The sequence below is a fragment of the Paenibacillus sp. FSL R5-192 genome, assembly GCF_000517845.1.
GTDB lineage: Bacteria > Bacillota > Bacilli > Paenibacillales > Paenibacillaceae > Paenibacillus > Paenibacillus amylolyticus.
On record NZ_ASPR01000002.1, the window covers coordinates 115,343 to 173,013 of the forward strand.

The window sequence follows — 57,671 nt, forward strand, 5'->3', positions numbered from 1 at the left end:
CTGTTGCTTCTTTGTTGTTGCGCTGTTATTTGTAGCAGGTTTACCTGAGTTAGCTGGTGTACTTGCTGCAGCTACTAAACCTCCACTTGAACTGATGAATAACATACTAGTTATCAAAGTCGTTATGACCTTTTTATGATTCACTTCCAAACCTCCCATAAGTTGCTTGTTGCTATATAGTATAAACGTTTAGCAGGAGGAGAAAGTTACGATGTTGTTGGATTTATTACATAGCAATAGTTGCTTTTTTATTACTCTATTACCTGAACATTTCTAGTTGTTGTGAAGACTTCTGACTGTGAAGCTGGGATTCCATTGGCACGAATGAAACTAGAGTCCTTAACTTGAACCGCATATTCATCCGTGTAATCTGCTAGAAAAGTGACAATAATAATATTGCCCTCAACTACTGTGGTGTAATCGATCATGGGAATCAGTGTTGGGATGTTCAATTGGGACAGTTTCCTGATAATCAAGTCATTTGCATATAGTTCTTGATTAGTTGAATCAAGGTCTTGTGTAAATGGTATTTCGATCTGTTTGTTGATTTGGGGAATTTTTGTTCCAACTTCGAGTCTAACCTTCGGGGCCTCTGTATTCACTTGTGTGTTTCGTGTTGTAATGTACGTCCCTGACTGTGAAGCTGGGATTCCATTAGCCCGAATATACAAGGAGTCTCTAACTTGTACGGAATACTCGTCTGAGTATTCTACTAAAAAAGTTACAATTAATTTGTTGCCTTCGACAGCAGTAGTATAATCAATCATTGGAATCAGTGTTGGGATGTTCAATTTAGACAGTTGTCTGATTAACAAGTCATTTGCATATAGCTCTTGATCAGTTGTATCAAGGTCTTGTGTAAATGGAATTTCGATCTGTTTGTTAATTTGGGGAATTCTCGTTCCAACTTCGAGGCTTACTTTTGGAGCAACGACATTAACATCTTCTGCAAGTAATTCATAATTGGGTGAAATCTTACTCATAGAATATGTTCTTGCCATGCTTTCAGAGTTCTTCAGGATTATATAATCATCGTTATTGATAATTAATGAATCACTCGATGCGTTATCCGTATTAGCAGCAGCTGCAATTCCTCCACTTGAACTGATCAACAACATGCTTGCCAACAAAGTCATCATGACCTTTTTATGATCCACTTCCAAACCTCCCATAAGTTGCTTGTTGCTTTATAGTATAAACGTTTAGCAGGGAGAGAAAGTTACGATGTTGTTGGATTTTATAAGAGACTTTCTCTCTTAATTATTCTCTGTTATCTGAGTATTTTCTTGTATGTGTCTAATGGGATGCCCCTATGTCATCAAGAAACATAAATGATACAACTTTAACCTTAACTCAATGTTCATCGAGTACTCCATCAAAAAGTGATGACAATCTAATCCCAATCAATAGGTAATGTATGATTCATAATTGGAATCATTATAAGAAACTAGTTTTGATGCCAATGTTTAATCTCTAGAACTTAGGTTGCACTTTTTTTCTTCATCAATCTTGCACAAATAAGCACAAATGAAGATAACGATGTCTGCAAGTAAAGCTCACTTATTACAACGGAATATAAATAAAAAAGGACCAGAGAATAAATCCTCTGGTCCTTCCTTCAAAAATATTAGTTAGTGCTGATTGTTGTGTTTACAGCAACATTTTTGTTGTTGTGAACTACAGTAGCAGCAAATTGATCACCAGCAACATCATCATTACCAATGTTAACTTCAATCGAAGTACTAGTCACTAGGCTAGCAGTGTAAGTTTTAGCAACACCAGCTGTAGTGATAGTTACTTGATTATTAACAAGTGAAGTTACAGGTTGGCTCAGCGAAACTGTAAGTTTACCAGCTTCAGCATTTGCACCATTAGCAAATTCATAAGTAACAGCATTACCATTAGCTGGAAGTGCGTCTGCAGAAGTACCTGCCTCAGCTTTGTATGGCAAGCTAGTTTCATTAATAGCTGTAATCACATCTGCTTTTGTAGCATCTTCATTAATAGTAATCGTAGCACCGTTATTAGAAATTACTACTTTATCAGTTCCACCATTGGTTCTAGTGACAACAACATCAGCAATGTTGTTACCATTTGCACCTGCAGTGTTTGCAGCCAGTTTAATACCTGCAACATCAGCTGATGCAACAATTGCAGCTTTAGGAGCTGTAATTGCAGTTCCAGTTGCAATTGGGTTTGTTACACTTGCAGATGGAGCTGTAACAGTGTAAACGCTGGAATCAACAGCTTTAGTAGTTGTAGTTGCAGCTACAAGATACTTAGCATCTTTTACTTGAACAGAAATCGGCTTGTCAAGTGAAGATGTTTTTGTCAACAATACTTTTACTGTGTTACCAGTAACATCTGTAACTTCATAATCAGCAACTGGAGTCAATGCTGGAGTATTTGTTACAGACAAATCTTTAACAATGATATCATTTGCAATAGCATCTTGTGAAGTGTTAGCAATAAATCCTACGCTGTTTGTAAATGTAATTGTAAATTCTTGTCCTCCAGCAACTACTGCTCTAGTAGAAACTTCAGTTACACGAGGAGCTACAGCATTGTTAACTGTCATTGAAGCATTAGAAGACAAGTTAAGTTTGTTGTTTGAGTATGTCTCAACAGAGTTATTAGCAAACAGAGTTACAAGAGTTTGACCTGCTACTTCATCAGCAGTTTTCAATGTTACTTTGTTCTCATCAATGCTAACGGAAGCTGGGTACTTACCATCAATTTGGAAGTCGCTAACATTTGCAGATGCAACTACTTGGTTGAATGTCAACTCGAAAGTTTTAGCATCTTTTTGTACAGCGTTAGTCCATTTCAATTGGTTAGCAGCAGCATCTTTCAAGCTAGAAGCATCCAAGGATACTACTTGACCTGTTTTAGATTTCAATCCAGTTGCTACTACACCTTTAACGGATCCGTTCGGTCCGAATGTAACTTTAGTTCCATCGATGAACTCAGGGAACTGAAGTACTACGGATTTACCACCGTTAACTGCGTTTACGCTAACTTCAGTTGGAAGAGCGATGTTTTGAGCATTAGCACCGTTTTTCTCGAAGTTAATGTAGTAGTTACCTTTAGTGTTAACAGTTGCCAAGTCCATTTCGCGACCGAAGTTCAATGTTACTTTGCGAGCAGACTCATTGTAATCTGTAGAAGAGATGGAAGGGTTCGCAGTATCATTAGCTACGAATGTACCATTGAATTCTACCAATGTGTTTCTCAACGCTGTAGTGTCTTGAACATCAGCAACTTTCAAGTTATAAGTGCCAGTTGCAAGTGTGTTAAAGAAAGTAACATAGAAGATTTTGTTGGAAGAATCAGCTGCTACTACACTGTTTACTGGGATGACATCGTCACCTTTTTTAATAGTGAAGTATTTTTTATCAGCTGCACTTACAGCTTTGTCAAAACGAACTGTCAATGTGTTAGTACGATCTCCAAATGTAGTTTCAACTACTTGTGGACGAACCAAGTCAACAGTTGCATTGATTTTGTGTTCTTTCACAGCATTAACGTTACCGGAGTAGTCTTTAACTTCTACAAACAAAGTGGACTCATATCCTGGCAGACGGTTAGCTTGTGTGAATTGAACTTCATATACGTTAGAAGCAACTTGAGTTACTGTACCAGTTTTCTTAGTATCGCCAGACTTCCAGTAGAAGCTGTCGTTAGTTACAGAAGCTGGATCGATTTCTTCATCGAAAGTAACAGTTACTTTTTCAAGAGTAGCGGAGATTTCAGTCACTTTAGGACCTTCAGTATCAACAGCTACTGTGAAGTCAGTTGTTGCAGCCAAAGATTTCAAACCAGCGAAGTCTTCAACCAAAGAAGTTGTCAACTTGTGAGCACCTTCAGAGATCGAACCAGTGTAATCACGAAGGATTACTTCACGTTGGTTAGCACCTTGAGTTACAGAACCAACAAAAGCTTTGTCATCCAATTGGAAGTTGCTGCTTGTTGGAGCTACAACTGGCTCAGAGAAAGTTACTTTGATAACTTTAGTTCCCAGAGCTTTAACTTCTGCTACTGTAGGCAGAACATTGTCAGCAGATGTGAAGGAAACTTCACCTTGTGGCAATACTGTACCAGTAGAAGATTTCACGTTTTTAGCAACAACTTTGTAAGTTGTTCCTTGTACGAATTTGCTGGATTCATTCAGCAAGAGACGCGCTGTTTTACCGTCTTCCAACAAAGTGATCGATTTGATCCCTTTAGAGTTGGAATCGATGCTGTAGTTGTTTTTGTCAGTTGCAGTAGCTTTGTCTACTTTACCGTCAAAAGCAACGTCAACTTCTTTCAAGTTAACAGAAGAAGCGGATTGTACTTTAGTTGCAGCTTCTACAACATAAGTAACTTTTTCAGTGAAAGATTTTTCTTTGTAAGTAAATTTCACTTCAGTTTCTTTGTTAGCTTCAAGAGCTTTATCCAAAGTAACTTTTACAGTTTCGCCGTCGCTGATTTTGAATTCAACAACTTTTCCACCTTCAGTTACTGTGTAAGAAGTTACTTTCAAGCTTTGTGCTTCGTCAATTGCGTAAGCAGCGCCTACAAGCAATTCACGGGAAGCGTTAGCTGTGAAGTTAGTGTTTGCATCAACCAAACCAGCGTTGATTGCTGCTTGAACATAACCTTTAGCCCAAGCTGGAGCAGTGTTGTTTGTTTCAGCTGGGATTTCAAGATCCAATGCACGAGTCAGGATTGTAGCCATCTCGGACACAGTCACTTTACCGTTGAAGTCGAAGATTTTCTTCTCAACGTTTTTACCTTCCATGATACCAGCAGCAGTTACTGCTTCGATGTAAGGTACAGCCCAGTTTTTAGCTGTGTAGTTTTTGTCAGTGTAAGAAAGAGTTCCAGTGATCTCTTTCAGACCCAGCAATTTAGTGATAACTTTTGCAAACTCAGCGCGAGTCATGTCTTTGTCAAGACCTGCTGTACCATCCGGATAACCGTTGAAGATACCTTTTGCTTTCAATGCATCAAACTGTTGTTGCGGGGAAACTGCTGTGTCACCGAATGCTACAGATGCAAACATTGAGAATGCCATTGCTGTAGACAATGCTACGGATAAAATTTTCTTCATAACCTTTTTTTCTCCTCCTTGGGCGTTCATAACATTTGAATTTTCTTTAATAGGGTCGCTCGTATTCCTCATATATTGTTGCACCCCCTTTCCAGAGTTGTGAGCAAGTTAATATAAATGATGTCTGTGAGCATATCACAGAAACTTGTAAACTAGTTAATAAAGCAGAATCACACGTAAATAGAGTAGTTTCCTAATCCTACCTTACGTATTATACAATGGGTCTCTCGTGCCGTAAAGCAATTTTTTCTAAAAAATAGACAAGATTCTTCACGAGGTCATTCTTGGTAACAGGCCCAATGTTTTCGACTCTACACTTTAAACGCAGTAGATTTCAAAAAGTTGCGGATTGCACAAAAAAAGTTTTGATTTTTTTTATGTATAGGTCCAGTGCGGGTATTGAAGCCATTCAAAACCTTTTCAAACCGTTGATACAGCAGTGAATCTGGAATGGTGATCTCTGGTTTGTCTGTGCTACCAACGTTTATTTATACCCGCAACTTCAACCTATGAAGCGACAAAATTCACAAAAAATAAAATAAAAAAGCACCCCTATTGGGATGCTTTTCCTGCAGTTCTGGAAATATAAGTTATTTAATCTTCATCGCGAGTTCAATAATTTGAGCACGCATATTCGGATCACTGTTCAATCTCAGATACATATCGTCAATTGGTTGTCTGTTCTCACGGTACGTTTTCTCATGCTTCATCGTCGTGTGAGACCATTCAATCAACTCATTCTCAGCCAGAACCAGATTGTTATACGCATCATGGAAGCCAGTGGACTGTACAAGCCCTTCCATAACTTCCTGAGAGATCTCCTGAGTCTTGCGTGTATCTTCCAACTTTTTCTCCAGAATGACTGCCTGCTTCTCAAACTGTGTCTTTGCCTTCATGTAGCCCAACTGGGCTTTCGAATAAATCGGTTTCATAGCTAACTTCACCCTCTAGATCATTGTGTATTTACCGTTATTGTATCTTAAACTCTAGCAAATTACAAAAATAGTTATTGGTAAAAATTCTGTTTCTTCTATTATAAAAGTACTCTATGTCAATTCATTGACAGCCATGAAAAGGACCTGCCCCTTTAGAGTAAGGGACAGGTCCTTCCTAAATTGCATCGATGTATCAAATGAATTAACTCAAGGTTTTAGGGAAAACTTTGGTGCTCTTCTTGAGCAATTCTACTGCAATTTTACCCGCTTCTGCACGTGTCAGATTTCCTTTCGGGTTGAATGCAAACTGTTGCTTGCTCTGACCTGCTACTGTGACTGGAGATCCCTCCATAATTTTAGCCTTCGTAACCGCTTGTATCGCTGGTCTTGAATAAGCTTCCATGCTTCCTGAGTCAATAAAGGATTTGGCCAATGCACTAGTTAACTTACTATCATTGCTTGCTAACTTTAACTCAAGAGCTCTTGCGATCATTACAGCTGCTTGCTCACGTGTAAGAGGTTGATCTGGACCAAAGTTTCCGTCCGTAAGTCCTGATACAATACCTGCTCTGGCTGCCGTTTCAATACTTGCATAGTCCCACGTAAATGAACTTGTCCCTGCGCCTACATCTGTAAATGTAGGTTTATTATCCGAAGTAATCGGCAAGTTCAATCCTTTCACGAGAATGGTAGCAAATTCGCCACGGGATGCACGATCATCTGTTCCGAATTGTTCGAAACGAATCGGTTGCATGAAACCTTTGGCATACAGTGCATTCAGAATATTTCTAGCCCATCCATGATTCGTGATGTCGTTGTAACTTCTTCTTAATTTCATGACTTTATAATATCCGAACTGATCAAATGGCACAGTAACTGTGTGTTTCTTGGAATCCACTTCTCCACCAATTCGTTTCCACTCGCGTCCTGGTGTGTAATAGAAGACGGAAATAGTCGTTCCAGCATCATCTACTACATTTGAATCATAGGTCAGTGTCAATGTTCCACGCTGTGAAGGCTTGATTGTACGCTCCGCTGGTACCTTAACATCTCCGTATAGAGCGTCAGGTGTATACGGTCCGATACCATTCGTCGGCGCTTTATACGTTGTTGAATCTCTTGAACCATATTCGCCCAGACCACCGCTGACCCAATAAATATCAGAAATTGGACTGAAGTTCAATGTATCTCCTACAATGGCAGAAAATCTTCTGAAGTATTCTTCTTGTACATCGAAGTTGACTGGGTCACCCTCACCTCTCTCTGCACCTACGCCCATGACAGTACCATAATCATTGCGACGCTCTACAATACCATTATTGGGATCTGCGATACCAAAGAGAAGTTTATTGTCTGGATAAAATTTCTTGATTCCGCGAATATCAGTACTTTCCATAACTGTACCTTTCGGGAAACTCAATTCCAGCTTTTTATTAAAGGCTGAATACTTATTAGCTACTTTCGGAGCCATGTATTGGGAATCTATACCTGGACTTGTTGTGTAGAATACATCAATAGTGTCGGTGGTTGTTACACCATCACGGTTAATGGTTAGTTTAATTTTATTAGATTTGTCCGGCTTCAACCCTACATAATCCAGGACAAAGCGATCTGTCTCTACACCTTGCAGCTTCTGTGCAGGTTCTTTATCAATGATAACCCCTGTTGCACCTTCTGCTTCGATGTCAAAATGAACAAAGTTCTTATTTACAACTACACGATCACCTGAAGTCGGTTTAGGTGATAAAATACGGTATCCAGTTACTTCTTTAACAATTTCAAGTTTCTGACTGGTCTTCGCTCCCGTCCGATTGAAGAGGTCTAGTGTATAGATATACGTTCCTGGTGTATCCATTTTGAGATTACGCAGACGAATAACAAAGTCCTGTTGGCGACCTGCTCTGTCAACTGTAACAGTACCATTATCCAGTGCATACTGAGGATCAATCTTGGCATTGTCCCAACTTGCCGTGTTTCCATCTGGAATATCCTGATCGAATATCTTCTGAGTCCCCATGCTCAAACTCATCCGTGTCGCACCTGCTCCGCGAATGACAATATCAAAGTTCTTCAAGCTGGTGGTGATTTTATTATCAGCATACACAAACTCTGGTGACATATTGAACGCATCTTTGACCCATTGTGCATCCTGGTCTAATGGTTCAATAAATTCTGGTCGACCTTTCGTAATTGCAGGTTGGAAGTTTCGAATGTTCGAAATATTATTATCATTAATATAGATTCGAAGTTCCTTAGATACCTCTTTAAGTTGTCCGTTCTCATCCTTAGTTGTTCCTGTCAGCACAATTCGGTTCTCACCGAAAAATAACAAGCCATCGGGTTCTCCAATAGGAATGATCACGTTATTAATTGTTCCATCTGCCCCCAGGTTCAACTTGCGTGGGAAATCCGTATTTCCGCTACCCTCAGTAGAATATGCTTTTGTACCGTTGGCAAAAATTTCAGCTACAAAATATGGACTGCTAAGCGTATCAAATCCAATGTACTGACCCAGGATTGAAACTCCTGTGGCATTGTCTTTCAAATCATGAGTTTGACCATCAGTAAGATTTTCTACAGAGATAAAGCTCTTTGAAGCGAATGAAATCGTTGCATTCCGACCTGTGGTCGATCCGGAATACTTAAATTGAACAACTTGATTTCCCGTTTTGAACCCTTTAATCTCGTAAATATTTTTTGTAGTATCTGTTGCACTAAGCGGACCTACATGGTTCACGATAATTGTGCTTGTTCCTCTAGGCAGATAGTCCGCAACCAAAGTTTTTGGATCACTCGGTGCTCTGCTAGTCTCCACTAAAATATAAAAGTTCGATCCACTCACACTGGCACCATCAAGAGGTATTCCATCTGGAACAGTACCAGACCCATTGTAGTCTCTAAGATACTTCAATCCTGTAATTACAACTGCATCTTGTACATATTCAAAATTCATACTTGTTGTAACTTTTTTAGCCCCATAGTCTACCGATAGACTATGATTCTGTAATCGGTCAGGAGCTCCGTTGAATGTGATCGGGTTAATATCAAAGGAAATTAGGACATAAGCCGGTGTGTTTTGTCCCACGCTAGGGATATGTTCCACATTTACATTACTTACACCCGTGTTCCCATTTCCATCGACATCAATGACCGGAATTTCAGTAACATCAGCTCCCGGAAGCAATAACTGTGCTTTCACATTGGCACTAGCAGGAGTGCCTCCATAGGTTGGTCTAGCTGATGAAAGCATACTCTGCGGCAGCCCGTTTGCACCTTCAATTAAATCCAACTGAGTGAATGGTTTTGTTTCATCATAATATAACAAAGAATAATTAAATACTTTCTTATCGACGCCACTCTCAATCGTCATTCTTAGGGTATTCTCACCTGATTTTAGTGTCAGTACCGGAGAGAAGAATGTACCATCCTGCAATAGTGATGTAGGCAGCTCCGAGCCACCATTCAACGATATCGTTACTTTGGATGAGTTCTGCGCAACACCTTGAATTGTAACTTCGCCGGTGTTAACCACAACCTGAGATCCCTCATTCAAGTTGAGGTTATCCGCTCCACCAAGGACTTGCAACTTCTCAATGTATGGGACGGAATCGTATAAAATATAAAAACTCTCAGAGCGTTCACTTGGTCCTTGGGAACCTGTAAACGTAATTTTATTCATCCCTGGGAACAGTGTAATGGTTGATCTAAACCGATTATCCGGTCGATTAGGATCAACAGTTACTACCCCTGGTGCAACACGTGTACTATCAGGAGTCCAAGTGTCACCTTTGAGATTCATCAGCTGAACATTCACACCGAGTGTTGAACCTGTAACATTCGTGAATGTTCCTGTTAAAACCTGTTCCTTTCCTGTAACAACAAAAGCTGATGTACGAGACAACACATCCGCATTGGCACTGTTTCCGCTCAACTTCAGTCCTACTGTATCTTTCAATTGGACATTCCCAGCATTGTCAGGAGTAAAGTAACTTGTCTGTCCCGCCGCCGATGCAACTGGTGCATAGCCAGCAGGAATCAGAGTTACTACCAGCGCTATCAGCATTAGCCAAACAATTGGCTTTTTCATACGCAGCATTAAATATCATCTCTCCTCTTTTAAGTCAGTTACCTTTATATATCGGCAAAAAGATCCAATTATTTAGTAAAAATCTCAAAATAAACAAAAAACCTTATCCACAAGGGATAAGGTTGGGTCTGGAATAATATTCAAGAATAGCTATAACCATTACATTTATCTATTTATGATTTCGAACGGGTCTCCGGATTCAGCTTGACGCGCATGCGCATCAGGAAGTTAATAACCGGTCTTCTCGTTTTGCTAACAAGCCCGATGACTTCTGCTCCCACCTGGAGGAAGAACATCATGATACAGATGACCACAAATGTTACCCAGTTCGCTTCAAACATGGCAGCGGAAGATTGGATAATCGCCAGAACTCCGAAGAACGCGGCAATTCCGTATATGATCAGCACCGTCTGACGGTGACTGAATCCAAGTTCACGCAAGCAGTGATGCAGGTGACCTTTGTCCGGTGCGAAAATCGGTTTCCGCTGTACCGCACGACGGATAATCGCGAAGAAGGTATCCGAGAGCGGCACACCGATAATGATCAGCGGTGTAATAAAGGACACGATAGCAATTTGTTTGAATCCCAGCATGGACAGCATCGCCAGAGAGAAACCAAGGAATAGTGATCCGGTATCCCCCATGAAGATCTTGGCCGGGTGGAAGTTGAAGAATAGGAATCCGATAATACTACCCAGCAATACAAGACACATCAAGGCAATCATCATGTTACCCATCAGGAAGGACATCACGGCAATGGTACCAATTGCAATACCAGATACACCGGCAGCCAGACCATCCAGACCATCAATCAGGTTAATCGCATTGGTTACACCAACGATCCAGAAGATCGTCAGCGGAATAGATACCCAAGCTTCGAGTGAAGAGTAGGAATCCTGAAACGGAATGTTAACGAAATCTACCCGGATATTAAATCCAAATACAACGACAGAAGCAGCAACGATCTGACCAAGCAACTTCACTTTGGCTGACAGTTCAAACCGATCATCGAGTGCGCCGATCAGCACGATAATTGTTCCGCCAATCAGAAACGCGCTGACAAAACTCATATCCCGAGTCGTGAACCATGCCGATACAAACGGAAGCAATGCAGCAACTGTAATAATAAAGGCCAGGAATATCCCCAGACCACCAAGACGTGGCATGATCCGTGTGTGTACTTTACGTGCATTCGGCGTATCCATTGCGCCAATGCGGACTGCGAACTTTTTGACAAGTGGTGTCAGGGCAAGAGCCAGTCCCATTGACACGATAAATCCAATGATAAAGATCGCTACCATTTGAACATTCGACCCCCAATTATAATACCTGTACGAAATTATAAATCCCCTGATCTCTTTTTATATATAAAAAATTATTTGTTAGTCACTTTTGATGAAAAATGCAATTTGCACCAGAACGGAGAGGGCAGAAATAACCTGTAGAAGCGAAGCGTTCGCCTACAAGCTTTCTGAAAGAAAGCTACATCGTAAGCATATGCTATCGCGGGATTTCAACCTTGTAAAGGTGGATAAAAGAAATCCAGAGATAACAGCGATCAAAAGGTTATTCTGACATCGAAGTGGCCGTATGCAACAACTTCCGTTTTTCATGGAGTGGCACACATGTAATCCGGAATGAATTATACGCTCATCACACCCGAAAAGCCATCCTCAATTTCTAGCAAAAACACGCATTTATCTCGCAATTACCTGTTTTTAACGGACTTTCGTCACGTTTTCTTTGTCACGTATCACCTTAACAGCGAATTTCGGAAGCGCAAGCATCCGTCCAGCCCGGCTTGGTTCACGCAATAAGCGATAGAACCACTCCAGTCTTAACTTTTGGAACAGCATAGGCGCACGTTTGGTTTTGCCCGAAATCACATCAAAGCTGCCGCCAACGCCCATGGTTACAGGAACCTGTAGTGCATCTTTGTGCTTGTGAATCCACGGTTCTTGGGTGTCCGCCCCACGTGCTACAAACAACAGATCAGGTGCCGCTTCCCGAATAGAAGCGATGACCTGTTCATCCTCAGCCGGACCAAAATAACCGTCGCGATAACCCACAATTCGAATCGCCGGATATTGCTGTTGTAACCGAACTGCCGTTTCTTGAATCACCTCAGGGGTGGAACCAAGCAGATATACGCCCCATCGATAGTTTTCTCCAACACGCAGCAATTCATGTAAAAGCTCAAAACCCGGCACTCGCTCAGCTACAGGATCTCCACAATAGTTTGCAGCCCATACGACACCTGTTCCATCAGGAACAATCAATTCCGCAGCTTGCATGACTTCCATGATTGCGGGATTTTCCAATGCGGCCATAACCATAATTGGATTGGCTGTAATGACCTGATGTGGTGTCTGCTTGGATAGCACAGCTTCCTGGAGAACCTTTACCGTTTCTTTCATCGTCAGTTTGGAAAAAGGAATGCCGTAGATCGAAACGGTAGGTATTGATCCGGTCTGACTCATCTTTATCTCATCCTTTGCGGCCTAAATAGTTAATAATCTGCTGTGCAGGCACTCTGGCTTCCTGCTTCAGTTGGGTGATGCCTTCTTCATGTTCCTTCAACCACTGTGAACGTTGATCCAGCAGTCCAACAACAGTCTTAGCGAGTTTGTTCCCATCGAGTGTATCCGTATTGCCTGCTGGTTCACTGTCCAGACGAAGCAGGAATTGATCAATTTTCGGATCATACGAGATACCCACCGGAGGCACATATTGCGAAGCCGCATAGATCAGACTGTGCAGACGCATACCGATGACAAGATCACACTTGCTGACTTCCTCCAGCATAAGCTGAGGGTCGGTCAGATCTTCTGTGATGCTAATCTCGCTGCCTTTGCTGGTCACATCACCTAGCATTTCCATAAGGAATCGTGATGCCTGTTCATCCACTGGCAGATGAAATGGTAGAAAACGCAAGTGCACGGCTCTTTTGGAGCACAGCTTTTTCAATCCGGCGGCAATAGCCGTAAGTTCCTTCCGGTCTGACTCCCAGAAACGTACCGATACGCCGATCACAGGAAGCTTGGTATGTCCTCCAGTTGAAGGTTCCACTCGATTAGCTTGAGTAGCAGCATTTGCTGAGACAGCACCTGCGCCCCTCTCAACTTTTGTTTCAGGTAATGGCAAACCCATTACGGGGTCGGGTACAACATGGATCTGATTCCACTGTAACCCGAGCCCACGCAGGTAGTCTGCAGATTGTTCATCCCGAACGGATACATAGGTGCAGGTCTTGAAGACTGATTTGATCATCGGATTAAAAATTTTACGATTCACAGGGCCAATCCCCTGTGCATAGATAAACGTTGGTTTTTTCAGCCACTGGGCCAGCTTGATTACACCCAGATAATAAGGAATGGATTTCAGTCCAGTTGCATCCTGTAATAGACTTCCCCCGCCACTGATTAACCCGTCGCTCTCCTTGAGTGCTTCACGGACTTCCTTCAATTTCATACGATGCACGGAGCGCACACCGTACATGGCGGTTGTCGACTCGGGATCACCCGAGAGAACAATAGGTTCAATCGTTATGTTCGACCTTTGGCTTTCCTCTTCCAGCGCTGTCAAAATCGACTTTAGCACCGCTTCGTCTCCGCTATTGCGGAATCCGTAATACCCCGAGATGACTAACTTTTGAGAAGTGGTGACCATTTTTTCCAACATCCTTCCGCTACTTGCCACACACCCACAGCAATGATACCGAAGATTAAGCCAAGTCCCAATCCCATCACTCCACGAATGAGTGACAATACAGCCGGCGTATGGATATGCGCGAACGTATCCACCATGGACAACTGTCCAATCGCTGCAATAATGAGCACAAAGATGACTTTACGATATTTTAAAGCGGCGAACACGCCGACGATAAACAGCGGGTGTCCCAGCATAAATTCTTTGAATCTCGGACGTACACCGAACGTATCTTCCAACGTGGTACGAAGGAACATCTCTAATGGTGTTACTGAACCCGAGTTGCCTGTACGGCTCAAGTAATAGTACCCAACAACGGCAGCAACAAGCGCCAAAACAACCATTAACACATTAATTGGCATACGAAGCATTTCTTTAATTTTCTTAATAGAGAATGAACCCGAGCCACGATAAAACACAATATAGATCGCTACCAGTGCCATAGGTGCAAAGTGCAACAGACTCACGCCGCGGAACTGGTTAATGACCAGACTGTACGTAATGCTGTTAAGCAACGCGATGACAAAAGGTACCGCCAGGAATGACAGAATCGAAGTTCTTACATATAACACCAACGTTTGTTTCAAACGACGACCCGCAGATGCGTCGGGTTGACGCTGTTGCTGATAGTTCACTGTACGAACGGCCAGCACCATCGCTATGGTCGGCGCGGCGATTGCCACAAGCAAGGCAATTCCTTGCTCCAGCAGCGTTGGTTTCAAGAGGAACAATCCTGCACTACCCACCAAAGCAACCACAAATGCGATCAAGGTCAGTAGTGGGATGAAATAAGAAACCATAAGTGCAATCATCGCAATTGCACCAACAAGAGCAACCAGTTTGGCATAACGCTGAATCGAAGAATCCTTAACTGTAAATGCCTCAGCTTGTCCTAACTCGAATCCATGCTTCGCCATGCGTTCTACGGCATGACCCGGCTCACCCAGGCTGTTGATCAGATTCTCAATTGGATCTGTAATCATGGCCTTTGCTGTATTCCGGCTTGGTGATGCATTCATATAGAGCATACGAATGTTGCGATCCTTGGTTGCGAGAACAAAACGGTCAGCAATCGTGTCTACGTCCAGATTGGCATCGCCATCACTAAGCGAGTACAGACGCGTAACGTTGTAATCCGTTTTATACGCAAGGGTCTGGAATCCAGATTGCGGTTTCTTCAAGTTCTCGATGGCTGCAAGACCAATATTGTGCTTGTTCAGCAACTGTGCGAATTGGTCGAGACTTTTCATGTCTGCATTATCATTGTACCCTTTCACAGCATCACCATCAAACAAGATACGCTTTACGCCATTCTCTTCGAAGAAGGTAAGCAAGCGCTCCATCGATTCCTGGCTGTATGGCACACTGTCCGAGATCCGCGGCAAAATGTAGAAACCTTTATCACGCAGCATCTTCACGGCAACCGGATCGGGCTGCAAAGGCTGCATGTTGGCATTCTCCGGAGGAGTCTGCAATATTAAGCCGCTACGACCTTCATATTCCCATGGTACTACCGGAATCTGCCGATCAGCGAACGTTTGTTCAATAATAGGGGTATACGTCTGTGCGTTTTCCTCCGATGTAAATAACACATACGTGTAATTTGCATTAGAAGGGATCACATCTTTAGTCAGGTTCGCGAGATCCTGGCCGTTATATACCATTAGTCGGCGTGTCTTTCTCAGCTCGTCCAATGTACTTTCGAACACAGCCATCGTTGTTACGCCTGCGTCTTTTAGACGAGTCAATTGTTCATTCATGAAATCTTGCGGATGTGCCTGATACGCTGAGATATCCAGCAGTCCTCGATAGTTGAAAACAAGTTCCACCTTTTTGGCAGAAGATTCTGTCTGCACCCGATCACTGATGACAGGGATGGACGCGACCAGACCGATAATAACGACGAGCCACAACCACTTCCGAGAAGCGTTATTCCAATAAAGCCATTTTTGACGCACTACATGTACCTCCTCAAGTGTTGGAACCAAATGCACGTTCAGCTCAAGTAATTCGTTCATTTAACATTTATACAATAGGTTACAAACAGCTTGTGTCAACAAGCCCTCTTATATGCTATATAGATTGAACTAAAGCATTATTTACACTCGCCACTTCGATGGCAGAACAACCTCCGATCGCTGTTATCCCCCGATTTTTTTGATTCACTTTTAATAAAGGTGAAAATCTGGTGATAAAGGCGAACGTTTCACTTCTTCAGGTTATTTCTGCCCTCTACGTTCTCGTGTAAATGTTCAGTTCAATTTATATAGATCCATCTGTAATATTATTTCAAAGAAAAACCCCTCCGCCAACCAACCTTACGGTGCGGAGAGGCCTTCTCATGTTCTTGCTCATTGTTGCATTCGTATTATTGTGCGTCTACACGCGACATCACTGTAGTCACCAGACGCTCGATCCGGCTTTCCGCATCTTCCAAATTCTCTCCACGCACGGCGAAGTATACTTTGATCTTCGGTTCTGTTCCTGAAGGGCGCAAGCAGAACCATGAACCATCTGCCAAAATGAACTTCAGTACGTTCTCCTTCGGAAGACCGTCCAGACCAAGGGAATAGTCCAGCACATCTTGTACCGCAATTCCCGCTACTTCTTGTGGCGGATTGGAACGCCAGTCCGTCATTTTGGCTTGAATCTGAGCTACGCCGTCTTTGCCTTTCAGCGTACGGGACTCCAGCTTCTCCAAGAAATATCCGAATTGGTTGTAGAGCTCTTGCAAGACATCATACAACGTCTTGCCTTGGCTCTTATAATACGCAGCTGCTTCAGCAATCAGCATCGAGGCAAGGACAGCATCCTTGTCACGGGCATAGTTGCCTGAAAGGTAGCCATAACTCTCTTCATATCCGAACAAGAATGTATGACTGCCTGTTGCTTCGAAATGGTTCATTTTTTCACCGATATATTTGAAGCCTGTCAGTGTGTTCATCACTTCTGCACCGTAATGTTCAGCAATGACAGCACCCATCTCACTTGTTACGATTGTTTTGACAACCGCACCGTTGCTTGGCAGTGTACCTGTCTCTTGCAGGCGACTGAGCAGGTAATGTACCATAATCGCACCAGACTGGTTACCAGACAAGACGAAATATTTGCCATCGTTGTCTTTCACGACAGCACCCATACGGTCTGCATCCGGATCTGTTCCGATCAGAATGTCAGCGCCTACGGATTCTCCCAGCTTCATTGCAAGCGTAAACGCTTCGCGTTCTTCCGGGTTAGGGGATTTCACGGTAGAGAACTCAGCATCTGGCTGTTCTTGTTCAGCCACAATGTGCACTTGCTCGAATCCGATCTGCTCCAGCACGCGACGTACAGGGATGTTGCCTGTTCCGTGCAGCGGTGTGTAAACGATTTTGAAATCACGGCCTATGCCAGATTGAATCAGTTCGCGGCTCAGACTGCGGCTTGCTACGGTATCCACAAACGCTTGATCTTGGTCTTCACCCAACCAGATCAGGAGCCCTTGAGCTTCTGCTTCTTCTTGCGTCAGTTTCTTCACGTCAGCAAGGGAAGGCACTTCTTGGATGTACTGAATGACTTTTTCCGCTTCATCCGGTACCAATTGACCGCCCTCATGATTGTAGACTTTGTAGCCGTTATATTCCGGTGGGTTATGGCTCGCTGTTACAACAATTCCGCCAGTTGCCTTCTGATGACGCACCGCGAATGACAACTCAGGAGTTGAACGCAGGGATGGGAACAGCTTGGCTACAATGCCGTTCCCAGCCAGTACAAGCGCAGCATCCAGTGTGAATTCAGGTGAGAAATGACGGGAATCATGAGCAATGACAACAGAAGGTTTGCCTTCTTGGTCACCATGCTGCTCAAGCAAATAACGCGCAAATCCTTGCGTTGCCCGACCTACGGTGTAGCGGTTCATCCGGTTGCTTCCGGCACCAATGACTCCGCGCAATCCACCTGTACCAAACTCCAGGTTTCTGTAAAAACGTTCCTCCAGCTCTTTCGGCTGATCCTGCAAGTCACGAAGCTCCTGTTTCGTTGCTTCATCAATCGAAGCATCCTCCAACCATTGCTGCAACGTCTCTGCTGCTGCTGTGCTTAACTGTTCCATTCCGATAAACCCCTTCCGTCTATATAAATTCAGGTGTGCTGAGTTACTTCAGCATCTTGCATCATTCGGCCCGACTACGTTCCTGCATGATGTAAATGCTCACATATGTAATCAGCTTGGGTCAGACAGTGCAAACATGATCTCGCCTTCAGCGACCACTTTGTCGTTCACTCGGGCAGTTGCTTTACCTTTACCAATAGAACCCTTCAGACGTGTAATCTCCACTTCCAGAATCAACGTATCTCCGGGCACAACTTGTCCACGGAATCGGAAGTTGTCCAGTCCCGCCAAAAAGCCGATTTTTCCTTTGTTGCCTTCCAAATTCAGAATGGCTACTGCACCAACTTGCGCCAGCGCTTCTGTAATCAGTACACCCGGCATTACCGGATACTCTGGGAAATGACCAATGAAGAAAGGTTCGTTAATGGTTACGTTTTTCAAACCAACGGCACGTTTGCCATCCTCAATCTCTAGAATCTTGTCCACCAGCAGAAACGGGGGGCGGTGCGGGATGATTTCTTGAATCTGTTTGATATCGAGCACAGTGTAATCTCCTCTCGGGATGTTTATATGAGCGTTCTTCATCATGGATTGACTCTTAGCGTTACGGTGGTCGTTACGGTTACGGATCGTCCCTCTGATCGCTGTTGTCTCCGAATTTTTTTGATCAACCTCAGAGAGGTCAAAATTCGGTGACAAAGGCGAGCGCTTCGCTTCTTCTGAACGATTCCGTTCCCTCCACTTACTTCGGTGCTGCAAGGTCAACCCCCACATGATCAAGTCGAAGCTCATATAAAAGGTTTTTAATTTAAATTTTGTATGGAAAGCATATTTTCGGTTAACACTAGTTATATCCTTCATGACTGCAGTAGTGAAGGTTAAGATAAGGGGTCTCTCTTCGCGATGACGAATGTCTTTCGCAGGGGAGGCCTCTTTTGTGACGTCAAACGTCATCCATCATTATACTGTTTTCAACGTCAAAAAGAAAACTCCTGCCTGCGCAGGAGTTTTCGCTTAACTCGTTACATTATGGAGCGAATACCAGATTATATACATGTTCCCATGTACTCCATTGCCATACGGAACCGATATCTTGTTTGCCCAGTACCACATATCCAGCTACCATTCCGCCAGCGAGGGCAAGAACAAGCAGGACCGGAACCAGGAACCATCTTGCGATGCGCCATCCACTCTTCTTCTTCTTGACTTCCTTTTTCTCCGGCTTACTGTTCTGCTGCTGTGTTTCTGTCATCACATTCACCTTTTACGCTCTCATATTGTTGGCAAGACCCAACATGGAATCACTTGAAGTTAGCGCCTTTGCCGCCAGCTGATATGTCCGCTGTCCTTGCATAAGCAAAGACATCTCCTGTGTCAGATCAACATTGGATTGCTCCAGAAATCCTGGACGGATCAAGGCCGCTGCTTGACGTGTAGCTGCATTAGCGCCAAATACATCATCTTCGGTTAATCCCGCATCCAGACCAAACAGGTTATCCGCAAACTGCACCAGCCCCTCAGGACGTTCAATGTCTACCACTTGCAGCTGTGCTCCAATGGTTGCGTTTGCCGCATTACCGCGTCGGATTAACAGGTTGCCATTTTCATCAAAAGCAACTTTGCTATTATTTGGTGCCGTAATACGATTGCCTTGACGATCCAGGGCAAAGTGGCCTTCGCCATTGACCATCACCATCATATCAGGTGAATTCGGAGTAGGCTTAGGTCTTGTATCAGGTACAAAATGAAATGCACCCTGACGTGTCCACATTTTCTCCCCATTCGCTTCAACTGCAAACATCGCATTTCCCTCAATGGCCAGATCGGTCGGAAGGCCAGTCTCGTTCATGGGGCCTTGAGACATATCCTTCGTTACATCTGCCAAGCGAGCACCGAAACCGAGGTTATATCCCATCGGTGTGGAACGTCCATCCAGTTTGTACTTGTCCGGTTGTTGTTGAACCCGGGTCAGCACATCCTCGAATGCCGCCTGCTTGCTCTTATAGCCTGCCGTATTCACGTTGGCAATATTATCGGAAATGACATCCAGACGCTGCTGTATGGCAGTCATGGAAACCTTGGCACTAATCATGGAATTATTCATTGGTGGTATACCCTCCCTTGTGTCCTGTCCACCCTCCCAAACCCTCCCTAGTAGGGAGGGCCCCAGATGGCGCTGCCCTCTGGACTCCCGAAACAGGCGGATTAGGTAAGTGGGGTACGATCTTGCTAAGTGGCGGTGGTGTATGTGCGCCGCGACTGCCGTGCTATGATTCCCGCCATAGTTTCACATGGCTGAATCATAGCACGGCACGCTCTTTATGCGGCGTGTAGCTACGCGTGGTCTCTTCCTTGCTTTGCTTCGCAAAGGGCTGTCGAGACCATCGCTGCGCTCAGGTACTGCCACGCATTCCTCGCATAGGCTCGGTTGCGTCTAGGCTCTTGCGCTCCGCGGGGTCTCTTCCTTGCTTTGCTTCGCAAAGGGCTGTCGAGACCGTCGCTGCGCTCAGGTACTGCCACGCAATCCTCGCATAGGCTCGGCTGCGTCTAGGCTCTTGCGCTCCGCGAGGTCTCTCCCTACTTTGCTCCGCAAAGGGCTGTCGTGACCGTCGCTGCGCTCAGGTATTGCCACGCAATCCTCGCATAGCTCGGTTGCGTTTGGTTTGCGCTTCGCGTGAGCCTCTCTGCTTTGCTGCGCAAAGGGCGTTTGGCTCTCCGCTGCGCGGTTATATTTAAACGTCGGCGTTATACACGCCCGACTTCATTGACGGCTTTATCCAGACTGCGGTCGTAGAATTGTACGATCTTCTGGTTTGCTTCATACGCACGGAATGCGGCGTTCATATCAACCGTTGCCTGTGAGGCATCCACATTGGAACCTTCCAGGTATCCCTGACGGATCTGCACATTATCACCGGCAGCCATCATCCGGGACGTTGCCCCGTTTGCATCGCTGAGACTGAAATTGCCATTACCTTGACGAACCAGTTGATTCGGCTGGTCAATGACACTAATGCCAAGAGTAACCCCTGTTGGTGCACCCGTTGCTGCATCTACCAAACGGCCTTGCTCATCCACTTTAAATTGCTCCACAGAACCTGTCAACACTACAGGTTGTCCATTATTATCCAACACTTGTGAACCTGTTGAACTCAGCAATTGTCCCGTTCCAGTGATCTCGAAGTGACCATCGCGTGTATATCCGGTGTTACCTTCTGCATCCTGAACTGTAAAATACGCCTGAGGCTGGTAAGTCACCGTGCCGTCGGCCCGTACAAATTTGCCTGATGCGTCAAACGGGACAGGTTGTCCAGTCTGCGGATCATTGACCGTCATATTGGATAAAATGGAAAAATCATTTTTCTGCCCAGTCTCCATAATGGTCCCCTGCAAATTCATGGACAAACTCTCTTCCGCGAACACCCCCGTGTTCAGCTTGCCCAGCCGCTTTGTTGGAAGATTTGCATCTCCGCCTACCAAAGTAATGAGCATTTCCGGGAAGGAACGGCTTACGCTGTTCACCTGTTTGTATCCCGTGGTGTTCATATTTACGATATTCTGTGTTGCTGTGTCATGGCGGCGTTGTTGCGTAATCATTCCCGCAGTAGCGGTGTACAGACCTCTTAACATGAATTAACCCCTCTCCTCAAGCGCTTGACCTGCATCACAGGTTGGCTGCTTGTCCGTTCTGCTTTCCGAGCATGGCGAACCTTTGCTATTTATATCGGCAGATTAGAACTTTTTCTTAACCACCTGATCCAAATTATTAAGCATTATGCCTGTCCCCTTCACGACACAGTGCATCGGATCTTCCGCAACCCATACCGGTACATGCAATTCATTGGACAAAAGCTCGTCCAGTCCGTTCAGCAACGCACCTCCGCCAGTCAATACAACACCACGGTCGATAATGTCCGCTGACAATTCAGGCGGTGTACGTTCCAATACCGATTTGGCTGCCACGATGATGGATTGCACGGAATCCCAAAGTGCTTCCTGTACTTCATTTCCCGATATCGTTACGGTAACAGGAAGGCCGGATACCATATCGCGTCCGCGAATGTCCATCTCCGTTTGATGTCCACCCGGATGTACGGTACCAATCGCAATTTTGATATCTTCAGCGGTCCGTTCACCGATCATGAGCTTGTACTTGGCTTTGATAAACTTGATAATGGCTTCGTCGAACTTGTCCCCTGCGACTTTAATAGAAGAGGCGGTGACCACGTCGCCCATAGAAAGGACTGCAACGTCAGTCGTACCGCCGCCGATATCCACGACCATATTGCCGCTCGGCTGAAAAATATCCATTCCCGCACCGATCGCTGCCGCTTTCGGCTCTTCTTCCAGAAACACTTCTTTGGCACCGCTGCGTTCTGCCGCCTCACGGATGGCCTTCTGCTCCACGGAAGTAATGTTCGTTGGTGCACAAATCAAAATCCGAGGGTGGCTGTACCAGCTTCTTGCACCCACACGATTAATGAAATGTCTGAGCATCGCTTCTGTAATCTCGAAGTCCGCAATAACGCCGTCACGCAGCGGTCTAATGGCAACAATGTTACCTGGAGTACGCCCCACCATACGACGCGCTTCTTCCCCAACAGCAAGGACACGCTTCGTATCTCTTTCAATGGTCACGACGGAAGGTTCATCGAGGACAACCCCACTTCCTTTCACGTGAATAAGCACGTTGGCCGTGCCAAGATCAATACCGATATCCTTGCTAAACATAAAAGAGCCCCCAAAGTGATATTATTTGGTCAGCGTATCCTGTGAAAAAGAGTCCCTTATCACGTCACCGCTCGTTCGACAAAGTGCAACATATATATGTAAAAATCGGGCTGATAAGATGTCATAATTCGATCCTGTACCAGCATTTAACATATCATACTTCAGGGGAGGGATTCAATGCATGTGTGAGCTTTTTGGCCTACGTCTTTGTGAAGATGCTTACGATTTGGCGGAAGCCAACACCTCACGTTTCTTGCCACTCGTTTTTTTGTATTTAATTTTGGTCGCTTCACCGCCCCGCAAATGGCGGATGGACTTGTGATACTCCAAAATGTGTTTCACCTGGTCAGCAAGATCAGGGTTGATTTCCGGCAGACGCTCCGTCAGATCCTTATGCACAGTACTCTTTGACACGCCGAATTCTTTGGCTATGGTACGGACCGTATTCCTCGTCTCAACAATGCAGCGACCAATTTTGATGGTCCGTTCCTTGATGTAATCGTGCACGCTCCCGCCTCCCTACTGTGTGGATAGTTTGGTACATTATATGAGGAGCATGCCTATATATTCGCGGTTTAGAGGTGTGACAAGCTTCGAAGGTCCCATTATTTTCTGAAAAGCACAAAAAGAGCAGAGGTTTAACCCCCTGCCCGTCATGTTGCTGCGGTAAAATTCATTTATTTTTCCGGAAGATATCCTTGCGGGTTAACCGGCTGTCCGTCTTCGTACACTTCAAAGTGAAGATGGTTGCCAAGCGTTTTACCCAATTCATTGACGCCAGCGGATGCAATCGCATCTCCCTGTTTCACTTCGTCGTCCTGTTTCACTTTGACGTCTGCCAAGCTTTGGTACACCGTCTTCAGGTTATCGCTATGTGTGATTTCCACAACTTGACCTGTGAGCGGATTTTGCTCAACCCGGGTAACTTTACCGGCGAGTGCTGCTTTGACTTCAAACGTTTTGTTATCCCCACGTGCCAGATCCACACCCGTGTTCGGGATGAATGTATCATTGTACTGCACCATTGCCGCTTCATGTTCCTCGGTTGAAGCTTCGCTATCATAGAAAGGTTTCACTACCGAAATTTCGGACGGTACCGCTACCGGCCATACAAAATTCTCCGACTTTGCAACAACTTCCACACTTTCTTCTTCTCCACCTACTGCTGTTCCTTCTGTACCCGCCGATGCGCCTGTTTCTACTACCCCGCTAGCAGGGTCCGAGTTTAGCGTTTTGTCGCCTGTGCCCTGATAGACCCACACTAAGGTTAGTATAATGCCTGCTGCTGCGATGTAGGCTGCCGGGAAGACCCAGCGTTTGGACATTGCTCTTTTCCATGAAGAGGGCTGACTAGCCGGTACTCCTTGAGTTGTTTTAGGAGTTTCTTCTTGGTTTGTTTTTTTGTTTTGTTCATTCATGTTAATCACCTCAGTAACAAGTGTTACCGGGTGCAACTCTTTTATACACGCGCGACTCTAATTATTTTCACGGAGGTTTCAGAGAGTGCTATATATGGAGTGTGTGTGCAGCTAGTTGGTGCGCCGCTTCGGGGCCAGAAAACCTTTCGACCGCTGGTTACTACCAGATTTCTTCTATCACCTTCTTCAAAGGTGAAATCCGGTAGTAAAGGCGGACGCTTCGCTTCTACAGGTCTTTTCTGTCCCCTGCGCTCCCCTTACGGCTAGCACTCTCCGCATATATAGCCAAATCTCGAAAGCTCCGGAATGGGTGTTGGTAGACTGGTCCGGATTGGCTGTAGTTGCCAATCCTTCTATGAAGTGCATTTATCGGTGAGAGAAAGGATATAGGATGTGACTGGATAATGCAGATTTAAACCGCCCAGGTTCTTTGAAAGTGAGATGTGAGATTAGAGATAGACAAGGCACGCCAATACTGACTGTTCCATCTAACATCTAGATTTGAAAGAAGCTAAATCATGAAAATGGTTACAGTATAGTTAGAAGTTGCTTGGTAGACAGGGAACATAAATCAATTTTTTAACCTTAGGGCTTGGAAACTTGATTTCAACGTTCTGGTTCTGGTTCGGCTTGCTTATTGCGAATGAGCATGTAGTGAATGGCAGTATCCTCAATTTTGTTAATGATTAGATTAATAAAATATTTCTAACGAACTCAGACGGCCTTATTGGCGGGGAAATCGCGGCTTAGGAATTCTAACGAACCGTAGACACGCTAATTACTCTTTTGGGCGCTATTATCGGATCAGTTCGGTGGTATGTCGTGATATAGCGTGTCTGAGATTCGTTAGAATTTCCATTCGTTGTAATATCGCCTGATAAGGCCTCCCAGGTTCGTTAGCACGCAATGATATACGGAGAGTCTGATGAGTTCCAAACCAAAACTGCTCTCATTCACATACATTTGTATACATTCGCACATACTCTTACTCATTCGAATTATTTCGCTTTATCCATCCGTGTTCATCTCTCCTACTTCGATGCAAGCATCTTGGATGCCTGTCCGAATGAAATGCCGGTATAGTAGTGTTTGAGAATTTGGGTGGCCGTGTGTCCCTCCTGCGCCATGCCGTTTGCTCCCCATTGGCTCATGCCAACCCCATGCCCATACCCGAACGTTGTAATTTGGACCTCGTCACCTGTGGTCTTCCAACTGAACTGGCTGGATCTTAATCCAAGCAGCTTGCGAACTTCGGGTCCGCTGAATGTCTCACCTGCAATCTGCATTTCCTTAATCCGATGCCCTTTGGTTGTAGACAATACTTCCATCCACGATCCACCCTTCTCGGCGGTAACCGGAATGGCATCCAGGTTTAACTTCTGCAGAATATCATTACGCTTCATGGTGACGGTCTGCTTGAATCCTGGTGCCAAATTTTTGTCCCACGGACTGTCTACACTTTGCAGATACGGCACAGCGTTCCCCCATACATCCTCCGCATTCTCGGTATACCCATTACTTGTGGAAAAAAAGGATGCGGTGATTGCCTTGCCCTGATATGTCATCACCGTATCTCGACTTTCGCGTACAGCCTGTTGCAGCTTCTCCCATTCCTTCGCCTTCCCTAGACGCGTCCAATCCGCTTTCACCTGATCTGGCGGAATAAACACCTGATGGTTGACCGTATCCGTCACATCCGCCGCACCTGATGGAACACCGCTTGTATCACTCGCAGCTAACCTACGCACGATAAATGTACGAGCAGCTATTGCCTGCGCCTTTAACGCCTCCAGTCTGAATTCCGCAGGCATCTCAGCTGCCACCACCCCGGTAACATAGTCTTCCAGTTGCAGATTCATCGTTGTGCCCGTTGCAGACAGGTATACGCGCACTTTAGGTTCAGGGTACGTAACAGGAACGGCTGGCGCAGGAGCTGGGGTTCTTGTACTGCTTGAATCTGTTGGAGCAGGGATCGGCTTTGGTGATTCGCTTGTCCGCGGCCATACCAGAATTACCGGAATCAGTAACGCCATTGCCAATAAGGCAGATACAGCGGCAGCAGGTTGCCATCGCGTCGTATTACGTCCCCATCGGGGTTTTCGTCCAAACGTCCGCATTCGGCGACGCTTCACTCGGCGGAACTGGTCCAGCTCAATAACAGGTATATGAATATGCTCGGTTGTCTTTCGGTTCAGTTCATCTGCCGACACCCGTCCTGGATTGGATAATCTTGCAGGCTGTGATGGAACAGTCCTCAGGTTCAATGGGGCAGGCTTGTCTTTTTCCACTCCAGAAACGGTATTTCCCTCCGGCTCTTGCATACCTGGACGAGGGACAAGGGGTACCTTTACCTGTACACGAGCTTCTTTCATTCGAATATAACCCTCCGTTATCTATGGCCGGTCATGTGCCGGTCGTGTTGTTCAAATCCATAGTTTAGGTTATGAGCTGGCTTGATCTGATAGAACCTGATTTGAGAGAAACGAGGCCCTTTTCGTTCTGTTCAATTTCTTGTTTTCTTTTGCTATGTACATCATAGAAACGTTGATCTGTCGCTGTATACCGGTGTTTAGCTGGATCCGACACCCATATAAAGTATGCTCTTTCATTTGGTTCAGAATCGATACAGAATACGATGTTATGCTATACAAGTTAGGACCAGCTATTAATAGAATCAGGTATCAAATATCTCGTTGTCTTCTTAAAAGTAAACACAAAAAAAGCCAAGCCAGATGGCTTAGCTTTATCATTTTTTACAATATACGTTCCATCGCATTCATAATCCACACAACCGTGTGACTCATAATAGAGGGCCATATTTTTTCTATTCAATCCAGTGTTAAGCCAAAGTTGGTTGTACCTTAAACATCGGTACTTCTTTCTCCACTTTTTCACTAGGTGCTTTGGTTGCTTCCAGCTTAGGCTCATCAACCGAGATCCGATAGATGTCAGCGCCAAGTCCGTTAAGCTTCTCAGCGAGATGTACATAGCCACGGTCGATGTGATGAACACCGCCCACTTCCGTTGTACCTTCAGCAACAAGACCTGCAATAATGAGTGCGGCACCCGCACGCAGATCGGTAGCCGTTACTTTGGCACCCTTCAGTTTGGCATTACCTGTGACGATGGACGAACGTCCTTCAACTTTGATCTCCGCATTCATCAATTGGAATTCATCCACATGCATGAATCGGTTTTCAAAAACAGTCTCTGTCACGACACTTGTTCCTTCAGATGCAAGCAAAAGTGCCATCATCTGGGATTGCATATCGGTCGGGAATCCTGGGTATGGTAATGTTTTCACATCCACAGCCTTAAGAGGGCGATCTGCGATTACACGCACGCCATTCTCATCCGGTTGGATTGTAACACCCATCTCTTCAAGCTTCGCGATAACGGAGCCTAAATGATCAGAGATTGCACCTTCAATGTACACGTCACCGCCCGAAATTGCAGCAGCAGCCATATACGTACCAGCTTCTACCCGATCCGGAATAACGGTGTGTGTAACACCTGTCAGTTTCTCCACACCTTCAATGCGGATCACTCCAGTACCAGCACCACGTACGATGGCACCCATCCCATTCAGGAAGTTGGCAAGATCCACAATCTCAGGTTCTTTTGCCGCGTTCTCCAGAACAGTTACACCTTCGGCCAATGTTGCAGCCATCATAATATTTTGAGTGGCACCTACGGAAGCCACATCCAGATAAATTTTCGCGCCACGCAACCGACCTTGGCTACGAGCTTCGATATAACCTTGGCCCAAGCTGATCTCTGCGCCCATGGCTTCAAAACCTTTCAAATGCTGATCAATAGGCCGTGTACCGATGGCACATCCACCAGGAAGTGAGATTCTTGTATGACCCATTCGAGTCAACAAAGGCCCCATGACCAGGAAAGACGCCCGCATTTTACTTACCCATTCATACGGGGCTTCACAGGAAGTAAGTTTCTCCGCATTTACGGTAATCACTTCGTCCCGGTATGTAACTCCCGCTCCCAGCGATTCCAACACCTTGTTAATCGTCATCACATCGTCTAGAGGAGGCGCGTCAATAATAACGCTTTGTCCTTCTTCCCCTAAGAGAGAGGCAGCGATGATCGGAAGAACAGAATTTTTAGCGCCGCTAACTTTGACACTTCCGGTCAACCTTTTGCCACCGCGGACGATAAATTTGCTCATCATGGTTCCCTCCGCGCTTTTATTCCCTTTTCTTCATTCCGGAATACGTAAGCCCCACTATGCTAGAAAGGACTGTTGCTGTGTGTGGAATTTCGACATATTCTGGCATATTGCCACAGATGTCTGTTCAGAAAAGAATTGGTTTTTATAATCCATATCAATGATACCATGTGCCGTGCATCTTGCTATTCAGCATGTAAAAATCAGTGTCTTACAAGCCAGCAGAGCATCAGAACAGACAGAGTGGGATGGTTATTAGCCGGCATGAACCGGATATCCCGTTTATAACTACAAAATAAGTGAACAATTGTGAATTCCCTAACTTCCATCATAACATTGTTGAATTGTACGATACAAGCATTTTTACATAAAACATCTCAAATTCATCCAATTTTACGTCACATTTTTTTCTTAATTTCTTTACCGACAACTCATACTCTAATTGTTAACACAATTAATCGATGTTATTCGACAATGAGCAGCTTGAAGAACCTAACAGATGATTAACCAACCATCTCAACATTAAAACAAATTACGCAACATTTGAGTCCAGGACAAGTAGTCAATGACAAAGCCAGCAACGGCATGCCCCAAAATGATGGCGAGCAACAAATGCAACAGTCTTCCCTGAGCACCTCGTGGCTGCCTGATGATTAAATCCAGTTTGAGATTTGTCAAAGCCCACCAAGACAACGCAATACATAACAGGGAGACGATGATTGAGACCAAGCCATTGGTGCTTAATGCTTGGTTCACCTGATTCGTCAGATCAGTATCCATATATTCTTTACCTCCACATTTGTTGCAGCGATCAGCATATCATATGCCCGGCACCCATAACTTGTTAGTATACTGGAATGTCTTAAGCACAACATACTGAGCGTACTGTCAGATTTACTCCTGCCAGGCAGGAATCTCCTGATGCCCAATCACCGAGCAGCAACAATGCGGCTGTGCATGACTATGGAATCTACTACGCAGCTTCCTGCTTCTGCTGACTCTATGGAATATAGGCTCTTTCATCATACATTGTCAATTACATTGATTTCCACTTCTAAAATATTTTAATTTTAAAATGCCGGGATTTTGTGACTAAAACGACATAAAAGAGCGCTATTTCGATATCGATTCTGTCATTTCCTCGGAAATAATTTAAATTTACTCATGAAAAAAATGGTTCTCTTAGTGGTAAATGCGCCCACTACTTTAGTCCTACATTCTATTCAAATAATCATAATCGGTGAATATTTTGCTTAAAATACTTCTGTTTACTGAAGGGATAGGATGGATTTGTGGTCAGCCCTTTTGATATATTCGATAAAACAATTCTATTAAACAAACTCAAAAAAGCCCGGCAGACTAAGCCGCCAGGCTTCAAAGAATCGTTTATTTGCCGAACACATTAATCCGGTTAACCGCTTTTTGCAGCGCAATCTCTGCACGACGGTGATCAAAGTGGTCCTGATTGCTTTGGCTTGCAAGCCGACGTTCTGCCCGCTCTTTCGCCGCACGCGCACGATCCACATCAATGCTTTCCGGGAATTCAGCACTCTCTGCGAGTACAACAACCTTATCTTTACGAACTTCGATAAACCCGCCACCGATAGCAACTCGTTTATTTTCTTTTCCGTTATGGATATAGATTGGTGCAATCTGCAAAGGTGTAACCATAGGAATATGACCTGGCAGAATGCCCAGTTCCCCTTCAATACCACGAGCCGTAATGCTATTCACCTGTTCTGAATAGACCAAACGCTCGGGTGTTACGATTTCCAACAAAAAGGTGCTCAATTCCATCCCTCCTGAAACTATCCGAAGGATAGCCCACATAAGGACAATCCTGGATTCAGACTAAACCAGTGTTTTGGCTTTCTCCACTGCCTCTTCAATTGTACCAACAAAGAGGAAAGCTGCTTCCGGAAGATCATCATACTTACCTTCGAGAATCTCTTTAAAGCTGCGCACCGTTTCTTTAACCGGAACGTATTTACCTGGAATACCGTTAAATGCTTCAGCAACGTGGAAAGGCTGGGACAAGAAACGTTGGATTTTACGAGCACGGTATACAAGCGCTCTATCTTCTTCACTCAACTCGTCCATACCCAGGATTGCAATGATATCTTGCAATTCATTGTAACGTGCCAAGATACGTTTAACGCCTTGAGCTACGCTGTAGTGTTCTTCACCTACAACTTCAGGGGACAAGATCCGGGAGCTGGAAGCCAGTGGATCTACCGCAGGGTAGATACCCATCTCGGAAATTTTACGCTCCAAGTTCGTCGTTGCATCCAAGTGGGCAAACGTCGTTGCAGGAGCCGGGTCAGTGTAGTCATCCGCAGGCACGTAGATGGCCTGGATGGATGTTACAGAACCTTTTTTCGTTGATGTGATACGTTCTTGCAGTTGACCCATTTCTGTTGCCAGCGTAGGTTGGTAACCTACCGCGGAAGGCATACGTCCAAGCAAGGCAGATACTTCTGAACCCGCTTGGGTGAAACGGAAGATATTATCGATAAAGAGCAACACGTCACGGCCTTCTTCATCACGGAAGTATTCCGCCATCGTCAGACCTGTGAGGGCTACACGAAGACGTGCGCCTGGAGGCTCGTTCATTTGTCCGAAAACCATTGCTGTTTTGTTGATAACGCCGGAATCACTCATCTCGTGATACAAGTCATTACCTTCACGTGTACGCTCACCAACACCCGCAAATACGGAGATACCGCCGTGCTCTTGTGCGATGTTGTTGATCAATTCTTGAATGGTTACCGTCTTACCTACACCGGCACCACCGAAGAGACCGATTTTACCACCTTTAGCGTAAGGAGCAAGCAAGTCGATAACTTTGATTCCTGTCTCCAGCATTTCTGCTTGGGTAGTCAGTTCATCAAATGCAGGTGCTGAACGGTGAATCGGGTTCTTGTGCTCAGCAGCTACGGCACCGCCAGTATCAATTGCTTCGCCGAGTACGTTAAATACACGACCCAGTGTTGCTTCTCCGACGGGTACAGAGATTGGTGCTCCTGTATCTAAAGCTTCCATACCACGAACAAGTCCATCCGTGGAGGACATCGCAATACAACGTACTCGGTTGTCACCCAGATGTCTCGAAGCTTCGAGTGTAAGGTTCACACTTACGCCGCTCTCACTTACTGTAGTGATCGTAATGGCATTGAGGATTTCCGGCAGACCGCCGCGATCAAACTCGACGTCAACAACCGGACCCATGATGCTCACAACGCGTCCTTTGTTCATCTTAACGTTCCCCTCCTACAAGCCTGCTACTTTTGCAAAAATAATGTACCGTTCGTTTATCTTTGCTCTGCAAGCCTTCATTAATAAAAAAACGGTTAGCCTTGTGCTGCGTTGGCACCTGCCACAATTTCCGTAATCTCCTGCGTAATCGCCGCTTGACGGGCACGGTTATAGGTCAATGACAAGTCGTTAATGAGTTTAGATGCATTTTTGGTTGCATTACCCATTGCCGTCATTTTCGCGCCGAGCTCACTTGCCTTACCGTTCAGAAGTGCACCATAGATCAGCGTTTCCGCGTAACGCGGAAGCAGAACCTCCAGTACAGCTTCAGCAGACGGCTCGTATTCGTAGCTTGCCGTTGGTCCTTCCGCAGCAGTTACCTCAGGTGTTTCCATCGGAAGAAGTTTTTCTACCGTAGGAATCTGGGTCAACGCATTCACAAAGCGGTTATAACAAATGTACAATTCATCAAATTCAGCCAGTTCAAACCCATGAACAGCTTCGTGTGCGATGGATTTGATGTCTGCAAATGAAGGCGAATCCGACAGATCCGTTGTTGTGGATGCCATCGCAATTTCACGACGTCTGAAGTAATCGCGTCCTTTACGTCCAATGACGAACAATTCGTAGTCATCCTGGGAGTTGTGGCGCTCTTTGAGCGTCTGATTAACCTGACGCAAAACGTTCGCATTGTATCCACCTGCAAGACCACGGTCCGATGTAATGATCAGGTAAGCTGTCTTTTTGACCGGACGGCTCTCCAGCATCGGATGCTGTATACCTTGCGTGCTTGATGCAATACTAGCTACAACTTCTTTCAGTTTCTCCGAATAAGGACGGGCTGCTTCCGCTTTTTCCTGCGCTTTACGCAGTTTTGCAGCAGCTACCATCTCCATTGCTTTGGTGATCTGCTTGGTGCTTTGTACGCTTTTAATTTGCCGCTTAATTTCGCGCATGCCTTTTGCCATGATTTCACCACCTTAAAGTTTTGACAAAGTCAAAACTACATCGTAAGCACAACCCTACTTTGACGGGGTCAAAGTTACTTCGTAAGCATCATCTTTTTTTGACAGAGTCAAAGTATTACATGCAGACATGCGGAATCGGTTAGACAACTCCGCACCTGCAGTCATTTATTTAGACAGAGACAGCAAAGCTCTTTCTGAACTTCTCAATTGCACCTTTCAGTGCATTTTCGTTGTCTGCAGTCAATTCTTTAGTATCACGGATGGATGCAAGAATTTCCGGATGACTGCTCTCCATGAAGGCAAGGAACTCACCTTCGAAACGAGTCACATCACCTGTAGGAATTTCATCCAGGAATCCTTTAACGGCTGTGTACAAGCTGACCACCTGTTGTTCTACGGCCAGAGGCTGGTTTACACCTTGCTTCAGGATTTCCATCATACGTGCACCACGATTCAGGCGAGCCTGAGTCGCTTTGTCCAGATCGGAACCAAACTGGGAGAACGCTTGAAGCTCACGATATTGAGCGAGGTCGAGACGCAGGGAACCTGCAACCTTTTTCATCGCTTTGATCTGAGCAGAACCACCGACACGAGATACGGAAATACCTACGTTGATTGCCGGGCGTTGTCCAGCATTGAACAAGTCAGCTTCCAGGAAGATTTGTCCGTCCGTGATGGAGATTACGTTCGTTGGAATGTATGCTGATACGTCGGAGGCTTGTGTTTCAATGAACGGCAGTGCGGTTAAAGAACCACCACCCAGTTCATCATTCAGCTTCGCAGCACGCTCCAGCAAACGGGAGTGCAGGTAGAAGACGTCACCCGGATAAGCCTCACGGCCCGGTGGACGACGAAGCAACAAGGAAAGCTCACGATATGCAGAGGCTTGTTTGGTCAAGTCATCATAGATAACCAGAACGTGCTCGCCTTTGTACATGAAGTACTCACCCATCGAACATCCGGAATACGGTGCGATGTACAAGAGTGGTGATGGATCGGAAGCTGCTGCAGTTACAACGATTGTGTACTCCATTGCGCCTTTACGACGAAGAGTTTCCACAACTTGAGCAACCGTAGACTGTTTCTGACCAATAGCCACATAGATACACTTCATGCCGCTACCTTTTTGGTTCAGGATCGCATCAATCGCGATGGATGTTTTACCTGTTTGACGGTCACCGATGATCAACTCACGTTGTCCACGACCGATTGGAACCATTGCATCAATGGCTTTGATCCCTGTTTGCATCGGCTCATGAACCGATTTACGATCCATTACGCCTGGTGCTTTACCTTCAACCGGACGGAATTCCGTTGTAGCGATTGGCCCTTTGCCATCTACAGGAATACCGAGCGGGTTCACAACGCGTCCAATCAATGCTTCGCCTACAGGCACTTGCATGATTTGGCCAGTACGTTTCACTTGGTCACCTTCACGAATATCGTAGTAAGGTCCCAAGATAACGACACCGACATTGCTTTCTTCGACGTTCATGGCGAGTCCCATAACACCGCTTGGGAATTCAACCAACTCGTTGGACATGACGTTCTCAAGTCCGTAAACACGAGCGATACCATCACCAACCTCGATTACCGTCCCGACTTCGACTACATCGATATCGGTCTTGTATTGTTCGATTTGGCTCTTAATTAATGTACTGATTTCTTCTGGTTTGATACTCAAGTGTCCTCACCCCAATCTACTGTACTCGTCTGTTAAAAGACTGCTCAAGACGTTCGAGCTTGCCAGCCAAGCTGCCGTCATAGATCGTATCGCCAATGGCGACTTTCAATCCGCCCAGCAGAGTCGGATCAACAATGTTCTCGATACGAATCTTTTTATTCACACGGCCACCGAATTCACGGGCTACCGCTTCTTTTTCTTCATCATTCAACGCATAAGTGGAGTAGACACGTGCATCAGCGATGCCCAGCGACTCACCTTGGATCTTCCGATAATCATTCAGCAAGTCTCCCAGCAATTCAACGCGTCCGCGTTCAATTAACAACAAAACTGTACGAAGGACAGGTTCGGATACCTTACCATCAAGACTTGAGTGAAGCACGTTCTGCTTGACTTCATCAGAGATATTAGGAGATACGATAAATTTCTCGATATCTGCATCTCCGGTCAATGCACTGACTACCGCAACCAGTTCCTGTTCAACCTCAAGCACCTGCTGTTGCTGAAGAGCAACTTCGAACAATGCTTTCGCATAACGCTTGGCAACTATCGTATCGCGGCTCATTGTCGGCCTCCTACCTCATTGAGGTATTGGTTCACAAGTTCTTCTTGTGCAGGACCGTTCTCAACTTCTTTTTTGATCAACTTGGATGCAATCTGAACGGAAGCTGTACCCAGTTCGCTGCGAAGTGCTGCGACTGCTTTGTTCTTCTCGCTCTCGATTTCGCGTACTGCATCGTCTTTCAGACGATTAGCTTCAGCTTTTGCATCAGCCAAAATCGATTCAGCTTGTTTGCCACCTGTTTGTTTGGACTGTTCAATGATGTCGTAAGCATCTTGACGTGCTTGTTCAAGAGCTTGTTTTTGTTCCTCCACATAGGCAATGGCCTGTTCCCGAGTCTGTGCAGCCTCATTCATCTGCGTCATCACGAGTTCACGACGTTTTTCCATAATGGAGAACAAAGGCCCGAAGGCATAACGGCTAAGCAGCCAATATAAAATTGCAAATGCAACAATCGCAAGAAGCGTATTTTCCCATATGAAACTCAATCTGTTCACTCCTTCCTGGAGGTATCCTTGAAACGTCATCCGTTAGAACGGACATTACCTAAAAAGAAGGCGCGGATGGCTATGGCCTTCCCCGCCAAACCTTTAAAATTTGATTAAGCCATACCGTAGAACATGAACGCGAGTACCACACCGATGATCGGCAATACCTCGATCAAACCTACACCGATAAACATTGTTGTTTGAAGAGTGGATTTTGCTTCCGGTTGACGGGCAATACCTTCCACCGTTTTGCTGATTACCATACCGTTACCAATACCTGCGCCAAACGCGCCCAGTCCTGCAACAATTGCTGCTGCGATTAATGCCATTGCTCCCATTTGTATATCCTCCTTAAAATGATAAATCGAATTTTTTATTGTTCAGCCTGGTGAAGAAATCTTCGTAGGGCTTGAAACTTAATGCTCGTCATGCGTCTCGATGCTCTGTGAAATGTACACCATCATCAAGATAACAAACACAAATGCCTGGATCGCGCCGATAAAGATACTAAAGCCTTGCCACACCATAAGTAGCGGAATCGCTGCAATAGCACCAAACACTTTGAATGTGGTCAGTTTCAGGATCGTTGCGATCAGTACCTCACCAGCGAAGATATTCGCGAATAAACGCATACCGTGTGTCAACAGCTTGGATGCCGTCTCAATCAAGTTGATTGGCAAGAACAAGGCGAATGGCTTGAAGTAATGCTGGAGATACCCTTTGGTGTTACGGAACAATCCAAGTCCATGAGATACAAGGAACGCTACGAGAGCAAGTCCCATCGTTACAGACAAGTCAGCTGTTGGTGATTTCCACCAGGCCAGTTCAACGTGTGGGTGTGCTTCAGGGTCCTTGGCATGCGCTTTTTCAAACGCCTCCACCGCTGTAACAATCGGCTTACCGAATACCTGTGCCTGATTAACATCTGTTACCTCAGATACAGCCACGAGCGGAAGTCCGAGCATGTTCCCTACAAAAATGAACATAATCATGGAAAGAGCGAGAGAGATAAAATGTTTACCTTTCTTCATATCCATTGTACTGGAAATCAGATTGCGGACGAATTCTACTGCCCACTCCATAAAATTTTGCAGCTTGCCGGGATTTTCAACGGATAATCTCCGTGTTGCCAGTACAGCAAAAATAAAAACAATTGCACCTGTAACTACCAGCATCAACAGAACCGATAGATCCAGTCGAAATCCGCCAAGCATAATAATTGGAGCTTCATGCATATTTTTCTCACCCCTTTCTCGACTTGAAAGCTGCAGCCCTTAACATCATTCTGCTCTGCGGGAATAGACAATCCCTATAATCAATAAGGAATATTGTGCAATGACGAGACCGCCTGCAACCGCATATGTATTGAAGTACTGCGGAAAGCGCATCGATATGAATATACCGAGCACAGCGAATGCCGCTCTTGTCAAAAATCCCAAGTTGACACGCTTCAAGTTACCTTCTGCCGCATCATCAGACATTTTCCTTACTTTGTAGCCCAGGTAAAATGCATTGATCCAGCTAACTCCTGTACCCAGGGCCAGTCCCAAAGCAATTGTCTCCACACGTGGCATAAAGGCCGCTGCGAGAAAACAAATCATAAGAAAGTACATGACGAAAACAGTCATCGATCTGCGGTATCTGGTTAGTTCACTCATCACTTTCCCCCATGATTTTTTTCGCGATAAAGTAGATGCTTACACCGCCTGCCGCAAGAAAAAAGAGAACGCTTACGGCGATCCATATTCCGTTACCTCCGATGGTCTTGTCCAACCAGGAGCCAGCGTAATATCCGGCAACAGCGAGAATGGCAATCTCGATCCCAAAAGCTGTCACGAGTCCCATCGCTTTCCATACATTATCGTCATGGTTACGGGATGAATTTGGTTTGTTCGAATCGGCCATTTTCCACGCCACCCTTGCAATCCCAGTTAATTTTACTGAATGATGAGAGCCTTTGTCAATTGAATGATTTTAGCGTTTTAAAGGGGGAAACGACGGGAATACAGACCCTCAAAGCCCATAAACCCGCGTAAACCGTACAGTTTAACTGTATGCTTGCCCTTTATAAATCCGTCAGAAAAAATGTATTATTTTTTGAATTTTCTGTGAAATGATTCCGGACGTTCACTATTTACACCGAAATGATGCAAAATCGCATTGACAATTCTTTCCGAAGCATGTCCATCACCGTATGGATTGGCAGCCTGGCTCATGCTTGCATACAGGGTTTTGTCTGTGAGCAGAGCTTTGGTCCGTTCATACACACGTTCCTCTTCGGTACCTACCAATTCCAGCGTTCCGGCTTCAATACCTTCCGGGCGTTCTGTTGTATCGCGCAATACGAGCACAGGCACACCAAACGAAGGTGCTTCTTCCTGCAAACCGCCTGAATCGGTCAAAATCAAGTGAGTGTGCGGGTAAAAGTTATGCAAATCCACCACGTCTAGTGGATCAATTAATTGAATACGGGGATGATTCCCCAAGATCGCGTGAGCCGGCTCCTTCACAGCAGGACTTGGATGCACCGGGTACACGATGGCAATATCTTCGAATTCGTCGGCAATCCGTTTGACGGCCTGGAAAATGTTGCGGTGAGGCTCGCCTTGAGATTCACGGCGATGAGCTGTCATCAGCACAAGGCGTTTGCCTTGGGCCCAATCAAGTACCGGGTGTGTGTAGTCCTCCCGTACAGTATATTGAAACACATCTGTTACCGTGTTGCCTGTGACGTACGTACTAGACTCCGATTTATTTTCTTTGGCAAGATTGGAAGAAGACCAATCCGTAGGCGCAAAGTGTAGATCAGCCAGTACTCCCGTCAGCTGACGGTTCATCTCTTCCGGATATGGAGACAGCTTGTTCCACGTCCGCAGCCCCGCTTCCACATGTCCTACCTGAATCTGTTGCAGGAATGCTGCGTAGCTCGCTACAAAGGTAGTTAATGTATCCCCGTGAACCAGTACAATATCCGGCTTAGCTTCGGCTAACACTGGCTCCAGACCGCCAAGAACACGAATTGTAATTTCATTCAATGTCTGACGGTCCTTCATCACATCCAGATCATAATCGGGATGAATGTCGAAAACTTCAAGTACCTGATCCAACATCTGGCGATGCTGCGCAGTTACGCAAACAATAGATTCAATAGACTCAGGGTGTTTCTGCAATTCCAAAATAAGCGGAGCCATCTTGATGGCTTCCGGACGCACCCCGAAGATCGTCATAACTTTAATTTTGTTGGACATTCGAGCAAGCCTCTTTTCTACTCCGCATGCAATATGCTTATTTAGTGCCGTATAGACGGTCTCCTGCATCTCCAAGCCCTGGAACGATATAACCATGATCATCCAGACGGTCGTCCAATGCTGCTACATAGATGTCCACATCGGGATGTGCATCTTGCACAGCTTTTACGCCTTCCGGTGCCGCAACCAGGTTCATCATCTTGATTTGGGTACAGCCACGTTTTTTGAGCACGTCAATAGCTGCAATTGCCGAACCACCCGTTGCCAGCATCGGATCAATTACAATCAATTGACGCTCTGTTACGTCTGTAGGCAGTTTGGTGTAGTATTCTACCGGTTGCAGTGTTTCCGGGTCACGGAACAGACCCACATGTCCAACTTTTGCCGCTGGCAACAATTTCACAACGCCATCCAGCATTCCGAGTCCTGCGCGCAGAATCGGCACCAGTCCGAGCATACGTCCAGAGATAACTTTACCTTGTGTTGCAGCTACAGGTGTCTGTACATCAATCGTTTCCAGTTCAACATCTCTTGTAATCTCATAAGCCATCAACGTTGCTACTTCATCCACCAATTCACGAAAATCTTTCGTATTCGTACGCATGTCGCGTATAAACGTCAGTTTGTGTTGAATCAAAGGGTGATCACATATTACTAATTTTCCCATCTAATTTGTCCCTCCGGTAAGTTCTTCATGTTCAGCATTTCCAAATATACCTAGCCACCATTCATGGGCTCGATAAATCCTGTATATTATATCATCACCAACAACGAATTACACCATCAAAGGGCACCCAATCATTACAGATTACCGAATCCTATAAAAAACAGGACCGGAAAATGATCCATCCGGTCCTGTTTTGCTCCTGCTGTTATGTCGTTAAGAAAATGAAAATGATGAATACAATGGCACTCCGCCTACAGAATGATCCTTCGATCGCTGTTATCCCCAGATTTTTTTTATTCTCCTTTTAACAAGGGAAAAATCCGGGGATAAAGGCGAACGCTTCGCTTCTGCGGTCTCATTCTGTCTGCTTCGTTTTTTTGTATCCCATTTTAAGAACATCTCAAATACAAACAGCATGAGCAAAGTTTTTTAGTATTTAAGATCTGTATAGAGCGGGAATTGGTCTGTCAGTGCAGTCACTTCTGCACGGGCTTCATCCAGCTTCGTTGTATCTTTTGGATTTTTCAGCGTTTTGGCAATGATCTTACCAATAGCAACCATCGCTTCTTCGTTCATGCCACGGGAAGTTGCAGCAGGTGTACCAATTCGAATACCACTTGTTACAAACGGGCTTGTAGGGTCGAATGGAATGGCATTTTTGTTCACGGTAATACCGATGGAATCAAGCACATGCTCAGCTTCCTTACCTGTGATGTTCACACTGCGTGTGTCGATCAGCATCAAGTGGTTATCTGTACCACCGGATACGATGTTCAATCCTTCAGCGATCAGTGTTTCAGCCAGAACCTGTGCGTTTTTCACGACATTCTCAGCATACGTTTTGAACGATGGTTGCAAAGCTTCACCGAATGCTACCGCTTTGGAAGCGATCACGTGCATCAAAGGTCCACCTTGGGAACCTGGGAATACGGCTTTATCAATCGCTGCTGCCCACGCTTTGCGGCACAGAATCATACCACCACGAGGTCCACGCAGCGTTTTGTGTGTAGTTGTTGTAACGAAATGCGCATGTGGAACCGGGTTTGGATGCAAACCAGCAGCAACCAGTCCTGCGATGTGAGCCATGTCCACCATGAACAAAGCGCCTACATCATTGGCGATGGAAGCCAGCTTTTCAAAATCAATGGTACGCGGATATGCACTTGCACCTGCAACGATCAGACGAGGGCGGTGTTTGAAAGCCGCTTTGCGTACTTCATCATAATCAATCAGGAATGTATCTTCCTGTACGCCGTATGCTACAAAGTTGTACAGCAAACCAGATGCGTTAACCGGGCTACCGTGTGTGAGGTGTCCACCATGGGCAAGGTTCATACCAAGTACAGTATCACCAGGTTTCAACGCTGCAAGATATACTGCCATGTTCGCTTGTGCACCGGAGTGAGGTTGAACATTCACGTGTTCTGCTCCGAACAATTCTTTTGCACGATCACGCGCGATGTCTTCAACGATGTCCACATGCTCACAACCGCCATAGTAACGTTTACCTGGATATCCTTCAGCGTACTTGTTGGTCAGAACAGATCCCATTGCTTCGATTACTGCTTCACTTACGATGTTCTCGGATGCGATCAGTTCGATGTTGTTCTGTTGACGTTTCAGTTCAAGATTCATCGCTTCCAGTACTGCCGGGTCATTCTTGCGCAATTGTTCCATGATTAAATTCCTCCCAGTTATAAGTGAAGTTATAAAGTGAAACTAATGTTTACACGAAAACGGCGAGTGCAACACCAATCTGAAGAAACGAAGTGGTCGCCTTTATCACCGGATTTCCCCTTTTAAATAGGGAATTAAAAAATCTGGGGATAACAGCGATCGGAAGATGGTGATGCAATCAAAGTCAGGAGTGTAACCCAATTAGTCTCGCTTTATATGTTAGTCACAAAATGTCGAATCTGGTTGTTCTTCCATACGATACACCGCGCGTTCGCCGCCAATCAACTTCGGACGGGTCAACGCTGTGGTTACACGAGCATCTCCAACATAGCGAAGCGCTGTACGATAGGGTACGGCTACATGCCGGAGATGCATCCCAATCATCGTCTCCCCAATGTCCAGTCCCGCATGGGCCTGCACATGTTCAGCCAGGCATGGATCGGTCAGCGAACGATATGCTGCGGATGCCATTGAACCTCCGGCCTTGGGCACGGGTACTGCACCAACCTCGGTCAATCCAAGTCGAGTAAGCACAAAACGTTCCATTACCAGCGCACGGTTCAGATGCTCACAGCATTGGAATACCGTGTCAAAACCGAACTCTTCCTGCACCTCGCGTATACCCGCAAGAAGCTGCTGCGCCACTTCAATGGCACCACTCGTACCAATCCGAGCGCCTGCGACTTCACTTGTGCTTGTACCGATCACAACGATCTGTCCAGGCCCAAGCTGTCCGGCAAGCGCCAGTTCATGCAGAATAGACGCGGTCTGTTCCTGCAATCCGGGTTGTTCCGAATCTAACTCTATAGTCATCCTATTATCGCCTCCCGATAAAATCATGCCTGCTGTCTCTTGGTTGTCCTTCGTATTCTTGCACGGCATCTCAGGTACTATTATAGCGAATAATCAGATGAAAGACGAAAAAAAGAGCAGTCTGCGGGTAACGCAGAATTGCTCTTTTGCCCAGGCGACCGGCCGTTTGTTCCGGTGCTCCATCGTGGTTATGCCCACTTCGTCGCCAGTTACACCGGATCCCTGTTTTCCCCTTCATCATAAAACAACCCGCGGCTAAAATCAACGGTTAATTTACATCACGTGTCCTATTTCTATAACCTGCCTCGCAGGATCAGAATTATCCCAGCTTATCCAAAAGCCGGTCCAATGCCGTCCGAATCTCAGCTGCAGCTATATTGTAATCATCACGACTTCCTCCAAACGGATCGGAGATGTCGAAACTTGGAATTCGTTGTCTAATCTCAATGGCTCGCTCACGCTCCGATGCCAGGATCTCTTGGCCAAGGGCACGTTTCATCTCAAGCGTTGCAAACAGGCTGTCCAACTCCTGAACATCACTTAATACCTGTTCATCATCCTCCACATATTCTTTCAATGTATAGGTTTTGTGGACTGAATCGGGAAAAACCTGCATGACATGCTGCTTATGACTCCGTGTTAATGTAAGAACCAGATCGGCCCAACCTACCAGGTTAGAGCTAAGCTGTGTGGAATGAGGTGGACCTTCAACGTTATGATCTCTCAAAACCGCTTCAGCATGTCGGGAGATCGGCATACCCGACGTTGCTGCCACACCTGCGGAGCGAACCTCTACCTGAATGCCACGCTCCGATGCCAGTTTTCTCAAAAGCCCCTCTGCCATGGGGCTGCGGCACGTATTTCCTGTACACACGAATAAAATATGTTTCATTGTGTTAGCCTCCCCATTTTACATATGATGCGAATGATATGATATTTCAAGTTTTATTCTAAAATATAAACAAAAGTCCAAACGCAAGCAAGATTGCGCCACCAATGGCTTCGCCGTAATCCCCGAGATTCTGGCTCACCCGACGGCCTAATAGCAGACCCATAACCGACATCACCCCGCCACACACACCGAAAGCAAGTACAGTTAAGATCAGATCACTGCTAAACATCCCTAAGGAAACGCCAACGGAGAATGAATCCACACTTACGCTGAGGGAGAACAAAACAACGCCGAGCAGGGAACGGTGGTCCACCAGCTTTGTATCGCCTTCACGGAATGCATTCAGAATCATATGAGCACCCAGCAAAACAAGCAATCCACCTGCCGCATACGTCGTAATATCACCGAGCAGGGAGCTGACGTATTTGCCCATATACATGCCGATGAGCGGCATGATGATATGAAATAGCGCCGTTACAATACTGATTCGCAATACATCCCGCAGCCGAATGCCCTTCATGCCAATTCCGATCCCGAGTGAGAACGCATCGAGGCCAAGCGCAATAGCCATGATCAAAATGGTTACCAACTGCCCTACATGGACAGACACATCCCACATCCCCATACCCCCAAGTCACGTAAAGGTTCTTGTACACGATATGCGGACAAGGACCTAAACATGACCGATGAAAGGCAACCGGCGACGGATCTCTGGTCAGATGCTGGCTTTATAGAATCTTGAGTTTGTTTTGGAAAAAGAGTGATTAGCTCTCCTGACTGTATGATCAGGAGAGGTTATGAGGGTTGCTGGTTGCCAACTTGTATGAGTTGGTTCCCCGCAGCCTTGAGCAGCCGATTCATGACGGCTGCTCCCAGCCCTTCGCGTGAGCAGGCTTCAGCCACAATATATGTGGCGCCTTGCTCATCGCAGCTGCGCAGCGCGGCGTATAGCCGGCGCGCTGCTTCTTCCAGCTCGCTGGCATCACCCAGCGAGAACACGGCATCGGCGCGGTACTGCTCCGCGTGCTCGGCGAACGCCAGCACAGCGGTGCGCTCTCCGCGCTGCGCCGCCTCTGCGAGGGCGGCGCTGATCCAGGCCGCCACCGCTGCGGGCGGCCCCTCTACCACGCACAGCGCCCCTGCGGGTGCGTAGTGCGTGTACTTCATGCCCGGCGAGCGTGGCGCCGGGCTACCCACGCCATCGGCCCCCTCCGCGAGCAGCGCGGGGTCCGTGGCGACACTGGCGGCAACGGCGGACAGTTGTTCCGCCGTAATGCCGCCAGGGCGCAGGATGGTGACGGTACCGTCGTCACCGACCTGCACAACCGTGGACTCGACGCCCACCCCGGTGGGGCCGCCGTCCACAATGCCGCCGATGCGGCCATCCAGATCCTCGCGCACATGAGACGCGAGTGTCGGGCTTGGCCGCCCGGAGCGGTTGGCGCTTGGCGCAGCCACAGGGCATGCCGCCGCCGCGATTAACTGCAAGGCCACCGAATGGTCCGGCATGCGCACGGCCACCGTGTCCAGACCCGCGGTGACACGCGGGGACACCGCCCCCGGCCTAACCGGCAACACCAGCGTCAGTGGTCCCGGCCAGAAGGCCGCCATCAGCGCTTCCGCCGTTTCATTCACTTCCGTGACCAGCGCATCCAACTGGTCACGGTTCGCGATATGCACAATCAATGGATTGTCGGAAGGTCGGCCTTTGGCGACAAATACAGCCTCCACGGCTGCTGTGCTACGCGCATCGGCACCCAAGCCATAGACCGTCTCGGTCGGAAAGGCCACCGTCTGACCTTGACGAATGCAGGCTGCGGCAGTCTGCAAGTCGGCGAGCGCCTGTTGATCAGCGCTCCCCTTTTTCACATCCAACATTTCAATATTACCCATTCCGTGATCATTTTCAGCGCTCACCAAGACGCGTACATCCCACATCTCGGTGACCAGCTCTCCCGGAGCTTTCATATCACGTTCTTCTCTACCATCCCTCATCTCAGAGGTGTGTTGCAATGGTTCGTTTTCTCTGCTCATATATCATCATTCCTAAACTTCAAGTAGGTTAGTTCATATCCATATTCAATATAAGTAATTATAACACACCTGTACCGCCTCGGATGCTCTTGACACTTCACTCCACGCACGAGCCTCACTATAACCTCGCCACCGATTCATATCAAAAGGGCAGCTTCCTGAATCGAAGTCGCCCTTTTTTGTAGTAAAAATCCGTTGTTATGCGAATAATCCAGTTACCCAACTCCATAGTTTCACAGCCATATCCCACAGAAAGAATCTCGCTTCCGGTGTGTCTCCCTGCACAGATGCCTCTGCATCTCCTGGTTCAGCCGCTGCGGCTGATACGGTTGAAGGTTTCGCCAGTGCATCCCCGGTCCCTGCATCAATGAAGCACAACGGCGGGAACAACACACACCACCAGTTCTGACCTTTGCCTTCCCCCAGCGTGATCCGAACCGCTTCATAATCTCCGGCAGGATAGACGGTGCCACCATATAGTTTGGTCGGGAACGGAACGGAACCCAGCTCCACCTGATACTCATAATTTAAACCGCGACTGGCCAACTCTTCTCCTACTCTATTCTCAATCTCGGACAAATGCTCACGAATAACCTTACGCGCTTCATCCAGACTTTGCGGATTCTCCAGTTTGGCTACCCACTCGCCCATCTGAGCAACGACAGCATCCCGAATCTCACGTTTCACCAATTGATCTCCCGGTGCATCCGAGTTTGCTAGAATACGCAAGCGAATCGATTGTTCTGGAATTGCTGTGGCCGCCACAGCTGCATCCGTTTTCTGACCTTCCCACATCATGATAATCAACATAAGACATACAATAATAAGTCCAATTTGCTTTACAATTCTTCTGCTCATTCCGTTCTCCCCCTCGGCTCTCTGATCACGCTACCTGCAACTCTCTCATGTCTATCAGTATGCCCGGTAGAGACGGAAGTAAACCTAGCATTTGCAATAAATCTACTAAATCGTTTCTATGATTTACACTTTCTCACCTATCATGTTAAAAAGGCTGATCCGCACCTGGTTACAGGGCAAATCAACCTCTTCATTCCTATAAACGATCACGTTATACGTCCCACCGCTTTACTTTTCACCTACACCGACTCAACAGTTACACAGCACTTTTCTCTTTCTTGAGCATATTCCATAAACGTTCCGACAACCGAGGTTGCTGCTCCCCCATCAGAAGTTCATCCTCTTCTTCTTGCCCGTACAACTTAATGCTCATGACTACACCGATGCAAGCCATATTTATAAGCAAAGAGGTACCGCCGTAACTAATGAACGGTAACGTAATTCCTGTGAGTGGCATCAGTCCGAGAAACGCCCCCACGTTCTCAAACACCTGATACAACAACATTCCTATAATACCTACAATGATGACGGGTCCCGCGCGATCTCTACATGCCAGAGCAATCAGCACCATGCGGTGGATCAGGATAAAGTACAACAGAATCAGTACGGATGCACCAACAAAGCCAAACTCCTCTGCGATCACAACAAAAATGGAATCAGAATACGTATAGGGGACTCGTCCACTCTGAACGGATGTTCCTTGCAAGTAACCTTTGCCGATGATGCCCCCAGAACCGATGGCTAAACCTGCATTTTTCGTATGCCAGGAAGCCTTTGAGGTAGCCTTTTCCGGTACAAGCCAGGGATCAATCCGCTCCGCCCAATGCTCACGTTTTATCTTTTCAAGAAAAGTGAAAACTTCACCATGGTAGAAGGTATAGGCTTTAACAAAACCAAAGAACGCCACTCCCACAATCGCCAGTGCAATCAATGCGTGCTTCAGCCTCATATTTCCGATCCAGAATACCGCAGCCAAAATCACCACATACCCCAGCGCATTCCCCAAATCATTCTGAGCCATAACAAGGGCAAACGGAATAAACGCCCAGCAGCCAATCGGCACAATATCTCTCCAAAATTTCAGCGTGCCTCGTTGTCTCTTCACGATCAAATGGGCGAGGAACAAAATCAGAATCATCTTGAACAACTCTGCCGGTTGAAAAGAAAAGTTTTCGCCAAGCTTCAGCCAACCGTTGGCGTTATTGATTGAACTTCCCAGGACATTGGCCAGGATCAGTAGTATGATCCCCAAGCCATACAAATAAAACGCATATTTCACGTATAACTTGTAATTCACAAGCCCGATCACAAGCACCGCAATGAACCCGGCCACATAGAAATACATCGTTTTGACATGATGATTCGCCAGGTTGGCATCTGTCTGCGTTCCGCTATAAATCGCAAATACACTAATAATCATGAGCAACAGCATTACAAAAAGAATCACACCGTCCATCTTTTTCAACATTCTCAACATGACGCTGTCCATCCCCCTGAAATCTAGCATTCTATCATTTCCAATTGAACTCAATATTACCATTGTATAAAAATGGATGATAAAATGGAAATCTGGATGCTTCAGGATGACTATTAAACCATTCAATGGCCCGACTCACACTCTAAAAACAATAAAAACCCCAAAACATCCACCCAATGTGACTTGGGTTGGTCTGTTCCAGGGCTCTATAGTTATCTAGCTTATATACATAAATCTTACGTGTTATTTCACGGTTTGATTCGAGAGCGTTATTGCTCCTGCTGCGACGGCTTGCGTCTTAGCAATTTTCTCACCAGATCTGTAATACTCGGTTGTTCCGCAGAGCCAAGAATATCCTCGTTCTCTTCGGTGTGGACCTTAATACTCATCACAAGACCCATGCTGATCATGTTGATCATAATGGAGGTACCACCCGAACTGATAAACGGCAGCGTAATCCCTGTCAACGGCATCAGACCAATGAATGGACCAATATTAACAAAGATCTGGTAAAGCAGCATCGCTATGATCCCAACAATGAGATAAGGCCCCGCGCGATCCTTACACTCCAGTGCAATCAGCACCAGCCTGTGAATAAGGATAAAGTACAGGAGAAGCAGTACCGAGGCACCGATGAAACCAAATTCTTCCCCAATCTGCACAAAGATGGAGTCAGCATAGGCCAGCGGCACCCGATTTGACTGAATCGTCGTGCCTTCCATATAACCTTTGCCTGTAATCCCACCAGAACCAATCGCAAGCTTTGCATTATACGTCTGCCAGAGTACATCTCTTGAGGTCAGCTCTGGTACAAGCCAAGGATCAAAACGATCCGCCCAGTGCGAACGTCCAATGTCATTCAGGAATTTAACAATCTCATCATGGTAATGAATATACGCCTGTGTACCACCGATAAAAGCAGCCACTGCGATCATAAAGCCAATGAGGGCATGCGTAAATTTAATGTTACCAATCCACAGTAGGCCCACAAGAATGACTACATAGCTTAATGCATTTCCCAAGTCATTTTGAAGCAATACGAGTAGTAACGGCGGCAGAACACAGAGTGTAATCGGGATAACGTCACGTCCAAAATAGAGCGGACGGTTCTTCTTTCGGGCCAAAAAGGCCGATAAAAACACAATCAGGCATAACTTGAACAATTCAGCAGGCTGCAAACTGACCCCGAAGATGGACAGCCAACCTTTTGCACCATAATACTCCTTACCAAAGAACATAACGAATATGAGCAGGAGCATCCCCACGCCATAGATATATAAATAATTTTTGATTATGAATTTATAGTTGATCATCGACATCCCAAAAAAGACTACGAAGCCCAAAATATAAAAGATCACTGCGCTTTTCGGGAGTCCCTCCAGCTTTGGACGACCAAACGTTGTACTGTAAATCGATAAAATACTGATACCCATCAGAATAACGAGTATAAAGACAATAGAATAGTCTATCTTTTTAAATTTGTGCAGCATGTAATTATGTTCCCCCAAGCATTCAGAAATCTTCGGTATATCTCATTGTAGAGGATTTCACGGCAAAAAGAAAACCCGCGGAACCTTACATTTTCGTCACCTGTTCCGAAGTACGAACACCCAGGACATGCCGCTCGATTCCGGCAAGGTCCGGTACAATGATAATTTCCGGCCAATGTCCCGCCGTTTCAAGCAAAGCTGCGATGTCGCGAGCCTGCCCTTGGCCCAGCTCAAAACCAATGATCTGCGGCGGCGTAGGCAACAGCGCCAACTGCTCCAGCATGATACGGTACGGTGCAAGCCCGTCCGGACCGCCGTCCAATGCCATGCGCGGCTCATGATCGCGCACCTCTTGCTGTAACCCGGCGATATCAGCCGCCGGGATGTATGGCGGGTTGGACACCAGGATGTCCACCCGGGCCCCGGCGAACGGGGCCAGCAGATCGCCTTCACGGAAGTCGATCTGTACCCCGTTCGCGGCCGCATTCCGCGCGGCCACTTGCAGGGCAGCCGCCGAGAGATCTCCGGCGCCGACCTGCCAGCGCGGGCGCAGTGAAGCCATCGTCACCGCGATGGCGCCACTGCCCGTGCCAATATCGACGGCGAGCGGAGCGCCGTCAGGAAACACGCGGTCGGCTTCGCGCAGCACAGCCTCGACCAACAGCTCAGTCTCCGGCCGCGGAATCAGCACGGCCGGCGTGACCTCGAACGGCAGCCCATAGAATTCCTGGCTGCCGATAATGTATTGCGCCGGCTCACCCGCAGCCTTGCGCGTGACGGCGTTCTCCCAGCGGCTGCGATGCTCGCTGGGAAAAGGCTCCGGCTGCATCATGTAGTACGCGGCGCCATAAACGCCGAGTACATGTTCCAGCAGCAGCCGGGCATTGTTTTGCGGCTCGTACACGCCGCACTTCTCCAAAAAAGAGGAAGCCTCCACGAAGGCTTCCCGACAGCTCTGTTCCGGCGTCATGACAAACTGCGCGCGGGTCACAGATTATTCTCCTCTATCCATCAACTCGGTCTGCTGAGCAATCGTCAGTGCAGACAAGATATCTTCAATCTCCCCGTTCATGATCTGATCCAGCTTGTGCATCGTCAGACCGATACGGTGATCCGTCACACGGCTTTGCGGGAAGTTGTACGTACGAATACGCTCACTACGGTCGCCCGTTCCCACTTTGCTCTTCCGCTCAACAGAGATCTTCGCTTCCTCTTCCATACGTTTCATATCGAAGATACGTGTACGCAGAACCTGCAACGCTTTTTCCTTGTTGGAGTTCTGTGATTTTCCATCCTGACATGTCGCCACAATTCCCGTTGGAACGTGCGTTACCCGTACTGCGGATTTCGTGGTATTAACCGATTGTCCACCTGCACCACTGGAACAGAACGTATCAACACGGATGTCTTTATCATGAATTTCGATATCAAAATCTTCGGCTTCAGGCATAACCGCAACCGTTGAAGTTGACGTATGAATTCGTCCGCCGGATTCGGTTGTCGGAATACGCTGTACACGGTGTGCGCCGCTTTCGTATTTCATTTTGCTGTATGCGCCACGTCCGTTGATCAGGAAAACAACCTCTTTGAATCCACCGAGATCATTTGTGTTAACGTCCATCAGCTCTACACGCCAGCCTTGTGCATCTGCATAACGTGTGTACATCCGATACAGATCTGCTGCAAACAACGCTGCTTCATCTCCACCAGCTGCTCCGCGAATCTCAACAATAACGTTTTTGTCGTCATTCGGATCTTTTGGCAGCATGAGTACACGAATCAATTCGTCCAGTTCCTTCTGGCGAGTGCTCAGTTCGTCAATTTCCATTTTGACCATTTCGCGCATCTCATCATCCAGTTTCTCACCCTGCATTTCCTTTGCAGCTTCGAGATCCTGACTTACCTGTTTGTATTCATTGTACGCTTCATAAGTTGGTTGCAGATCGGATTGTTCTTTGGAGTATTCCCGCAACTTTTTGTTGTCACTTGCCACATCCGGGTCACACAAAAGTTCGCTCAACTTGTCATAACGGTCGGCTAACGCCTGTAATTTATCCAACATGTATAGTCACCTCACACATTATTTTGTCCATGCAAATATCGTTTTTAATAATTATTTCGGTTTCATTATTCATAACATCTATAATCTATATTCCACAACGCACAGGATTCACACCGAATCCCCTGACCGCAGCATGTATTCACATTCCTGTATGATCGACGTATAACATCGCTACAACGTCATCAAATCCTTTACTTTTAAAGTGAAATCAAGAAATCGCGTACCCTGTATGAAACTCGCTTAAGCTCATCTGTTCAAGCGCGAATTTTAACGTGGTATACGACTCTTAATTATAGCATATTCTTATGGTTCTGAATAGTAACTGTTCCGCATGCGGATGAACTAATTTTTATAATTCAATTTTCTCAACTTTCACTCGTTGTCATTCCGCTGATGGATTCGCCTACCGAGAATGTTTGTAACAAATAGATCATTCAAGTTTATTTCTGATGTTGTAAAATATATACAAGGGCTCTATAATTCATAGTTTTGATATTTTAGTTTAGGAGGGAATGGATGCTATGAACTTAACACCAGCTGTTTTTCCAACAGAAAAATTAAAGATTGCTTTGGCACAATGTTCTTCGATCGACGGAAATATTGAAGAGAACGTTAATAGGGCTTATGAGATGATTGAAGAAGCTGGAAAAGAGCACGCCGATATTATCATGTTTCCAGAAAAATATCTGACGGGATATGTGCCAGAAATCGTAGAATCCAATGTAACTGAATATACACTCTCCATTAATGATGCGAGGATTGATAAGTTGCGTCAAGCATGCAAAAAGTACGGCATTTGGTCAATCATCGGAACCCCTGTAATAAGAGGCGAGGATGTGTTCATCTCTTCAGTTATAATAGATTCCAATGGACATGAAGTGGGTGTTTATGACAAGTCTCATTTATTTCAAACGGAGAAAGAAATGTTCTCAACCAATAATGAGCAGGTCATCATTAAATTAAAGGGCTGGAATATTGGGATGGCCATCTGTTATGACGCAGGTTTCCCTGAACATTCTCGTCTTTTAGCACAAAATGGCTGTCATTTATATATGGGTAGCTCTCTTTTTAGTAAAGGAATGGGGTACAAAGAGTCACGAGTATGGTTTCCTGCCCGCGCTCTGGATAATACGATATTTACAGCGATGTGTAATCACGTTGGAACAACCGGAGTCTGGGATACGTGTGGACATAGCGGTGTATGGAACCCTCTAGGTGATAATATAATTGATGCCTCGCAAGACAACGTTGAGTTGCTCATAGCTGAATTAGACCCCGATCTTCTTAATCAAGCTAGAAATGGCGAAAGAATGCTTGCGGATTCGTTTGATATAAATAAAGAACACTATTCTTTCAAGACTATTGTTGGTAACTAAGCAAACCTCGTATGAATTGAGCGTACATAAGTACATTACGATTGAGGTGGCCCCTTACATCGATACTAAAAACCCTACAATCTTCACAAGAAGATCGTAGGGTTTTGGTTATTGAATCTAAATATAAACGAGTAACAACTTATACGTTGAAACGGAAGTGCATAACGTCGCCGTCATTTACAACGTACTCTTTACCTTCAAGACGAAGTTGTCCGCGCTCTTTGGCACCGTTCATGGAACCCGCTGCAACCAGATCGTCGTAGGAAACCACTTCTGCACGGATGAATCCACGTTCGAAGTCGGTGTGAATGACACCCGCTGCGCCAGGCGCTTTGGTACCTTTGCGGATTGTCCACGCACGAACTTCCTGTACACCTGCTGTGAAGTATGTGTACAGACCGAGCAATTTGTAAGCCGCTTTGATCAACAGGTTCAGACCGGAATCCTCGATACCGAGTTCTTCCAGGAACATTTGTTTATCTTCGCCTTCCAGCTCAGAAATCTCTTCTTCAACCTTCGCACTGATCGGCACCACTTCTGCGTTCTCAGCAGCTGCGAATTCTCTTACTTTTTGCACGTAAGCATTGTTCGCCACGTCGCCGATTTCGTCCTCAGCTACATTGGCTGCGTACAGAACAGGCTTCAAGGTAAGCAAGTGCAGATCGCGCACGATCAGAAGCTCATCATCCGTAAGTTCCATGCTGCGTGCCGGCTTGTCATCGTACAGAACAGCCTTCACTCTCTCCAATACTTCTACTTCTTGAGAGGCAGTCTTGTTGCCGCCCTTCATGTTTTTCTTGGAGCGATCGATTTTCTTCTCAACACTCTCGATATCGGCCAGGATCAGCTCCAGATTGATCGTCTGGATGTCGCTCACCGGGTCAATTTTACCGTCGACGTGTGTGATGTTCTCATCTACAAAGCAACGTACCACGTGTACAATTGCATCTACTTCACGAATGTGAGCAAGGAACTTGTTACCAAGACCTTCGCCTTTGCTCGCACCGCGAACAAGACCAGCGATATCTACAAACTCAAACGCCGTTGGTACTGTTTTCTTAGGTACAACGAGTTCTGTCAGTTTGTCCAGACGCTCATCCGGTACTTCAACAATCCCCACGTTAGGGTCAATTGTACAGAACGGATAGTTTGCCGATTCGGCACCTGCTTGTGTAATTGCGTTAAACAATGTAGATTTACCAACGTTAGGCAAACCCACGATTCCAGCTTTCAAAGCCATGTATATGACAACTCCTCATTGATTACTTGTTCGGTATGGATAATCCTATACATTATATATGACAAACCTCAAGGCATCAAGGAACTTCGCCAATTCGACCAGAGTCCCATACGCTTCCCGAAATCCCCGGTTACTGCGGATAATTCGTTTTGCGCAGATCTTAAGTTTTGCCTAGAATATCCGCTATTAGGTTTACCCTTTTATTTCCTTGTACATGGTTAGATCCGTTACCTCATATCCCATCTTGCGATATAGGCTGCTCGCCCGCACATTATGTCCAAAGACATGCAAACCAATGCGATCCACGCCAAGACTCAAGGCCGTCTGTTCAAGCGCCTGCATTGTCTCTGTTCCGTATCCCTTACCACGGTGCACTTCTTCAACCACGATATCCAGCAAAAAAGCATCTTTTCCACGACGATTATCCGTGATATTAAACCAGATATACCCTACATTTCCGTCCACAGGATGCACCAGATTGTAGAGATATGCTCCGGGTGTGTTCAAGCCTTCTGGCAGATAACGTTCATAAGATTCCTCCGCCAGTCGCTGCGCCTCTTCCTCAGCCCAAGTACCCGCTTCTACTTTTTCCTGTGCAAAATCCTTAATCGATCGAATGCAAAAACTCGAATAATCTTCCTGATTCATTGGAGAAAGTTCCATGTTGTTTACCTCCTTATTTCGAGTGATCTTAATTATGTATCATCTCTGTGCAGTCCTTTTTGCACTACTAGTATCTTATTGTATCCTGTTCTTCCGCTTAGCGCATAAAGTTATTCTGACGATTCGGTTTTCAATTTTCATATTTATCCATTTTAATCAAAACTTTTGATCTCATCCCATCGTTTATACCTCATAGGAAAGGAGTGGATCTTATTGAACACACGTCGCCGATTCTCCAAAAAGAAAATGATTATCTTATCCGCTATCATACTCGGAATCGCCATAGTCGCTTTTATGAGCTTTCTGAATGCAATGGATCCCTTTCGCCACTTAAGAATCACGATCCACAATCAGTCCGACTATGACCTCACCCATATTCAGGCCAGCCTGGTTCAAGGCGACAACTCGTTTAACAACAACGAGTGTGGCTCCACCTACATATTCGACAAGGATATTCCCAGCGGAGCAAACGTGAAATTCGCCCCGCAACTGAAACGTTCCGGGGAGGGGGTCGTCTCCTTGGCGTTCACGGACAGTCGCGGAAAAACCTATAACAAAACGGTTTGCGGTTATACGGAATACTTGTCCGGCAATTCCTACGTCACTGTAACCAATGAGAATGTCACCGTGAAAGAAGAATGTATGTAAAAGGTAGATCAGTCAATCATCAAATAAACATGCAATCTCCCTTTAGGAAGATTGCATGTTAGGGTCCTATTTTATTTCAACATCGTTTATCACCGTTAAAAGTTAGTAAAAAGAACTTTACGGGCCTTTTACTTCTTGCTATGCAATAGGTTATAGATTATCATTGCAGCCTCCTGTCGGGTTAGCTGCTTTTTAGGCATAAACTTCCGATCGGGGTATCCTTTCATAACAGATTCTTGAGTTACAAGACTGATACTATTTCTAGCCCAATTGGAGATCATTTGGTTGTCATCGTAAAGTGTGAATGATGATAATACATAACCTTGTTTTTTCATTACGTTCTCAATCATACTTGATGCTTCTTCTCTCGTAACGTCCACATTCGGTCTAAGCGAACCATCACTGAATCCTTTAAGTATACCTTGTTGTAATGCAGGAGTTATCTCCGAATAGTACCAAGAGTTAGATTGAACATCGTTGAATTCATTAATATAAGGAACCACAGAATTATATCCAAGGGCTCGTTTTAAGAAGATTGCAAATTCGGCTCTCGTCACTTTTTGATGTCCACCAAACGAACCATCGGAATAGCCTTTGACAATTCCCTTCTGTGCCAAGTAGATAATAGCCTCCTTCGCATAACTCTTTTCTATATCTCTAAAAGTAACACTTGCTGGATTTTTCACTTCTCCATTTGAACCCACAACTTGAGTATCAATTGTAATGCTGTCGTTTTTCCCCGTAACCGCACTAGGGAAAGGGATATTATTAACATTATGGTAAGGAGGAATAGGATAATTATATCCATATACCGTTGCACCACTTCCATCTGCTGGAGTTGTTACAGCAACCGTCTGCTTGCCAATGACCTCTTCTGATCCATCAGGTCTGACACGAACAGCGATGACATTATACTCATAATATTTATTTCGTTCGACGCCCACTTCACTAAACTGCAACTTACCGTTCACAGCAGTCACCATACCCTCATCACGTGTTTCTCCAGTGGCAGTATTCAAATACGTCTTACGATAAACACCGTTTCCTAGAGGTTCGTACTTCGTTTGTGGATTACGTTCAACGTAATGAACTGCTCCTTCAATAGGTTGATATTCAAAGGCAATCGTTGCGTTCGAGGCATTCATTGGAGCCACATTCATTGGTTGAGGTATGCCCGCCGTCTGCACTTCGATTGTACTAGATTCAACCTTTCCGTATTTGTTACTCGCTACAACCCGATAGGTATATGTTCTTCCTGGCTGGAGCGTGTACGCTATCATCGTATTTGAATGACCTGACCATACTTTACTCACTTGATCCTGGTAAATCTCATAATGGGTTGCTCCCTCCACCAGATTCCATTGTAGGTCCACTCTATTATCGTACACTCGATTGACTCTTATGTTAATTTGGCCTTTCGGTGCCTCGTCCTCAGTCAATTTAGGAATTTTCACACTTTTAACTGCAGCTGAACCTTCGTTGTCTCCGTCCCTGCCAAACACTTTATAGATGTATGTGGTGTCAGGTGTTACATTTACATCCTCGTATAAAGTTGACTTGGTTACCGCCAAAGGCTGATCATTACGGGTGATCACATACTCTACTGCATGGTCTACCTTGCTCCACGTAAGTCTAACTTTGGTGGAATCCAGCGCTTCAGCTCGGAAATCTGGTGGATATGTAATAAAATTTCTAATTCCGATTGTAAATTTCGCTTCTTCACTGTAAACATCGCCTTTGCGAGCTACTAATGTATACTTAGTGATCGAATTAAAATTCACACCTTCATGCACATATTCTAAAAGCGGACCCTCATATAGAATTTCAGAACCACTCTTGAGAATATATTGTTCAGCACCTTCCACTGCATGCCACTGCAACCGAATCGCATTATTACCCACAGCACTCGACTGGGAGTATCTAGGACTATCTAGTTTCGTGATCACAGGTTCCCCATCAGCTAGCGTCGGAATAACGTAAGGATCTTCAGGAGTCCCCTGTCCTTTAAATTCCACATTATTTTTTAAGAAGGCTTTATATTTGAAGTTTTGTACCGCGCTGCCTGCTGCAACAGAGTTTATATGATTATTTGGGAATGCATCAGATCCAGTGGCTATCTCCGTAAAAACAGGCCCCTTATTACCATGTTTTGCATTTTCATATGTATTAGGATTAGCCAAAGCCAGACTGGATATCATCTGATTCGGACGATTAGGATCATTTAGAACAACCCCTGTATATTTCTCTAAATCCTCCTTGGTAACGATCCCTACAGGAGATGAATAGCCATGAACGTACTCCGCTGTATCAAACGCATTGACATTCCACCATAGCGTGTTAAAAGGAGACTGCTTGTCTTCTTTAATTTTATTTAGTTCATAGCCCACACTATCTGCGAACTTGGAATACAGGTCTACTCTCCATCTAGCACTATCACCTTGTGTATCAATGTATTTAGAAACGGTATTCTGAGAGATTAAGGTTTGATTATCCACGAGGTACCATTTACCGTATTGCTTAAGATCAACGACTGATCCAAACCCCGCCTTGGAAACTCCTAAAGTATAAGCATCCTTTGCAGGAGGCGTAATAATAAACTCGACTGAGTCTTGAGTGGAGTCTGTAGAATTCGTCCAAGCTAACTTGATCACATTTTTCTCACCTTGTTTCAAACCATTAATGAGAGCACTTGAGCTGGATTGGCTGTTCAGATCAGTATTTTTCACGTCATTGACGTACACCTCAGCCAGTACATTGGCATCTTGCTTGTAAAACAGACTGATCGCATTGCCATTCACAAGCCCCCAGTTTACATAAGCGAAGCCACCATTAACAATCTCTAATTCACCTGAAATTTTCCCCGTAAAATCAATTCTACCCGCATCATCGTAGATTGGCGCAGGTCCCTTCAATCTAACGAAGAGTAACTCTTGTTCTCCGTATTTTTCCCCGTCATAAGCGAGAACTCCGATCCTATATGTTTCATCTGGTGCAACTCTTGTTATTGTGTACGTTCTTATATTTTTATCCATAGCAACTTCTCGATTGACAGTAACAGCATATTTAGTTGCTCCGGGAACTTCATCCCAAGACACCGTTATGGAGTTTTCCGTTGTCGTTACCGTTACGTTAGGTTTCGGCAAATATGACGTAGTAATAGTGTCACTTATTGTTTCAATTGATGCAGACGTATTAGTCGTGTTGGTATTATACGAGTCTATAAAGTTATCACTCGACTTGGAAGACTCCGTAGTTATTTTATCTGTACGAGGCTCATAATTTGCATGAGCTACTTCTGTCCCTGCTCCTGAAATCAGTA

General features: G+C 45.7%; 47 protein-coding genes and 1 riboswitch (2 of these 48 running past the window's edge). Of the genes, 2 read left to right on the forward strand and 45 right to left on the reverse strand.

Translation table 11 applies throughout. The features are described 5' to 3' along the window. The 42 genes from C161_RS00605 to prfA all read right to left on the reverse strand — a co-directional run. Positions 1-144, reverse strand: the start of a protein-coding gene (locus C161_RS00605; protein WP_036667758.1) for a hypothetical protein. The gene continues 2,505 nt to the left of window position 1, outside the view; only the first 144 of its 2,649 coding nucleotides appear in the window; the start codon lies at positions 142-144; its stop codon lies off the left edge, out of view. Positions 145-251: 107 nt separating this feature from the next. Continuing rightward, a complete protein-coding gene (locus C161_RS00610; protein WP_036667759.1) occupies positions 252-1,157 on the reverse strand; it encodes a hypothetical protein in 906 nt (301 codons plus the stop codon). Positions 1,158-1,627: 470 nt separating this feature from the next. Continuing rightward, a complete protein-coding gene (locus tag C161_RS31285) occupies positions 1,628-5,167 on the reverse strand; it encodes an S-layer homology domain-containing protein (RefSeq protein WP_051449519.1) in 3,540 nt (1,179 codons plus the stop codon). Between the two features lie 518 nt (positions 5,168-5,685). Next, on the reverse strand, positions 5,686-6,027 hold the full coding sequence (locus tag C161_RS00620; protein WP_036612519.1) for a hypothetical protein: 342 nt from the start codon (positions 6,025-6,027) through the stop codon (positions 5,686-5,688). A 205-nt stretch (positions 6,028-6,232) separates the two neighbouring features. After that, positions 6,233-10,126, reverse strand: coding sequence for an S-layer homology domain-containing protein (locus C161_RS00625; RefSeq protein ID WP_036667760.1), 3,894 nt, complete (start codon positions 10,124-10,126; stop codon positions 6,233-6,235). 164 nt (positions 10,127-10,290) lie between these two features. Next, a complete protein-coding gene (locus C161_RS00630) occupies positions 10,291-11,418 on the reverse strand; it encodes a glycosyltransferase family 4 protein (RefSeq protein ID WP_036667762.1) in 1,128 nt (375 codons plus the stop codon). A gap of 417 nt (positions 11,419-11,835) precedes the next feature. Further along, the gene (locus C161_RS00635; protein ID WP_036612525.1) at positions 11,836-12,597 is read right to left on the reverse strand and encodes a WecB/TagA/CpsF family glycosyltransferase; all 762 of its coding nucleotides are present in this window, start codon (positions 12,595-12,597) and stop codon (positions 11,836-11,838) included. Positions 12,598-12,604: 7 nt separating this feature from the next. Further along, complete coding sequence (gene csaB / locus C161_RS00640; protein ID WP_036612527.1) at positions 12,605-13,786, reverse strand: polysaccharide pyruvyl transferase CsaB; 1,182 nt, start codon at positions 13,784-13,786, stop codon at positions 12,605-12,607. Further along, positions 13,762-15,783, reverse strand: a complete 2,022-nt coding sequence (locus tag C161_RS00645) for a DUF5693 family protein (RefSeq protein ID WP_017691953.1) — start codon at positions 15,781-15,783, stop codon at positions 13,762-13,764. Before C161_RS00645 ends, csaB begins: the two co-directional genes overlap by 25 nt. 410 nt (positions 15,784-16,193) lie before the next feature. After that, complete coding sequence (locus C161_RS00650; protein WP_036667763.1) at positions 16,194-17,915, reverse strand: phospho-sugar mutase; 1,722 nt, start codon at positions 17,913-17,915, stop codon at positions 16,194-16,196. A gap of 111 nt (positions 17,916-18,026) precedes the next feature. Then, positions 18,027-18,458 (reverse strand): 3-hydroxyacyl-ACP dehydratase FabZ, encoded by a 432-nt coding sequence (gene fabZ, locus C161_RS00655; protein ID WP_036613058.1) that lies wholly within the window; start codon positions 18,456-18,458, stop codon positions 18,027-18,029. Positions 18,459-18,942: 484 nt separating this feature from the next. Beyond that, entirely contained in the window at positions 18,943-19,167 is a 225-nt protein-coding gene (locus C161_RS00660) for a DNA-directed RNA polymerase subunit beta (protein WP_017691949.1), read from the reverse strand. Between the two features lie 12 nt (positions 19,168-19,179). Further along, entirely contained in the window at positions 19,180-20,019 is an 840-nt protein-coding gene (locus C161_RS00665; RefSeq protein ID WP_036612538.1) for a flagellar hook-basal body protein, read from the reverse strand. A 641-nt stretch (positions 20,020-20,660) separates the two neighbouring features. Then, a complete protein-coding gene (locus C161_RS00670; protein ID WP_036667764.1) occupies positions 20,661-21,545 on the reverse strand; it encodes a flagellar hook-basal body protein in 885 nt (294 codons plus the stop codon). Positions 21,546-21,647: 102 nt separating this feature from the next. After that, complete coding sequence (locus tag C161_RS00675) at positions 21,648-22,646, reverse strand: rod shape-determining protein (protein ID WP_036612542.1); 999 nt, start codon at positions 22,644-22,646, stop codon at positions 21,648-21,650. Positions 22,647-22,865: 219 nt separating this feature from the next. Beyond that, positions 22,866-23,153, reverse strand: coding sequence for a sporulation transcriptional regulator SpoIIID (spoIIID, locus tag C161_RS00680; protein WP_024632710.1), 288 nt, complete (start codon positions 23,151-23,153; stop codon positions 22,866-22,868). A gap of 170 nt (positions 23,154-23,323) precedes the next feature. Then, a complete protein-coding gene (locus C161_RS00685; protein ID WP_036667765.1) occupies positions 23,324-24,064 on the reverse strand; it encodes a M23 family metallopeptidase in 741 nt (246 codons plus the stop codon). Between the two features lie 1,031 nt (positions 24,065-25,095). Beyond that, the gene (gene spoIID / locus C161_RS00690) at positions 25,096-26,436 is read right to left on the reverse strand and encodes a stage II sporulation protein D (RefSeq protein WP_036612551.1); all 1,341 of its coding nucleotides are present in this window, start codon (positions 26,434-26,436) and stop codon (positions 25,096-25,098) included. Between the two features lie 467 nt (positions 26,437-26,903). Beyond that, on the reverse strand, positions 26,904-28,250 hold the full coding sequence (gene murA / locus C161_RS00695; RefSeq protein ID WP_017691942.1) for a UDP-N-acetylglucosamine 1-carboxyvinyltransferase: 1,347 nt from the start codon (positions 28,248-28,250) through the stop codon (positions 26,904-26,906). A gap of 522 nt (positions 28,251-28,772) precedes the next feature. Further along, on the reverse strand, positions 28,773-29,030 hold the full coding sequence (locus C161_RS00700) for a DUF1146 family protein (RefSeq protein WP_017691941.1): 258 nt from the start codon (positions 29,028-29,030) through the stop codon (positions 28,773-28,775). Between the two features lie 606 nt (positions 29,031-29,636). Beyond that, positions 29,637-30,041, reverse strand: a complete 405-nt coding sequence (locus C161_RS00705; RefSeq protein ID WP_036612555.1) for a F0F1 ATP synthase subunit epsilon — start codon at positions 30,039-30,041, stop codon at positions 29,637-29,639. A gap of 60 nt (positions 30,042-30,101) precedes the next feature. Then, positions 30,102-31,505 (reverse strand): F0F1 ATP synthase subunit beta, encoded by a 1,404-nt coding sequence (gene atpD, locus C161_RS00710; protein ID WP_036612557.1) that lies wholly within the window; start codon positions 31,503-31,505, stop codon positions 30,102-30,104. 95 nt (positions 31,506-31,600) lie between these two features. Then, positions 31,601-32,473 (reverse strand): ATP synthase F1 subunit gamma, encoded by an 873-nt coding sequence (gene atpG, locus C161_RS00715; RefSeq protein ID WP_036612560.1) that lies wholly within the window; start codon positions 32,471-32,473, stop codon positions 31,601-31,603. Positions 32,474-32,642: 169 nt separating this feature from the next. Further along, positions 32,643-34,157, reverse strand: a complete 1,515-nt coding sequence (gene atpA / locus C161_RS00720) for a F0F1 ATP synthase subunit alpha (RefSeq protein WP_036612563.1) — start codon at positions 34,155-34,157, stop codon at positions 32,643-32,645. A 16-nt stretch (positions 34,158-34,173) separates the two neighbouring features. Continuing rightward, positions 34,174-34,722 carry a F0F1 ATP synthase subunit delta gene (locus C161_RS00725; protein WP_036667767.1) on the reverse strand — a complete coding sequence of 183 codons (549 nt, stop codon included), beginning with the start codon at positions 34,720-34,722 and terminating at the stop codon, positions 34,174-34,176. Further along, the gene (gene atpF, locus C161_RS00730; RefSeq protein WP_036612568.1) at positions 34,719-35,207 is read right to left on the reverse strand and encodes a F0F1 ATP synthase subunit B; all 489 of its coding nucleotides are present in this window, start codon (positions 35,205-35,207) and stop codon (positions 34,719-34,721) included. Before atpF ends, C161_RS00725 begins: the two co-directional genes overlap by 4 nt. A gap of 113 nt (positions 35,208-35,320) precedes the next feature. After that, positions 35,321-35,545, reverse strand: coding sequence for a F0F1 ATP synthase subunit C (gene atpE, locus C161_RS00735; protein WP_017691934.1), 225 nt, complete (start codon positions 35,543-35,545; stop codon positions 35,321-35,323). Positions 35,546-35,623: 78 nt separating this feature from the next. Next, on the reverse strand, positions 35,624-36,442 hold the full coding sequence (gene atpB / locus C161_RS00740) for a F0F1 ATP synthase subunit A (protein WP_017691933.1): 819 nt from the start codon (positions 36,440-36,442) through the stop codon (positions 35,624-35,626). A gap of 45 nt (positions 36,443-36,487) precedes the next feature. Further along, the gene (locus C161_RS00745; protein WP_017691932.1) at positions 36,488-36,865 is read right to left on the reverse strand and encodes an ATP synthase subunit I; all 378 of its coding nucleotides are present in this window, start codon (positions 36,863-36,865) and stop codon (positions 36,488-36,490) included. Beyond that, a complete protein-coding gene (locus C161_RS00750; protein ID WP_017691931.1) occupies positions 36,858-37,112 on the reverse strand; it encodes an AtpZ/AtpI family protein in 255 nt (84 codons plus the stop codon). The genes C161_RS00745 and C161_RS00750 overlap by 8 nt, the downstream gene beginning before the upstream one ends. A gap of 185 nt (positions 37,113-37,297) precedes the next feature. Next, positions 37,298-38,455 carry a non-hydrolyzing UDP-N-acetylglucosamine 2-epimerase gene (gene wecB / locus C161_RS00755; RefSeq protein ID WP_036667768.1) on the reverse strand — a complete coding sequence of 386 codons (1,158 nt, stop codon included), beginning with the start codon at positions 38,453-38,455 and terminating at the stop codon, positions 37,298-37,300. 37 nt (positions 38,456-38,492) lie between these two features. After that, positions 38,493-39,122: a uracil phosphoribosyltransferase gene (gene upp, locus C161_RS00760; protein ID WP_017691929.1), complete on the reverse strand. Its 630-nt coding sequence runs from the start codon at positions 39,120-39,122 to the stop codon at positions 38,493-38,495. A 429-nt stretch (positions 39,123-39,551) separates the two neighbouring features. Continuing rightward, positions 39,552-40,802 (reverse strand): serine hydroxymethyltransferase, encoded by a 1,251-nt coding sequence (gene glyA / locus C161_RS00765; protein WP_036667769.1) that lies wholly within the window; start codon positions 40,800-40,802, stop codon positions 39,552-39,554. 216 nt (positions 40,803-41,018) lie between these two features. Continuing rightward, complete coding sequence (locus C161_RS00770) at positions 41,019-41,612, reverse strand: TIGR01440 family protein (protein ID WP_036667770.1); 594 nt, start codon at positions 41,610-41,612, stop codon at positions 41,019-41,021. A 141-nt stretch (positions 41,613-41,753) separates the two neighbouring features. Continuing rightward, positions 41,754-41,835, reverse strand: a riboswitch (ZMP/ZTP riboswitch). Between the two features lie 96 nt (positions 41,836-41,931). Beyond that, entirely contained in the window at positions 41,932-42,504 is a 573-nt protein-coding gene (locus tag C161_RS00775) for a low molecular weight protein arginine phosphatase (RefSeq protein WP_036612575.1), read from the reverse strand. 58 nt (positions 42,505-42,562) lie between these two features. Further along, positions 42,563-43,123: a manganese efflux pump MntP gene (locus C161_RS00780; protein ID WP_036667772.1), complete on the reverse strand. Its 561-nt coding sequence runs from the start codon at positions 43,121-43,123 to the stop codon at positions 42,563-42,565. A 176-nt stretch (positions 43,124-43,299) separates the two neighbouring features. Continuing rightward, a complete protein-coding gene (locus C161_RS00785) occupies positions 43,300-44,499 on the reverse strand; it encodes an L-threonylcarbamoyladenylate synthase (RefSeq protein WP_442789421.1) in 1,200 nt (399 codons plus the stop codon). Between the two features lie 237 nt (positions 44,500-44,736). Next, positions 44,737-45,396 carry a stage II sporulation protein R gene (spoIIR, locus tag C161_RS00790; RefSeq protein WP_036667774.1) on the reverse strand — a complete coding sequence of 220 codons (660 nt, stop codon included), beginning with the start codon at positions 45,394-45,396 and terminating at the stop codon, positions 44,737-44,739. 256 nt (positions 45,397-45,652) lie between these two features. Beyond that, positions 45,653-46,873 (reverse strand): FtsW/RodA/SpoVE family cell cycle protein, encoded by a 1,221-nt coding sequence (locus C161_RS00795; protein WP_036667775.1) that lies wholly within the window; start codon positions 46,871-46,873, stop codon positions 45,653-45,655. A 269-nt stretch (positions 46,874-47,142) separates the two neighbouring features. Then, a complete protein-coding gene (locus tag C161_RS00800) occupies positions 47,143-48,363 on the reverse strand; it encodes an FtsW/RodA/SpoVE family cell cycle protein (protein ID WP_036667776.1) in 1,221 nt (406 codons plus the stop codon). 85 nt (positions 48,364-48,448) lie between these two features. Continuing rightward, entirely contained in the window at positions 48,449-49,333 is an 885-nt protein-coding gene (prmC, locus tag C161_RS00805) for a peptide chain release factor N(5)-glutamine methyltransferase (RefSeq protein WP_084649989.1), read from the reverse strand. Between the two features lie 24 nt (positions 49,334-49,357). Next, complete coding sequence (gene prfA, locus C161_RS00810) at positions 49,358-50,425, reverse strand: peptide chain release factor 1 (protein ID WP_017691918.1); 1,068 nt, start codon at positions 50,423-50,425, stop codon at positions 49,358-49,360. A 521-nt stretch (positions 50,426-50,946) separates the two neighbouring features. On the opposite strand from prfA, the gene C161_RS00815 reads away from it, so the two are divergent. Further along, positions 50,947-51,801, forward strand: coding sequence for a carbon-nitrogen hydrolase family protein (locus C161_RS00815; protein ID WP_051447271.1), 855 nt, complete (start codon positions 50,947-50,949; stop codon positions 51,799-51,801). Positions 51,802-51,940: 139 nt separating this feature from the next. Here the strand turns inward: C161_RS00815 and ychF are convergent, their stop codons facing one another. Both ychF and C161_RS00825 read right to left on the reverse strand, forming a co-directional pair. After that, positions 51,941-53,041, reverse strand: coding sequence for a redox-regulated ATPase YchF (gene ychF, locus C161_RS00820; protein WP_017691917.1), 1,101 nt, complete (start codon positions 53,039-53,041; stop codon positions 51,941-51,943). A 192-nt stretch (positions 53,042-53,233) separates the two neighbouring features. Further along, positions 53,234-53,704, reverse strand: a complete 471-nt coding sequence (locus tag C161_RS00825; protein ID WP_036612595.1) for a GNAT family N-acetyltransferase — start codon at positions 53,702-53,704, stop codon at positions 53,234-53,236. 213 nt (positions 53,705-53,917) lie between these two features. Between C161_RS00825 and C161_RS00830 the strand changes: the two genes are divergently transcribed. Beyond that, on the forward strand, positions 53,918-54,352 hold the full coding sequence (locus C161_RS00830; RefSeq protein ID WP_036667778.1) for a hypothetical protein: 435 nt from the start codon (positions 53,918-53,920) through the stop codon (positions 54,350-54,352). A gap of 128 nt (positions 54,353-54,480) precedes the next feature. Here C161_RS00830 and C161_RS00835 read toward each other — a convergent pair whose 3' ends face one another. Continuing rightward, positions 54,481-57,671, reverse strand: partial view of an S-layer homology domain-containing protein gene (locus C161_RS00835; protein WP_036667779.1) — the 3' portion only. It continues 58 nt past the right edge of the window; 3,191 of the gene's 3,249 nt are visible here — the last part of the coding sequence; the start codon falls outside the window, past its right edge; its stop codon occupies positions 54,481-54,483.

Bases quoted from the DNA above. Each gene is read 5' to 3' on its own strand.
- C161_RS31285 (WP_051449519.1), bottom strand. From the start codon at position 5,167: ATGAGGAATACGAGCGACCCTATTAAAGAAAATTCAAATGTTATGAAC.
- C161_RS00620 (WP_036612519.1), bottom strand. From the start codon at position 6,027: ATGAAACCGATTTATTCGAAAGCCCAGTTGGGCTACATGAAGGCAAAG.
- C161_RS00625 (WP_036667760.1), bottom strand. From the start codon at position 10,126: ATGCTGCGTATGAAAAAGCCAATTGTTTGGCTAATGCTGATAGCGCTG.
- C161_RS00630 (WP_036667762.1), bottom strand. From the start codon at position 11,418: ATGGTAGCGATCTTTATCATTGGATTTATCGTGTCAATGGGACTGGCT.
- C161_RS00635 (WP_036612525.1), bottom strand. From the start codon at position 12,597: ATGAGTCAGACCGGATCAATACCTACCGTTTCGATCTACGGCATTCCT.
- csaB (WP_036612527.1), bottom strand. From the start codon at position 13,786: ATGGTCACCACTTCTCAAAAGTTAGTCATCTCGGGGTATTACGGATTC.
- C161_RS00650 (WP_036667763.1), bottom strand. From the start codon at position 17,915: ATGGAACAGTTAAGCACAGCAGCAGCAGAGACGTTGCAGCAATGGTTG.
- C161_RS00660 (WP_017691949.1), bottom strand. From the start codon at position 19,167: ATGACAGAAACACAGCAGCAGAACAGTAAGCCGGAGAAAAAGGAAGTC.
- C161_RS00665 (WP_036612538.1), bottom strand. From the start codon at position 20,019: ATGAATAATTCCATGATTAGTGCCAAGGTTTCCATGACTGCCATACAG.
- C161_RS00670 (WP_036667764.1), bottom strand. From the start codon at position 21,545: ATGTTAAGAGGTCTGTACACCGCTACTGCGGGAATGATTACGCAACAA.
- C161_RS00675 (WP_036612542.1), bottom strand. From the start codon at position 22,646: ATGTTTAGCAAGGATATCGGTATTGATCTTGGCACGGCCAACGTGCTT.
- C161_RS00685 (WP_036667765.1), bottom strand. From the start codon at position 24,064: ATGAATGAACAAAACAAAAAAACAAACCAAGAAGAAACTCCTAAAACA.
- spoIID (WP_036612551.1), bottom strand. From the start codon at position 26,436: ATGAAAGAAGCTCGTGTACAGGTAAAGGTACCCCTTGTCCCTCGTCCA.
- murA (WP_017691942.1), bottom strand. From the start codon at position 28,250: ATGAGCAAATTTATCGTCCGCGGTGGCAAAAGGTTGACCGGAAGTGTC.
- C161_RS00700 (WP_017691941.1), bottom strand. From the start codon at position 29,030: ATGGATACTGATCTGACGAATCAGGTGAACCAAGCATTAAGCACCAAT.
- atpD (WP_036612557.1), bottom strand. From the start codon at position 31,505: ATGAACAAAGGACGCGTTGTGAGCATCATGGGTCCGGTTGTTGACGTC.
- atpG (WP_036612560.1), bottom strand. From the start codon at position 32,473: ATGGCAAAAGGCATGCGCGAAATTAAGCGGCAAATTAAAAGCGTACAA.
- C161_RS00725 (WP_036667767.1), bottom strand. From the start codon at position 34,722: ATGAGCCGCGATACGATAGTTGCCAAGCGTTATGCGAAAGCATTGTTC.
- atpE (WP_017691934.1), bottom strand. From the start codon at position 35,545: ATGGGAGCAATGGCATTAATCGCAGCAGCAATTGTTGCAGGACTGGGC.
- atpB (WP_017691933.1), bottom strand. From the start codon at position 36,442: ATGCATGAAGCTCCAATTATTATGCTTGGCGGATTTCGACTGGATCTA.
- C161_RS00745 (WP_017691932.1), bottom strand. From the start codon at position 36,865: ATGAGTGAACTAACCAGATACCGCAGATCGATGACTGTTTTCGTCATG.
- C161_RS00750 (WP_017691931.1), bottom strand. From the start codon at position 37,112: ATGGCCGATTCGAACAAACCAAATTCATCCCGTAACCATGACGATAAT.
- wecB (WP_036667768.1), bottom strand. From the start codon at position 38,455: ATGTCCAACAAAATTAAAGTTATGACGATCTTCGGGGTGCGTCCGGAA.
- upp (WP_017691929.1), bottom strand. From the start codon at position 39,122: ATGGGAAAATTAGTAATATGTGATCACCCTTTGATTCAACACAAACTG.
- C161_RS00770 (WP_036667770.1), bottom strand. From the start codon at position 41,612: ATGACTATAGAGTTAGATTCGGAACAACCCGGATTGCAGGAACAGACC.
- C161_RS00775 (WP_036612575.1), bottom strand. From the start codon at position 42,504: ATGAAACATATTTTATTCGTGTGTACAGGAAATACGTGCCGCAGCCCC.
- C161_RS00780 (WP_036667772.1), bottom strand. From the start codon at position 43,123: ATGTGGGATGTGTCTGTCCATGTAGGGCAGTTGGTAACCATTTTGATC.
- C161_RS00785 (WP_442789421.1), bottom strand. From the start codon at position 44,499: ATGAGGGATGGTAGAGAAGAACGTGATATGAAAGCTCCGGGAGAGCTG.
- spoIIR (WP_036667774.1), bottom strand. From the start codon at position 45,396: ATGAGCAGAAGAATTGTAAAGCAAATTGGACTTATTATTGTATGTCTT.
- C161_RS00795 (WP_036667775.1), bottom strand. From the start codon at position 46,873: ATGTTGAGAATGTTGAAAAAGATGGACGGTGTGATTCTTTTTGTAATG.
- C161_RS00800 (WP_036667776.1), bottom strand. From the start codon at position 48,363: ATGCTGCACAAATTTAAAAAGATAGACTATTCTATTGTCTTTATACTC.
- prmC (WP_084649989.1), bottom strand. From the start codon at position 49,333: ATGACGCCGGAACAGAGCTGTCGGGAAGCCTTCGTGGAGGCTTCCTCT.
- prfA (WP_017691918.1), bottom strand. From the start codon at position 50,425: ATGTTGGATAAATTACAGGCGTTAGCCGACCGTTATGACAAGTTGAGC.
- C161_RS00815 (WP_051447271.1), top strand. From the start codon at position 50,947: ATGAACTTAACACCAGCTGTTTTTCCAACAGAAAAATTAAAGATTGCT.
- ychF (WP_017691917.1), bottom strand. From the start codon at position 53,041: ATGGCTTTGAAAGCTGGAATCGTGGGTTTGCCTAACGTTGGTAAATCT.
- C161_RS00825 (WP_036612595.1), bottom strand. From the start codon at position 53,704: ATGGAACTTTCTCCAATGAATCAGGAAGATTATTCGAGTTTTTGCATT.